The organism is Pseudodesulfovibrio sp. JC047, assembly GCF_010468615.1.
In the GTDB taxonomy this organism is placed as follows: domain Bacteria; phylum Desulfobacterota; class Desulfovibrionia; order Desulfovibrionales; family Desulfovibrionaceae; genus Pseudodesulfovibrio.
Window position 1 is genome coordinate 115,344 of record NZ_WUEH01000007.1, and the last position, 46,422, is coordinate 161,765.

The 46,422-nt window shown below is 51.0% G+C and carries 43 protein-coding genes and 1 CRISPR repeat array (1 of these 44 cut by a window edge); of the genes, 25 read left to right on the top strand and 18 right to left on the bottom strand.

The annotated features are described in order from the left end of the window. A protein-coding gene (locus GO013_RS06400) for a transcriptional repressor (RefSeq protein ID WP_163809322.1) crosses the window boundary here: on the bottom strand, positions 1-404 show its 5' portion. 61 nt of this gene lie to the left of the window's left edge; only the first 404 of its 465 coding nucleotides appear in the window; the start codon lies at positions 402-404; its stop codon lies beyond the left edge, outside the window. 210 nt (positions 405-614) lie between these two features. Here GO013_RS06400 and GO013_RS06405 point away from each other — a divergent pair, with 210 nt between their 5' ends. From GO013_RS06405 to GO013_RS06475, 15 genes are all read left to right on the top strand, one after another. Next, a complete protein-coding gene (locus GO013_RS06405) occupies positions 615-839 on the top strand; it encodes a FeoA family protein (RefSeq protein WP_163809324.1) in 225 nt (74 codons plus the stop codon). Between the two features lie 51 nt (positions 840-890). Next, on the top strand, positions 891-1,112 hold the full coding sequence (locus GO013_RS06410) for a ferrous iron transport protein A (RefSeq protein WP_163809326.1): 222 nt from the start codon (positions 891-893) through the stop codon (positions 1,110-1,112). Next, positions 1,112-3,619: a ferrous iron transport protein B gene (feoB, locus tag GO013_RS06415; protein WP_163809328.1), complete on the top strand. Its 2,508-nt coding sequence runs from the start codon at positions 1,112-1,114 to the stop codon at positions 3,617-3,619. Before GO013_RS06410 ends, feoB begins: the two co-directional genes overlap by 1 nt. 13 nt (positions 3,620-3,632) lie before the next feature. After that, a complete protein-coding gene (locus GO013_RS06420) occupies positions 3,633-3,950 on the top strand; it encodes a hypothetical protein (protein WP_163809330.1) in 318 nt (105 codons plus the stop codon). A 96-nt stretch (positions 3,951-4,046) separates the two neighbouring features. Beyond that, a complete protein-coding gene (locus tag GO013_RS06425) occupies positions 4,047-4,871 on the top strand; it encodes a DUF4198 domain-containing protein (RefSeq protein WP_163809332.1) in 825 nt (274 codons plus the stop codon). A 105-nt stretch (positions 4,872-4,976) separates the two neighbouring features. Continuing rightward, positions 4,977-5,642 (top strand): hypothetical protein, encoded by a 666-nt coding sequence (locus tag GO013_RS06430; RefSeq protein WP_163809334.1) that lies wholly within the window; start codon positions 4,977-4,979, stop codon positions 5,640-5,642. Next, positions 5,642-6,589 carry a zinc ABC transporter substrate-binding protein gene (locus tag GO013_RS06435; RefSeq protein WP_163809336.1) on the top strand — a complete coding sequence of 316 codons (948 nt, stop codon included), beginning with the start codon at positions 5,642-5,644 and terminating at the stop codon, positions 6,587-6,589. The genes GO013_RS06430 and GO013_RS06435 overlap by 1 nt, the downstream gene beginning before the upstream one ends. Further along, on the top strand, positions 6,555-7,283 hold the full coding sequence (locus GO013_RS06440; RefSeq protein ID WP_343219539.1) for a metal ABC transporter ATP-binding protein: 729 nt from the start codon (positions 6,555-6,557) through the stop codon (positions 7,281-7,283). The genes GO013_RS06435 and GO013_RS06440 overlap by 35 nt, the downstream gene beginning before the upstream one ends. Positions 7,284-7,287: 4 nt before the next feature. Continuing rightward, positions 7,288-8,190: a metal ABC transporter permease gene (locus GO013_RS06445; RefSeq protein WP_163809340.1), complete on the top strand. Its 903-nt coding sequence runs from the start codon at positions 7,288-7,290 to the stop codon at positions 8,188-8,190. Further along, positions 8,187-9,101, top strand: coding sequence for a zinc ABC transporter substrate-binding protein (locus GO013_RS06450; RefSeq protein WP_163809342.1), 915 nt, complete (start codon positions 8,187-8,189; stop codon positions 9,099-9,101). The genes GO013_RS06445 and GO013_RS06450 overlap by 4 nt, the downstream gene beginning before the upstream one ends. Before the next feature lie 2 nt (positions 9,102-9,103). Then, the gene (locus tag GO013_RS06455) at positions 9,104-9,289 is read left to right on the top strand and encodes a FeoB-associated Cys-rich membrane protein (protein ID WP_163809344.1); all 186 of its coding nucleotides are present in this window, start codon (positions 9,104-9,106) and stop codon (positions 9,287-9,289) included. Beyond that, positions 9,279-10,163: a DUF4198 domain-containing protein gene (locus tag GO013_RS06460; protein WP_163809346.1), complete on the top strand. Its 885-nt coding sequence runs from the start codon at positions 9,279-9,281 to the stop codon at positions 10,161-10,163. Before GO013_RS06455 ends, GO013_RS06460 begins: the two co-directional genes overlap by 11 nt. Positions 10,164-10,309: 146 nt before the next feature. Next, positions 10,310-10,750, top strand: coding sequence for a flavodoxin (locus GO013_RS06465; RefSeq protein WP_163809348.1), 441 nt, complete (start codon positions 10,310-10,312; stop codon positions 10,748-10,750). A gap of 497 nt (positions 10,751-11,247) precedes the next feature. Then, positions 11,248-12,378, top strand: a complete 1,131-nt coding sequence (locus GO013_RS06470; RefSeq protein ID WP_163809350.1) for a transporter — start codon at positions 11,248-11,250, stop codon at positions 12,376-12,378. 17 nt (positions 12,379-12,395) lie between these two features. After that, positions 12,396-13,367 carry an ABC transporter substrate-binding protein gene (locus GO013_RS06475; RefSeq protein ID WP_163809352.1) on the top strand — a complete coding sequence of 324 codons (972 nt, stop codon included), beginning with the start codon at positions 12,396-12,398 and terminating at the stop codon, positions 13,365-13,367. Positions 13,368-13,729: 362 nt separating this feature from the next. On the opposite strand, the gene fdhF is transcribed toward GO013_RS06475, so the two are convergent. The 6 genes from fdhF to GO013_RS06505 form a co-directional block, all read right to left on the bottom strand. Beyond that, entirely contained in the window at positions 13,730-16,492 is a 2,763-nt protein-coding gene (gene fdhF / locus GO013_RS17215) for a formate dehydrogenase subunit alpha (protein WP_163809354.1), read from the bottom strand. A 52-nt stretch (positions 16,493-16,544) separates the two neighbouring features. Next, entirely contained in the window at positions 16,545-17,060 is a 516-nt protein-coding gene (locus GO013_RS06485; RefSeq protein WP_163809356.1) for a hypothetical protein, read from the bottom strand. Between the two features lie 129 nt (positions 17,061-17,189). Continuing rightward, the gene (yut, locus tag GO013_RS06490; RefSeq protein WP_163809358.1) at positions 17,190-18,182 is read right to left on the bottom strand and encodes an urea transporter; all 993 of its coding nucleotides are present in this window, start codon (positions 18,180-18,182) and stop codon (positions 17,190-17,192) included. Positions 18,183-18,221: 39 nt separating this feature from the next. Continuing rightward, positions 18,222-18,455: a zinc ribbon domain-containing protein gene (locus GO013_RS06495; protein ID WP_163809360.1), complete on the bottom strand. Its 234-nt coding sequence runs from the start codon at positions 18,453-18,455 to the stop codon at positions 18,222-18,224. 381 nt (positions 18,456-18,836) lie between these two features. Further along, complete coding sequence (locus GO013_RS06500) at positions 18,837-20,270, bottom strand: sigma-54 dependent transcriptional regulator (RefSeq protein ID WP_163809362.1); 1,434 nt, start codon at positions 20,268-20,270, stop codon at positions 18,837-18,839. 19 nt (positions 20,271-20,289) lie between these two features. Further along, on the bottom strand, positions 20,290-23,463 hold the full coding sequence (locus GO013_RS06505; protein WP_163809364.1) for an ATP-binding protein: 3,174 nt from the start codon (positions 23,461-23,463) through the stop codon (positions 20,290-20,292). Between the two features lie 675 nt (positions 23,464-24,138). On the opposite strand from GO013_RS06505, the gene GO013_RS06510 reads away from it, so the two are divergent. Next, on the top strand, positions 24,139-25,143 hold the full coding sequence (locus GO013_RS06510) for a formamidase (protein ID WP_163809366.1): 1,005 nt from the start codon (positions 24,139-24,141) through the stop codon (positions 25,141-25,143). 306 nt (positions 25,144-25,449) lie between these two features. Here GO013_RS06510 and GO013_RS17380 read toward each other — a convergent pair whose 3' ends face one another. Next, the gene (locus GO013_RS17380; RefSeq protein WP_275406330.1) at positions 25,450-25,578 is read right to left on the bottom strand and encodes a hypothetical protein; all 129 of its coding nucleotides are present in this window, start codon (positions 25,576-25,578) and stop codon (positions 25,450-25,452) included. Positions 25,579-25,847: 269 nt separating this feature from the next. Here GO013_RS17380 and cas3 point away from each other — a divergent pair, with 269 nt between their 5' ends. From cas3 to cas2, 7 genes are all read left to right on the top strand, one after another. After that, on the top strand, positions 25,848-28,016 hold the full coding sequence (gene cas3, locus GO013_RS06515; RefSeq protein WP_163809368.1) for a CRISPR-associated helicase Cas3': 2,169 nt from the start codon (positions 25,848-25,850) through the stop codon (positions 28,014-28,016). 584 nt (positions 28,017-28,600) lie between these two features. Then, positions 28,601-29,257 carry a type I-C CRISPR-associated protein Cas5c gene (cas5c, locus tag GO013_RS06520; RefSeq protein WP_163809369.1) on the top strand — a complete coding sequence of 219 codons (657 nt, stop codon included), beginning with the start codon at positions 28,601-28,603 and terminating at the stop codon, positions 29,255-29,257. Then, the gene (gene cas8c, locus GO013_RS06525) at positions 29,254-30,969 is read left to right on the top strand and encodes a type I-C CRISPR-associated protein Cas8c/Csd1 (protein ID WP_163809371.1); all 1,716 of its coding nucleotides are present in this window, start codon (positions 29,254-29,256) and stop codon (positions 30,967-30,969) included. Before cas5c ends, cas8c begins: the two co-directional genes overlap by 4 nt. 3 nt (positions 30,970-30,972) lie before the next feature. Further along, positions 30,973-31,851: a type I-C CRISPR-associated protein Cas7/Csd2 gene (gene cas7c / locus GO013_RS06530; RefSeq protein WP_203529429.1), complete on the top strand. Its 879-nt coding sequence runs from the start codon at positions 30,973-30,975 to the stop codon at positions 31,849-31,851. Positions 31,852-31,853: 2 nt separating this feature from the next. Continuing rightward, entirely contained in the window at positions 31,854-32,465 is a 612-nt protein-coding gene (gene cas4 / locus GO013_RS06535; RefSeq protein ID WP_163809373.1) for a CRISPR-associated protein Cas4, read from the top strand. After that, positions 32,462-33,493, top strand: coding sequence for a type I-C CRISPR-associated endonuclease Cas1c (cas1c, locus tag GO013_RS06540; RefSeq protein WP_163809375.1), 1,032 nt, complete (start codon positions 32,462-32,464; stop codon positions 33,491-33,493). Before cas4 ends, cas1c begins: the two co-directional genes overlap by 4 nt. Before the next feature lie 2 nt (positions 33,494-33,495). Continuing rightward, positions 33,496-33,789 carry a CRISPR-associated endonuclease Cas2 gene (gene cas2, locus GO013_RS06545; RefSeq protein WP_163809377.1) on the top strand — a complete coding sequence of 98 codons (294 nt, stop codon included), beginning with the start codon at positions 33,496-33,498 and terminating at the stop codon, positions 33,787-33,789. 174 nt (positions 33,790-33,963) lie between these two features. Next, positions 33,964-38,102: a CRISPR direct-repeat array (repeat unit 32 nt; unit sequence GTCGCTCCCACCACGGGAGCGTGGATTGAAAC). Positions 38,103-38,175: 73 nt separating this feature from the next. Here the strand turns inward: cas2 and GO013_RS06550 are convergent. Then, positions 38,176-38,832, bottom strand: a complete 657-nt coding sequence (locus GO013_RS06550) for a response regulator transcription factor (RefSeq protein ID WP_163809378.1) — start codon at positions 38,830-38,832, stop codon at positions 38,176-38,178. Then, positions 38,792-39,025 carry a hypothetical protein gene (locus GO013_RS06555; RefSeq protein WP_163809381.1) on the bottom strand — a complete coding sequence of 78 codons (234 nt, stop codon included), beginning with the start codon at positions 39,023-39,025 and terminating at the stop codon, positions 38,792-38,794. Before GO013_RS06555 ends, GO013_RS06550 begins: the two co-directional genes overlap by 41 nt. A gap of 260 nt (positions 39,026-39,285) precedes the next feature. Here GO013_RS06555 and GO013_RS06560 point away from each other — a divergent pair, with 260 nt between their 5' ends. After that, positions 39,286-40,260 (top strand): ABC transporter substrate-binding protein, encoded by a 975-nt coding sequence (locus tag GO013_RS06560; RefSeq protein ID WP_163809383.1) that lies wholly within the window; start codon positions 39,286-39,288, stop codon positions 40,258-40,260. A 42-nt stretch (positions 40,261-40,302) separates the two neighbouring features. After that, complete coding sequence (locus tag GO013_RS17520; RefSeq protein WP_203529431.1) at positions 40,303-41,607, top strand: ATP-binding protein; 1,305 nt, start codon at positions 40,303-40,305, stop codon at positions 41,605-41,607. A 222-nt stretch (positions 41,608-41,829) separates the two neighbouring features. On the opposite strand, the gene GO013_RS06570 is transcribed toward GO013_RS17520, so the two are convergent. From GO013_RS06570 to GO013_RS06600, 8 genes are all read right to left on the bottom strand, one after another. Next, on the bottom strand, positions 41,830-43,008 hold the full coding sequence (locus GO013_RS06570) for a tyrosine-type recombinase/integrase (protein ID WP_163809387.1): 1,179 nt from the start codon (positions 43,006-43,008) through the stop codon (positions 41,830-41,832). Between the two features lie 65 nt (positions 43,009-43,073). Further along, complete coding sequence (locus tag GO013_RS17385; RefSeq protein ID WP_275406331.1) at positions 43,074-43,199, bottom strand: hypothetical protein; 126 nt, start codon at positions 43,197-43,199, stop codon at positions 43,074-43,076. 53 nt (positions 43,200-43,252) lie between these two features. Next, a complete protein-coding gene (locus tag GO013_RS17390) occupies positions 43,253-44,104 on the bottom strand; it encodes a tyrosine-type recombinase/integrase (protein WP_163809389.1) in 852 nt (283 codons plus the stop codon). Positions 44,105-44,220: 116 nt separating this feature from the next. Continuing rightward, a complete protein-coding gene (locus GO013_RS06580; protein ID WP_163809392.1) occupies positions 44,221-44,418 on the bottom strand; it encodes a hypothetical protein in 198 nt (65 codons plus the stop codon). 27 nt (positions 44,419-44,445) lie between these two features. After that, entirely contained in the window at positions 44,446-44,871 is a 426-nt protein-coding gene (locus GO013_RS06585) for a hypothetical protein (protein ID WP_163809393.1), read from the bottom strand. 21 nt (positions 44,872-44,892) lie between these two features. Next, entirely contained in the window at positions 44,893-45,102 is a 210-nt protein-coding gene (locus tag GO013_RS06590) for a hypothetical protein (RefSeq protein ID WP_163809396.1), read from the bottom strand. A gap of 139 nt (positions 45,103-45,241) precedes the next feature. Next, entirely contained in the window at positions 45,242-45,721 is a 480-nt protein-coding gene (locus GO013_RS06595; protein WP_163809398.1) for a methyltransferase domain-containing protein, read from the bottom strand. Positions 45,722-45,746: 25 nt separating this feature from the next. Beyond that, on the bottom strand, positions 45,747-46,298 hold the full coding sequence (locus GO013_RS06600) for a hypothetical protein (RefSeq protein ID WP_163809400.1): 552 nt from the start codon (positions 46,296-46,298) through the stop codon (positions 45,747-45,749). Positions 46,299-46,422 lie beyond the last annotated feature (124 nt).

Sequence of the window (46,422 nt, forward strand, 5' to 3'; positions counted from 1 at the left end):
CACAATCCATACAGGACAGTGTGATATCGAAAGAGCGTGAACCCTTGTTGGCGGGCTGTTTCCTGTTGAATGCACTCAAAATAGGGGTTTTTGATAGGGATGGATCGACCGCAGCGTTCGCAGATCATCTGGCAACATTGGTCTCCCATTGATTCGTACAGTGTTGTCCCGTCACTGTGGTGAATACAACGGGCTATTCCTGCGTTGTGCAGGTGCTTGATGGTTCGGTAGACCGTGGATCGACTGACCGTCTCGTCAAGGTCCTGCACTTTTGTCAACAATCCCTCGGGGCTTATCGGATTGTCGTTGCTCATGAAAACCTTGAAGATGAGCAGCCGCTGTTGCGTGAGTTTCAGACTGTTCCCTGTCAGATATTCCTTGAATGATTTGAGTGCTTCCTGCATTTTCCTGATCTTTTGTGGGCTGAATGTCAAAATGAGACCGCTTGTTGACGCGCTATCTCATTCCCGTTGAGTCTACCGTGTGTTTGTCCGAAGAAGTTGACACGAAGTTTCAACTTCTTTTTTTTGTTGACCCGTTGTGCGCCAAAGCATATCACTGATACCGAAATTCATTATCAATTGCAACGCCGAATAATAAAAGAGGGAAAAGCAATGTCGATGCATCGAACACTCCAATCAGTTGTTCCGGGGGAAACCACGCTTGTGGTCGCTATTGACGCTGGAATGCGTGCCAGAACACGGCTTGAGTCTCTTGGCCTTATTCCCGGTGCCAGCGTGGAGGTTTTTAACAATGGCCGTGGCCCACTGATTGTTTCTGTGGGGGAAGGGCGCATCATTGTTGAACGGGGTATTGCCGACAAAGTCCTTGTGGCCTGATGCATTCTGGTACTGAACAAAGAGTAGACATTTTACAGAGGAAGGAGAGGTATGACTCTTGATGAACTCAAACCCGGAATCAGTTGTGTCATGAAAGATCTGACGGCTGAAGGGGCATTGTGTCAACGGTTGATGGACTTGGGTTTTTTCCCTGGTGCCGAGATTGAGGTTGTCCGTAACGCACCCTTGGTTGATCCTGTCGAATTGCAGCTCGACGGATACCATGTTTCCATTCGGCACAACGAAGCCAGGGTGATCGAGGTGGAAGCGTAATGGGATCGAAGAATTTGCTCGTGGCGTTGGCTGGACAGCCAAATTGTGGAAAATCCACGGTTTTCAATATGTTGACAGGTGCCCGGCAACATGTGGCCAACTATCCTGGCGTGACGGTTGAAAAGAAAATGGGAACGTTTTCCATTGATGGGAAACGGGTGGAGTTGGTTGACCTTCCCGGCACCTACAGTCTGACATCCTATTCCATGGAAGAGCGGGTTGCCCGTGATTTTTTGTTGGGGGATACTCCTGATGTCGTGGTTGATGTCGCCGATGCGTCCAATCTCAAACGGAATTTGTATCTGACACTCCAGTTGATGGAGATGGACGTTCCGACCATTCTCAATCTGAATATGATGGATGTGGCGGAACGACGCGGTCAGGGGATTGATGTCAGGCAGCTTGAAGTTGTCCTTGATACGCCTGTGATTCCGACGAAAGCGAAACGTGGTGAAGGCGGAGAAGCGCTGAAGGCAGCGATCAAGGATCTGTCCGAACATGGACGGAAATCCTCTTTCAAGATCGAATATGGTGCGCTTGAACCATATATTGCCGAGCTTGAAGAGGTTTTGGTCAAAGAGCCGGTTTTGTGCGTTCAGTATCCTGTTCGGTGGGTTGCCATCAAGTTGTTGGAAAACGACGCTGGTGCCCTTGAATTGGTGGAGCGGACACATCCAGAAGCCGAGCAGGTCAAGACTTTGGTGGAGTCGTGCCGAGCGCGTTTTCATGAAGAAAAAGACCTCGTGGCAGAACGGCATATCGCGTTTACCCGTCATGCCGAGTGCGCCAAGATTGCCCGTGAAGTCGTGACATTGCCCACTGAGAAAAAGCGGAATTTGTCAGACAAGGCTGATCGGTATGTGTGCAGCCGGTTTTTCGGGCCGATCATTTTGATTGGCATTTTGTTGATTCTCTATGAAATTTCGATTGTTTTTGGAAATTGGCTTGCGCTTCAGGCCTGGCCCATATGGGGCGGTTTGGAACGGTTGGCTGGTGACCTTTTGCCGCAGGCCGGATTCCTCAATGATCCGTTGTTGCGTTCATTGGGATTGTGGGTGGTCAAATCAACAACGGCTATCTTGAATTATCTGCCGATCTTTTTCTTGCTGTTTACCTTGATCGCCATCTTGGAAGACAGCGGATACATGCCGCGAATGGCGTTCATTCTGGATCGACTGTTCAGACGCTTCGGCCTGCACGGGCAATCCACGTTGCCCATGATCCTTGGTGGAGTGTATGTCGGTGGCTGCGCCATTCCTGGTGTCATGGCGACCAAGGCTATCCCTGACGAGCGTGCTCGACTGGCGACCATTCTGATCGTTCCGATGATGAATTGTCTTGCCAAAGTGCCGTTATATTTGATTTTGATCGGCGCGTATTTCGCCGATACCGGCGGGCTGGCCCTGTTCTTCATTGCGACCGTGACTTTGTTTATGGCTTTGCCGGTTGCTAAGTTGTTGTCTTTGACCGTTTTGAAAAAACAGCCTCAGGCGCCGTTTATCATGGAGATGCCGCCTTATCATATCCCGACGATATCCGGTGTGCTTCGCCGTGGCTTTGAACGGGTCTGGTTGTTTTTGAAAAAGATCGTGACCGTGGTCGTGGCTGTGGCTGTCGTGGTCTATGTGCTGATCAATTATCCCGGCCTGACTGAAAGCAGGGAGGCGCATTTTCAGCAGATGCAGGACGCTTCGATTTCCGCCTTCATGGCCGATGTGCAAAAGACCGGGTTGAAAGAAGCGGTCTCTGCCGATGACGTTCTGCCCATCATTTTGTTCGGAGAGTCGTTGAAACACGCGAAGATCGGTATCAAGGACAAGGAAAAGGCCGCGCAGGTCAATGCCGAATTCCAGGCAACCAATCCGACCTACTACTCTGTGGTGAAACGAGTCGGCAAAGATGGAAAGAAGCTGAATCGTTCGTTGAAGAAAGTGATCAAGGTCCGCAAGAAAGTCCGGCGTGAGGCCCGTGCCGAGCGATTTGAAACAAGTTTCCTCGGCGTCATGGGGCGCGCGCTTGAGCCAGTGACTCAATGGGCGGGATTCAATTGGCGTATCAATATTGCCTTGTTGTCCGCTTTTGCGGCCAAGGAAAACTCTGCGGCCACGCTCGGAGCCATTTATGGCATCGATGGGTCGGACCAGTCGGTCCAGCAGAGCATGAAGGAAGGCGAGAGTGGATTCACGCCGCTTCACGCCCTGGCCCTCATGTTGTTCATGGCCCTGTACCCGCCCTGCGTTCCCGCATCCATCATGGTGCGTCATGAAGCCAATTCCACGAAATGGATGCTGTTTTCCATCGGGTATCAGACATTTCTCGGCCTGATTGTGGCCAGTCTGGTCTTTACCGGAGGCCGTGTCCTTGGCCTGACGGGATTTCAAACCATGTGGGCGTTTTATGCCCTTTGTGTGGCGACCACGCTTGGCATGGCCATGATTCCCAATCCCGAAGATTCAATAAATGTGGCGACGTCCACAACCAATTCGTGCACGAAGAATTGCTCTTAAGGAGGAGTGAATAATGAAAAAGTTGATGATTTGTTTGACCCTGGCCGCTATGGTGGCGTTTTCCGGACAGGCCTTTGCCCACAGTCCGTTGATGAGCTGCTTTGACAATGGTGACAACACCGTAACCTGCGAAGGTGGTTTTTCCGACGGCTCATCCGCTTCTGGTGTGAAGATGCACATCAAGGATGGCGACGGCAAGACCATTTTGGAAACCAAAATGAATGAAGACAGCGAGTGCACCTTCGACAAGCCTGCTGGAACGTACATGGTTCTTTTTGACGCTGGTGAAGGACACCGTGTTGAAGTGAACGGGGCCGACATCGTCGAATAGTGGATTGAAAACGCAAGAGGAGTGTGTGTCCTTTTGCGTTTTTTTACAGTGGTAATAATGAGAATGGTATTCAATTTCAAATTTGAGGAGTTTTTGATGAAAAAACGTTTTATTCCCCTGCTGACCGCCTTGTGCGTGCTGGCTGTTGTCAGTTCTGCCTTTGCCCATTTCATGGTTGTGTACACCCCTGAAATCGCTTTGGATGAAGCACAGGATCTGGATATGCGGATCATGTTCACCCATCCTGCCGAGGCTGGTCACATGATGGATATGGGTGGAATCGAAGAGTTTTACGTTGTGAAACAGCGCGGAGACATGGCCGCCAAAAAAGTGGACCTGAAAAAATATCTCAAAGAGATCGTTTGGAAAAATCCCCATTCCAAGGCCCAGGCTTTTTCTGCCATGATTCCCAAAAAGGAAATTCGCTCCATGGGTGACTACGTCTTCGTCATGAAGCCCGGTTACTACTTCGAGAAGGAAGAAGGCTTGTACATGCAGCAGATCACCAAGCTGATCCTCAATGTGGGCGGCATCCCGGGCAACTGGGCCGAACCTGTTGGCCTGCCGTGCGAAATCGTTCCCCTGATCAAACCCTACGGTTTGTGGACCGGCAACGTCTTCAAGGCGCAGGTTCTGTCCGCTGGCAAGCCGGTGGCTGGTGCCGAGGTTGAGGTTGAATACATGAGCCACATGCCGAATCTGAAAGATAACACCATGCCCGAGAAGTGCTCGGTGGATTATCCGCATGACGCGTTTGTGACCCAGACGATCTTCACCGATGACAATGGATATATCACCTTTGGTATTCCCAAGGCCGGTTGGTGGGGCTTTGCCGCTCTCGGTGTTGGTCCCGAGACCGAATACCAGGGCAAGGAACTTGGTCAGGACGCCGTGATTTGGGTCAAGGCCGAAGATATCTAGCAAGGTCTTTGCAATCCCTGCATAAGGGAATGCGACTCTCCAAGACAGTGCGGCGGGTTCTAACCGTTTACCCGCCGCACCCCAACAAGCAAAGGCAGTCGATAGATGACCCTTCGTGATCGAAATATGGCTCCGGGATGTGAATGCGTTGTGCGCCCGGCAGGGGCGGGGGTGGAAACTCGGCTGGTCCTGTTGGTCGCTTTTTTAACGGTGATGGTGTGTGGCGGCAGTATTTTTCTCCGTACTTCCTCTGCTCGTGTGGCCGAGGTTTCAGGGTGGCAGGTTGACGCCTTCAATGACTTGCGGGCCGAAGAGTTGGCTCTTTTCAACGGACTCTACACGGCGGCACCGGAGATCATGGCTTTTCATGATGATTCAAATGGACAGTGGCCGTCCGTGACCGATTTGGAAACCGATTTGATACCGCCTTTTATTCGGGATTCTGCCTGGCGGAAAAATGGAGCCATGGAATGGAGTAACAGTATCCTTTCCACGAAAGACAAGCATATCGCATTGTATGTCGGGCATCCGCAGGATTCGGATATTTCAGGCTCGTTTCTTTTGGTCATTCTGCATGACCATGTGAAGAAGGAAGGGAACGCCGGGGCTGCGACGCATGCTCCGTTTGAAGTCTGGTTACACCCTTCCCCAGTGGCCGAGACGCCGACCATGGTGACCGATCAGGCCCTGATCAACAAAGGTTGGCGGGAAGTCGTGGCTCGAAAGGGGGAAGATGAAATGAAACGAATGAAGGGCGAGGATTATCTCTGATGATGCGGAAGATAGGATTGGGATTTGTGCTTGTCTGTTGTTTGGCAAGCAGTGTTTTTGCAGCGGGAAAACCGCGTATCGGGATCACCTTGCACCCGTATTACAGTTTTGTCGCGGCGATTGTCGGTGATACCGCCGAGGTCGTGCCTTTGATCGGGGAAGGGTTCAATCCGCACAACTATCGGCCACAGCCCGAGGATATCAAGCGGTGCATGACGCTTGACGCGTTGGTGGTCAATGGCATCGGGCATGACGAATTTGCATTCGAGTCAGTCAAGGCCGCCAATGTACAGGATTCATTACCCATCATTTTTGCCAACAAGGATGTCTCCCTGATTCCGGTTTCCGGCCATCTGGATGGGAAGAAGATCGTCAATCCGCACACGTTTGTTTCGGTCACGGCTTCGGTCAGACAGGTGTATACCATTGCAAAGGGATTGGGAGAGATTTTTCCGGAGCACGCTGCCTTGTATCGTGCAAATGCACGAAAATATGCAAAGAAATTGCGGAAACTCAAGGCGCGGTACATGAAGCGGATCGCGAATTTGCCCAGCATGGATTTTCGATGTGCAACCATTCACGGCGGGTACGATTATCTCTTTCAGGATTTTGGTCTGCAAGTGACCGCAGTCATTGAACCCGGGCACGGGTTGAAGCCCACGGCCAGTCAGCTTGCAAAGACCATCGATGAAATACAGCGGCTTGGTGTGGATGTCATTTTTACGGAAATGGCATTCCCTGACAAGTATGTGGAGACAATCCACGAGGAAACAGGAATTCGTATTCGGCATTTGTCGCATTTGACCAATGGGAAATATACGGTGGATGGTTTTGAAAAAGGGTTGTCCGCCAATCTTGAAGCATTGACCAGCGCGCTCATTGATGCGCAATCCGTCAAACAGGGAGGGGCATGTGACCAGAGTAACACATCTCGGCCGAGGTCCTGAAATCCATTTTGACACGGTTGGTTTGAAGCTCGGCGGCAATACCATTCTGGATGATATCAGCTTCACCGTGAAACAGGGGACAATTCATTGCATCATCGGTCCAAATGGTGGCGGAAAGACGTCGCTTATCCGGTGCATGTTGGGACAGATGCCGCATACCGGCGATATCCGTCTCTGCTGGGGAAATGAGTGCAGCATGGGATATGTGCCGCAAAAACTCGAATATGATGACACGCTGCCGATGACGGTGCGAGATTTCATGGCCATGATCGGACAGCGCAGGCCTGCGTTTCTGGGATTGCGACGAGATCGTCGGTCTGCGGTCAATGCCGTGTTGGAGCGGGTGAACATGCTCGACAAGAAAGACCGTCCCTTTGGCTCTCTGTCCGGCGGCGAACGGCAACGCGTTCTTTTGGCTCAGGCCCTGTTGCCGGAGCCGAAGCTGTTGGTGCTCGATGAACCCGCAACCGGGCTGGACAAGGCTGGATCAGCCATCATGCACGAGATTATCGGTGAATTGTCCGATGGCGGGACAACCATTGTCATTATCCATCATGATTTGGGTGTGGTGCGTGAATTGGCGCACGGTGTCACCTGTCTCAACCGTGAAATGGTGTTCTCTGGCGATCCGAAAACCGAATTGACGTCAGACCGGATTTTTTCGCTTTTTTCCTCTTCTCCCAAGGCTGCATAATCACATGGAATTCTTCTACGACTTCATTCGCCAGCCGCTCATGGAATGGGCCAAGGCCGGGACGCTTCCCGAGTTTTTTCAATACGCCTTTGTCGTGAACGCGCTGTTATGCGCTGTCATTGCCGGGCCGCTTTTGGGCGGTATCGGGACTATGGTCGTTTCGAAACGTCTCGCCTTTTTTTCGCAAGCGGTGGGTCAGGCTGCCCTGACAGGTGTTGCGCTCGGCGTCATGCTTGGCGAGTCGGTGACCGCACCGTATGCGTCATTATTTGGTTTTTGCATTCTTTTTGCTTTGGCCATGAATTTTACCAGGAACCGCACGCGCATGAAACAAGACACGGTCATCGGGGTCTTCCTCTCCATCTCGTTGGCCGTGGGCGCGTGCGTGCTTCTGTATGTCACGGCACGTGTGAATATGCATGTGTTGGATAATATCCTGTTCGGGTCCATTCTCACGGTCAACGACACTGATATGAACGTTTTGTTGAGTATTGCTTTTGTGTGTGTGGCTGTGGGGATTCCAACCTATAATCACATGTTGCTGGCCAGTTTCAATCCGAGTCTGGCCCAGGTGCGTGGGGTCAATGCAAAATTATATGACTATGTGTTTGTGTTGATGATTACCGTCATTACGGTGGCGTGCCTCAAAATCGTCGGTGCCGTCTTGGTCGAGGCGCTTCTGATTATTCCGGCTGCTTCGGCTCGAAATATCAGTCGTTCCATGAAAGGCTTCTTCTTTTATAGTGTAATTTTTGCGACCGCGAGTTGCCTGCTTGGAATCATCATCCCCATGCAGTTCGAGATTCCGGTTCCGTCCGGTGGAGCGATTATTCTGACCGCGTCCGTCTTTTTTGCCCTGACAGCCCTTGTTCAAGGGTTCTCAGGCGCGTTCAAGGAGGCGGCATGATCCGTTCCTTCATTTTATCCGTGCTGTTTTTTGTTGTAGGAATGACCTGTCCGGGGCTGGCCAGTGCCAAGGTGACTGTCTTGACGTCATTGGATGTGGTGCAGGCCTTGGGGATGGCCCTGACACAGGATACGTCCATTGAGGTCGTGAATGTCGTGCCCAAGGGGTATTTCATGATGGGGCAGGATGCGTATTTCAAGAAACATCAGAAGACCTTTTTTGCGCAGGCTGTCCGTGCAGATGCCGTTCTGACTATTGGCGCAGCCTGGCCAGCAGATTCGCTCTATAAATGGGCACGGCGCGGCAATATTCATGTTGTGAATATTGATGTGTCCCAACCGCTTGATGGATACGGGGCCGGTGTCCCGCTCATTGCGGTGGGGGAAGGCTTTTCTCCGTATGTCTGGCGAAGCCCCGCCAACCTGACTCGAATGGCGGCCATTGCCGCTGATGACCTGAGTCGACTGGTCCCTGCCGAAGCTCCGACCATTCTGGCAAACCTCAAGGCTCTGCAAACCCGCCTTTTCACGCTGCGCAATACCTATGAGCAGGCTTTTCTTGAACTTGATGTGGTGGATGTCGCGGCCTTGACCAATGGATTTACGTATCTGACCGATGAGTTCGGTCTGAATATCGTGTTTTCTGTGATCGAGCCGGAAGAACACTGGACTGAAACCAGACAGACGACGATAGCCGGACAATTGAAGGAAGACATGCTTTCGACTGTCGTGTGTGCCTGGGAGCCGGGCGAGATTGCCAAAAGTGTTCTTGCCCGTGGCGGTGCTCATCCCGTTGTGTTGAAACGGTACGTCTTTTCTTCGACAGAGGCCCCGGACGTTTCATTGGTGAAATGGTATGAGGGGAATTTGTCACGGCTGCTCAAGGTATTGAAAACTGAATCTGGAGGATGACAATGGATACGTTCGTCGCCATAGCGATTATCGTGGTTGCCGCCTGTTTTGTTTTTGTCAAGATACGATCCCAGTTGCGGAATAAGGGAGGCGGTTGCGGGTGCTCGGGAGGATGCAGTAGTGGAGCGGAAATTGATTCCGGCGCATATTGTGTGAATAAAGGAAAAGGGGAAAAGAATGAAAAGTAGGAGCGTGTTGAAAGGACGGATTTCCGTTCGTCAATTGTGGGGAGGACTGGGCATTGTCGTGGTGCTGCTGTTCATGGTCGGAATAGACATGGCTTCGGCACATTCCCTGTATATTCAATCGGGACGGCACCGTGTGAGTGAGGGGAAGAAAACGCCGTTGTTTTTTGCCTATGGCCATCATTTCCCAGTGGATGACGGCGTGCGTGCGAACAAGCTCGATTCTATCAAGGTCTTCAGGCCTGACGGAGAAGCTGTTTCGATTGCCCCTCGTGCGGAAACCTGCCTGCAATCACAGATGGTGGAATATGATGTTCCGGGGACCTATGTCCTGACCGCTGAAACACACCCTGGGCATTATACCAAGTGGGTTGATCTGAAAGGGCGGAACCGGAATTCGATCAAACCCATGAGTGCGGTCAAAGATCAGGCCTCCAAGATCGTGAAGTCCTTGTATAGCAAGCAGTATGCGAAGACATATGTCCGCTGCGGCGAATCGGATGGACAGTATCTTGGTCGTGTGGGATTGCCATTGGAGTTGGTCCCCATGCAGGACCCCACCACATTGAAGCAGGGAAACACGTTGATTCTGAAGGTGTTTCGGGATGGCGCACGCTATACTGGTTCTGGCCATTGGGACGCGACCTACGGCGGGTATTCGACCGAGGCGGAAGATCTGTATCATCCCGGTAAAGATGTCCGAGGCGATACCTTCAAGGTCTCATTGGATCAGCCTGGGAAGTGGTTCATTCGGTATTTTATCAAAACCGATGCCCCTGCGGATAAAAAAGATGAATATTTGCAAAGCAAACAAACGGCCACGTTGGTGGTGTTGGTTCCCAATGAGCGCAAACAGCCGTCGGCCAAGCACCATTAAAGGCCCATGGAGCGACTAGGTATGTATCGGCTTTTGACCATTCCTCACTGTATGTGAGGGGAGACCGCTCGCTTTGAGGGCGGACGGTTTCCCCAGCGGCACTCTGTGTCGTGTGACAAGGAACTCTTCAACGCTGTGAGGTTCATATGAACAAAACGCTGATTGTGTACGGATCAACGACCGGGAATACCGAAAGTGTGGCGGACGATATCGCCAAGATTCTGGAAAAGAACGGACGGTCCGTCGAAATCGTGAGTGCCGCCGATGTGTCGGTGGATGGCATGGCCAACGGGTACGAGACCCTCTTCCTCGGATCATCCACCTGGGGTGATGATGAAATCGAATTGCAGGATGATTTTGTTCCGTTGTTTGATGATTTGGACAAGGCTGGTCTGCAAGGGAAAAAGGTCGCGGTCTTTGGGTGCGGCGATTCTTCCTATGAATTCTTTTGCGGAGCCGTGGATGCCATTGAAGAAAAGGCGGAAAGCCTCGGGGCGATCATACTCGGTGATACCTTGAAAATTGATGGCGATCCTGAAAGTGATGAAGTCACAGCCTGGACTGAAAGCATTCTGGAGAAACTCTAGGCCCAATTCATCAGGGCTTGAACACCCTGATGCCGAAATATGAACCATGTGGTTTGACGCACTGCGGCACCTTCGGGTGCCGCTTCGTGTGTGCGGTTTTGATAACCTTTTTCGGTAGTCTGTCTGACGACTGGTTGGCCTATTTCCAATTTTCAGAGCCTCTTTTGCTGCTTCCGTTCATCGCATCAAAGCGAGGGAGAAAGTTTTTTTCATGGTCTCTGTGGATACTGGGTCTCAATGCCTTGATACAGGCCGAAGGCTGCCTGTCGCGGATGGTGAGCATATCTGGAGAAACATGGCTTTTTCTTCGTGTAACTCCTTGGAAGAAAGCTCCTTTTTTGTAATATGGTTTCAGATATTGAAAAACTGTTTTTTAGAGCGAAGTTTTTTGTATTTTTGGAGTATTGAGCGGAAGTGTCAACAAAACTCTATATCATACTTTTATAGTATAAATTCAACGATAATAATGTGTTGACATGTGCTTGAAGAGGGTCGTATTGGGACTCAGCAATGATAATGAAATTCATAATCGATTGCTGTGTCTGTGGAATGCGTATGAAGAAATTCAGCATCAGGAGATCGTTTTGAAACGGCTTATAGGTTTTTTTGGGTGTTTGGCGGTCGCGATTTTTGTGTGGGGAGTCCACGGAGCTTTTGCCGGGCCGATCATGGGTGGCGGTGTCGAGTCCGAGCAGGCCATCAAGGGGCGACCGGATACAAAGCCGGTCAAGTGCATTGGGCTGGTCAACATGTCCAATGGGATTGTTTTGCCCAAGGGGAAGATCTCGGGGAGTGTCAAGTATCGGTATGTTCACAAGAATAATTTGTATGATGGTTCAACGAGAAAAACCGGGACATATAATGGCAAATATGACCGGGTAAATCAGTCGGTGCAATTGACGGCCAAGGCCGGGCTTTTTGAAAATTTCGAGGCCCGGGTCATGGTCCCGTTTTGGGACAAGGCGGTTGATCGCAATTATGGCAACCCGCCGAGGTCCGCCGATACCAACACTGTGCAGGGGCTGGGTGATGTTGTTGTCATGGGGCGGTATGCGCTCATGAGTCAACGCAAAGGTGACTGGATGAACCTCGCCTTTGGGGCCGGTCTCAAGATGCCGACTGGGGATTCGGATACGAAAAATGATTTTCCGTTTTCAACGGCGCATGAATACATGGGACCGGGTGCGCAATTGGGCACAGGCTCGTGGGACCCGAAATTCGAGTTGGGGGCCACCAAGTTCTTTGGACGCTCTCGGGTGGACGCCCATTTCATGTACACGATTTCCGGGGACGGCGCGCACGATTCTCGTAAGGGCAACCAATTCAAATATAACTTTGGCTACGGGTATGCCTTGAACAAGTATTTCGATGTAGAACTCGAACTCAATGGTGTGGACCAGAAGCGGCATTGGTACGACGGCTCGGCAGCGAAAAGCACCGGCGGACACACCATTTACATCACGCCCGGTATTCATTGGAAATTTGCGGAAAAGGCCCACCTGTCTCTGGGTGTTCCCATTGTTGCCTATCGGTATCTCAATGGACAGTCAGCGACCCCGGATCGAAATAGTCGATATGGGCTTGGTGAGGATTTTCAGGTCGTGACCCGACTTGGGTTTTGTTTTTAATCTGACGGAGAATATGTATGAAAAAAATTCGTGTGCTGTTTATTGCGGCGTGCCTCGGTTGTCTGGCTGTCCTTTGTACCTTGTCGGGAGCTTCTGCGTCTCCTGCAAAGGCCCCGGAAAGGATCAAGGCGGTCATGGTTGGCGATCGGTTGGTCGATGTGTCCCTGAAACTCGGCGTGGTGCCAGAGGGAATGTCCGTGCGGCTGTCGATGTGGGATGACAAGGCTCCGGCCCTTCGCTTGGCCACGCAGGTGCTTGGTTGCCCGAATTATGTGACGATGAAACACCCTGAGGCCATTGGGAACTTCATGAAAGAGCGGGGCATAACGCGGTTGATTCTCGAAAAGAGCACCAAGTTTTGCCTGTACAAGCAGAAAGTGACCTTGGAAAAGGTTGCGGATTTGGTGAAGGATGTGCCGAATGTGACCATTGAATATGTCGATTTCACCAAGGGCGTTGTCCCGGCCATCACGCAAGCCGCACAGCTTTTGCACAAGGAAGACAAAGGCCGTTTGGTTATCGCATCGTATGAAAAGGCCATGAAAAAAGTCGAAGCGGCGATGCCTGCGAAAAAACTTGGTCGGCGGGTGCTTGTCCTGAATGGCAACTATTCGGTGGCTACAGGCAAGACATTTATTCGGATTGAGGCCCCCGGCGGGTATTCCGATCAGTACATGCTCGATCCTTTGGGATGCGTCAATGCGTCAAAAGCCATGTTGACCGACACCATGAAGGTGAGCAAAGGGCATGTGTCGGCTGGTCGTCTCAAAGGGTTGGAGAAAGCGAATCCCGACGTGATTGTCGCGACCGGCAACGGTTTTGCCGTTCAGATGGCCTTGCACAGAGCGGTCAAGAAGAATCCGGCCCTGGCCGATATTCCGGCCATCAAGAACGGTGCAATCTATACCCTCCCATTTTATGGAGATTCCAGTGTGCTTGAATATCCGCAGATATTCCGCCAATGGCTTCTCGCTCTTGAAGAGCAGTAACCACAAGCAAAAAAACGACCGTCGGGAGTTGCCCGGCGGTCTTTTTTTGTGAGAAATAGTGTGGTGATGAATTCGTGTACAACGTGAAATGAGAATATTTTCAAGAATACGTGATGTATTTTCATGTCAAATGCAGACACATTGCGTGGCATAATCAGAGCGGGAACCTCGTGAGTGAGGTTCCCGCTTTGGTCGCCGAAGGTCTCGCCGTTGTACCCCAATTGAACGAGGCCTTCATGGACATAGATCACTCCAGGTCCGCGGGAGTTTATCGCTGACCTGGAGTGATGTGTGGCGAACAGGCACGATGCCCCCCCGGCCTGTTCGCCCATAACGGTGCCTACAAAATCGTTGTGCGCTTTTTATGGCGCAGGATAATCGATCCTGACGGAACAGGCTTTGTATTCTGCGGTGTCGGAAATCGGATCCGACGCCGAGTTGGTGAGCCAGTTTGAATTGTTTGCATAGAAGTGGAAAGCCATCCAGACCATACCTTCAGGGACTTCCGATGTCACATTGGCCCGAACCGTAATGGTGCCACGCCGGGATGTGAGTTGGATCATCTCGCCGGTTTTGAACCCGAGCCGTTTGGCGTCTTCCGGTGCGATGTCGGCGATTTCCTCATCCAGCAACTCATTGAGTCCGATGGCATTGCCTGTTTGGGAACTGCAATTGTAATGATACAGTCGTCTGCCAGTGCTCAAGATGAGCGGGTATTCACTGTCAGGTGTTTCCGCTGGCGGTGTCCAGTCAACGGCCTGGAAGTGCGCTTTTTCGTCCTTGAATTTGATGTCGCGGAACAGTCGGGGTGTCTCTTTGAAGAGATGCGGTGTGCCCGGATGATGCGCGTGTGGCACCGGCCATTGCAATGAACCGTGTTCAAGGCGGTCATAGGAGATGCCGTTCAACATAGCGCATTGCGGTGCCATTTCGTTGTCCCAGATTTCTTGTGCGCAGGAGGATTCCCAGATATCGCCCATCCGTTTCGCCAGTTCGCGGAAAATCCACCAGTTTGGCCGGGCCTCTCCTGGAGGCGGGGACACTTTGCGAACACGGTTGACCCGACGTTCGGTATTGATGAATGTTCCGTCATCCTCACTCCATCCAGCGGACGGGAACACCACATCCGCATATTCGGTGGTCTTGGTGGGGAAGATGTCGTTGCAGACCATGAATTCGGCCGAAGAAAGGCAGTCATGGACATGATGCATATCCGGTTCCGTTGTCGCGGGATCTTCGCCAAAGACGTAGAATCCACGGACCTTGCCGGTTTTCAGCCCATCCAGCATGGCGGGAAGCCGTATGCCTTCCTTGGCCGGGAGTTCCGAGACATTCCAGGCCTTCTGGAATTTCCGACGAGCGGCGGGGTCTTCGACTTTTTCATAGCCGGGGAACGTGTCGGGCAATGCTCCGGCATCGCAGGCACCCTGAACGTTGTTTTGCCCGCGTAATGGATTGACGCCTCCACCTGGAATACCGATGTTCCCGAGTAACAGTTGCAGGTTGGCGCAACTGTAGACATTGTGCACGCCGGAGGTGTGCTCGGTGATTCCCAGTGTGTAGATGAGCATGGCCGGTTTGGATTCGGCGAGCAGATGCGCGAGATCCACGACCTGCTGTGCCGGTACGCCGGTGATTTTTTCCACTGCTTCGGGAGCATACCGTTTCACGGTCTTCTTGAGGTCATTGAATCCATCGACCCAATTCTTCACATAGTCCACATCATATAGTTCTTCGTTGATGAGCACGTGCATGATGGAGTTTATCAGCGCAACGTCAGAGCCAATTTCCAAACGCAAATGCATGGTGGCCCACTCAGTGAGCTTGGTCGCACGAGGGTCAATGACAACCAGTTTTTTGCCGTTTTCCACGGCATTGTGAACAAAGGTTGCGACAACCGGGTGTGCCACGGTCATGTTTGAACCGATGACGAGGATTGTTTCCGCCTTTTCAATATCTTCAAAGTTGTTGGACATGGCACCTGAACCGAGCATTGTCGTCAGACCGACGACTGTGGGCGCGTGTCAGGTTCGTGCGCAATGGTCGATGTTGTTCGTCCCGATGCTCCCCCTGAGCAACTTCTGCATGTTGTATGAATCTTCGGTGATGCTTCGGGCACAGCTCAAACCAGCGATGGCGTCCGGGCCTGATTCCTTGCGGATTTCCATGAATTTTGACGCGACCAGGTCAAGGGCCTCGTCCCAGGAGGCTTCCCGAAATTTCCCGTTTTCCTTGATGAGCGGTGTTTTGAGCCTGTTTTCGGAATAGATGAAGTCATAGCCGAAACGGCCTTTGACGCACAGTCTGCCCTTGTTGGGCAACACGTCTTCATCCGCAGTCACCTTGATGATCTTTTCATCCTTGACGTGCAGGGTCAGTTGACATCCGGTCCCGCAATATGGACAGGTTGTCTGGACTTTTTTGACTTTTTTTTTCGCGATTCCAAGGGCTTTCTTGTCGAAAAGCGCACCCACGGGACATGCTTCGACACATTGACCGCAATGCGTGCATTTGACCATATCGACAGACGGATGCCAGGTGCCTTTGTAGGCTTTGCGAGAAATGGCGTTTTGTCCGATATCCTGACAAACGGCGATGCATTGACCGCATTTGATGCACCGGCTGTAGTCCCGGGCGATAAAGGGGGAGTGGTTGTCCACAATGGGTGTTTCAATGGTCAGCGGAACGTCCTTGACCGCGACCTTGTGCTTGCCTGCCAGCTTTTGCAACGTGCATGAGCCTTTGGCCGGGCAATCATGGTCATGCCATTCCAGTTCCCGGGCTTCGAGATGGCCCGGAGCGCATTTGCCCTCAGGGAGTTTGGCGGAAAAACAGTTGTGTGCCCCCGTGGAAAAGATTGATGTCAGCTTTTCCTTGCGGGCTGCAAAGACCTTGGGAGATTCGGTTGTCAACGTCAATCCTTCCGAGGCAAGGGTTGTTGACGTGGAGATCAGCTCTCCGGTGGCAATGTTTTCCGCGACACTGAGTTCGCAGCAGGAATCGCAATTGCACACGTCTCCCTGGCACAGTGTCGGAATGTTGATTCCTGCTTCCGTGGCCGCTTCCAGGAGTGTCTGATTCTCTTTGAATTCGATCGGTGTGTCGTTGATGATAATGTATCGCATTGGCTATCCTTTGTCTGGTCTGGATGGTTCAATTTGAAGAAAGAACGTCGTTTCAGGACGCTTTTGTGAGCAGTGAAAAAAACGATTCCATGCAGTGTTCCGAGCAAAAATCATATGTTTCATCAATTCCACCTCCAGCGGGGACTTTGGTGAAGCTGCGGGTTTCTTTCGCCGCAGAATTAAAACGCATTCCACATTGATCGCAGGTCTTTATGTTGTTTGTGATAAACGCACTGACACAGTTCTCGGAACAGAGGGGAATGTCTCCCGGAGTCTCTCCATACATTCGTCTGCCACAGACTCGGCAGTAGATGGCTTCGTCGGGAGCCGTGTTGAGTGCCCCACCACACAGGGGGCAGAAATTCGAGGGCTTGGTTTGCAGTGTATGGTGACAGTGTGGACAGCTTGAACGCATCGGGGTCTTGCAATAGGGGCAGGCCTTTGGCGCGGATTGTTCGTCTGATTCGATCGAGTAAACATTGAAATACGAGTCCGGTTCGTGGGTCGTATTTAGGTGAGAACAGCGCGGATTGGTGCAATACATGTAGGTCGTGTGTTTTTTTTCCATGGCACATCTGCTTGAGTTGATGAGTGGGTGAAAAAAGGCTGGAAATGAGAGGCGATTCATCTCCAGCCTTTATGATAGCCGGGCCTTTGTGGGAGCAGTCGTCCTTTGTACTCCGGGGATTGTCTAAGGCTAAGGGTGCTTTAGGTTGTGTTCAGGAGTCCCGAGGACCGCTGCTGGAACCGCGGCTATGTGTTCAAAATCGTGACTGGCGAACATGAACATCCACGTGACGATGACAAATGGCCATGTCAGTGAAGGCATACCGATTGGAGCGAGGAGCACGCTGATCGATGCTTGGGCAATGGAGCCGATGATCATGCAGAATGTCGCGTACAGAAATGTTTTCCAGTTGAGATAGTAGAAGAGTCCGCCCATAGCGATGGCGCACAGGACCGAGTTATATCCATACAGGCCGAGGCGAAGCGGTGCTTCCGGTGATTGCATGACGAGCGCGGTCACCAGTCCGATCAGGGAACCGAAGATGGCAAAAAGGGCGGATATCCGGGAATTGACCGCGATGGCTATGATGAAAATGATGCCGGTGACCATGCTGTCTTCAAACATGACTTCGCCAATGCCCTTGGTTATTCCATCCATGAAGGTCATCACTGAAAGTGACCCGATTTCGACGGTGGCGTGAGGATCGGGAATCGAGATGCTCAGCAGGGAACCCGCCTGAAGAAAACCGAATTTTGAGGCACAGAACATCAGAATCCATGTGGCCAGAACAAACGGTGCGGTGAGTGCCGGCATTCCCCATTTGCCGAGGAAATTCGCGAGTGCGCTCATGATGACCGTGGTCAGGGCCGCATTGAGGACCACATAGATCAGCAGGTCGGGGCTGAAGACGAAATAGAATGGAAGCGCGATTCCGGCGAGTGTTCCGTTGAATCCGAAAAGACCGTTTTTAATCAGTCCCTTGTCCGCTCCAAGTGCCATGGCCGTCAGCGTGGAAGCGGCTGTCCCCAGCACGGCGCAGACGCCCAATTGCCAGGAATTGTAAAATATCCCGACAAAAAACAGAAATCCTGTCAGCGCGTTGTTTTGGAACATGACCTGTCCGCATCCGCGCAGACATGCGTCCACGAACCGACACAGTGGGGTTTTTTGCAGCACTTCCATAATTGTTCATCTCCTTGAAACGTGGTTGAGCAAGAGTGGTTACAGCGTTTGAGCCTTCAATTCCTTTTTGAGCTTGTCGCGCTCCTGCGACTTGTGCATCGCGCTCATCATGTTTTTCATCCAGTGGTCGGCATGACGGTACGTGGTCAGGGAAATGTATTTGTGGGTATCTGTTGAGCCACAGTGAGAACATTGGATTGCGTCATCGCACGAACCGGCGAGCACCTCGAAGTCGGTGTCACAGCCGTTGCAGTGCAGTTCATAGATAGGCATAGCTTGCTCCTTGAAAAGTTGTTGTTCTTCCTTTTGCGACAACTGTGCCACGATGTGTCGTTAGCTTAATTACCCGTTTTAATTATATAAAAACTATATTCCGAAAAGAGTCTGGAACACGAAGGGGTACAACGGATTTTGTTGTTTCCGGGACGGCCTCATGAAACGGGCGGACTGCAAGGATTTTGTCAGTACAACGAAATCAGTGACTACAAATTTTATTGTGAGAGTTGGGTCGGGCGTGATCGGAAAAAAACGGGGTATGTTTTTCAGAATGGAACATGACGAAAAACGCCAAAAGGGAGCGTGTCGTGGAGACGGTCCCTTTTGGCGTGTGGTGCGATGTGCGGTCTGTCGCGTGAGCGAGAGACTGGCGGGGGGTTATGCGTTCATTTTTTTCAATTTGAGGCTTAATGCCTGCTGTGAAATGCCGAGAATTCGTGCGGCCGCGCTCTGGTTGCCGCCAGACCGTTCCATGGCCGTGTGAATGAGCGTGGTCGAAATTTTGGTGACGACTTCCTTGAGCGGTGGGATTTTTTCCGGAGAGAAATTCAGGCTTTCCCAAGACTGTTCTTCTTCGGGGTGCGGAGTGTCCTGTTCCAGCAGATCTTCATTGATAATGTGCTTTTTGAAACTGGCGGAGGACAGCATTCGGGAACAGTGCTGACTCACTGCATCGCTGGCCATGGCCTTGAATTCGCGAATGTTTCCGGGAAAGGAGTAGGTTCGCAGAAAATTGATGAGTTCAGGATGGTAGGCCGGTTTCGTTTTTCCCTGCTCTGTTGCTTCACATTCGAGGAAATAGTCCAGCAACAAGGGAATATCTCCGAGCCGCTCCCGCAGCGGGGGCAGGGTCACCTGATGTCCAACCAGCCTATAATACAAATCTTCCCTGAATTTTTTACTTTTTTTCAAGGCTGTCAGGTTCTTTAAGGTGGAAGTCACCACCCGGACATTCGCTTTTTTGGGCAGATCGGATCCCACCGGAAAATATTCCTGCTCCTGCAATAGTCGGAGGAGCTTGACCTGTGAACTCAGACTGAGGTCCCCGATTTCATCGAGAAACAGCGTGCCGCCGTTGGCTTGTTCCACCAGCCCCTTCCGTGCCTTGTCCGCTCCTGTGAATGCGCCACGAACATGACCGAAGAGGGAGTCCGCAAATACCGGGTCGTCAAAGGCCGCCACGTTGACCGCGACGAATTCGCCAGTGCGATTGCTCAACTGATGAATGGCCTGGGCAATGAGTTCTTTGCCGGTACCGGTTTCTCCGGTGATGAGAATGGGGTTCTGGCTTCCGGCCACGGCTTCACAGTATTTGAAGATCGATAGCATTTTTGGGTCTTGCGTGAGTATCTTTGTGAATACTTCGGGGGCTTTCAGTTTTGTTTCGAGGATCTGTTCGCGAAGTCGTGCATTTTCCTGTTCCATGTCCCTGAATTCGAGGGTGCTTCGAATCCGTTTGGCCAGTTCATTTTTGTCAACGGGTTTGAAAATGTAATCTCGTGCCCCGTCCCGCATACACTGGATCACGGATTTTCCGTCGCTGACGGCTGAAACGATGATGATCGGGAGCCACGGGTATTTTTCCTTGAGCATCTTGAGCAGCGTCGGGCCGGAGATGTTTGGCATGACCATGTCGAGCAGGACAAGGCTCAGTGGGTTTTTTTCAACCATGGACATCACTTTTCGGCTGTCTTCACAGGTCATGACATTCGTGTACCCCGATGCAAACAGGGCCATTTCAAAACTTTGCAACGCAGATTTTTCATCATCGACAACAAGAATAGGATGTGAAGGGCATAAATGTTTTTTCATAATTCACCTCATTTACGATCTATTGAACTCGATTGGAGCTGGTGAATGACAAAGTGACACATGTGCCGTGTCCCTTTTTTGAGTCAATACTGATTTCACCGCCATGCTCCTTGATAATTCCCGCCGAAACAGACAACCCGAGACCGGTGCCTCCCCATTCTCTTTTGGTCGTGTAGAATGGATCGCGAACGTGCTTCAGATCTTCTTTTGCAATGCCGACTCCTTGATCGGTAATTTTGAAATAGATTTTTTCATTTATTGCGTATGTCTCTATGAGGATTGGGTCTTTTTTGCTGTTTAACGCCTGACAGGAGTTCTGAATCAGGTTGACGAGCACCTGCTCGATGCGGCGGAGGTCTCCGGTAAATGTCGGTAGTTCGTCACTGGTCAGGATGATGAAATTGTCCGTGCTGTTCTTGATTAGATTGGTGAGCAGCATGTGTGCCGATCTGAACGCCTTGTTGATGTCTACTTCGCCGTCCATTTTGACCGGAGATTGCCGAGAGTAGTCTTTCAGGTTTCGGACAATGGTGGACACTCGATCCGCCCCTTCATTGATGCCAAGAAGCAGTTTGGGGATACTTGTCTGGACGTAATCCAAAGGCAGGTTGCCGATCCAGATGTCATCATCATCCTGGTTTTGCTGACTCAGGTATTCCATCATGCCTTGCCAGATTTCATTCATTGTCTGTGAATTCAGGCTGATGAGGTTCAACGGGTTGTTGATTTCATGCGCCATTCCGGACACGAGAATACCAAGCGAAGCCATCTTGTCGGCCTGGTGGAGTGATTTGTAGCTTTGTTCAAGCTCTTTGGTCCGTTTATCGATTTTTTCTTCCAGACTTTCATTGAGATCTTTCAGCCGCTTCCGGTTTTCTTTCAGGGCCTTGTCCGCTTTTTTCTGACGGTTGATATCGTTGAGTAACCAGATGACGCCCTGGTTCGGATTGCCGGAATCAATGGCACTGATTGACAGCTTGCGCCATTCGCTTTCCGTCTCATTGAGTTGTAATGGCATTTCACAATTGTAATGGCGGCCTTGGCGAAGGAAGTCTTCGGAATCCCTTTTCACTCGGGCATAGAGTTTCTTATCGAGAAACAGTTCTTCTGTGGTCTTTGGACGTTTCGTCCCGCGTGGAATAAAGCAGATGTCAAGGAATCTGGTGTTGCACCATTTCAATTTCGACTTGACCACAAAGGCAATGCCAATGGTGGCATTTTCCAAAATCATTTTTTGCTGTTTACTTGTTTTATTAAGCTTTTCACTGATTCGTTTGCGAGCGTGAACTTCCTGTTCCAGTTCGTCGATCTGGAAGGCAAGCTCTTCCTCCACCTCGATTCGGCGTTCCTGTATGAGCGTGAACCACCAAACCCAGACGGCGATGATGAGCAGGGTAAAAATGTAGATGGTGATGACGTACCATTTGAAGTTCTGCCAGAGTTGATAGTCCGAGTGTTCGGACAGGAAAACGCTGGACGAAAAGATGACGCCGAGGACAACGGAGATGATCAGATAATGCTGGAGAAAACGTTTCGCTTTTTTCATGAAAGCTTCTCTGGGTGAGGGCGTCTGCTGCTTTTGTTGCTTCAAATCAACATGTTCGCACTTCCCACCGCAAATGCTGTCCAGAACGCAACACAGCGAGCAGATGTGACTATTGCGATTTGGGCAATAGACCATTTCATTTTGTCCGTATTCCTTTTCACAAATGGGACAGGTCATGATGCTGTCATTCTGGACCACGGTATTTTCACGCCGGATATAATATTTGCCTTTGGTGATGATGGCGACCAGCGGGGCGACGATAAAGGCGACGGAAAAGGCGATCAGCGTGGAAAAGGACTTTCCGTAGATGCCGAAAAGGCCGAAATAGGCGGGGATGGCCGTTGCCAGCGAAACAAGCAGGGAGATAATCCCGACGGGGTTGATATTATAGAGATATGCCCGTTTGTATTCTATTGTTTTGGGTGCGATGCCGAGCGGTTTTATGAGTGTCAGGTCCGCGACGATCGTTCCAATCCATGAAAGGGCGAAGATTGCATAAATGAACAGCATTGAGTGCATGGTTCGGAAAACACCTAATTGGGCGAAGAGAATGGACATGAGGATGTTGAATAACAGCCAGACCGCTCGTCCCGGGTGGCTTCCCGTGATCCGTGAAAAGAAGTTCGACCAGGCGAGTGATCCCGCATAGGCATTGGTCGCGTTGATTTTGACCTGACAGATGATAATGTAGATCGTCACCAGCAACAGCGCATAGTGGGGATTGTCGATCACGGTTTCGTAGACATTGAGATAGAGTTGGACCGTGTCGATTGTTTCGCCTGTGACGGTGTTTCCGGTCTCGATGAAAAGGACGACCAGAAAAGCCCCGCAGAGAATCTTGAGCGCGCCGATGACAATCCAGCCCGGACCGGCAGAGAGGACGGCCAGCCACCACTTGAAGGAATTCTCTTTTGTCTTGTCCGGCAGAAAACGAAGATAGTCAACTTGTTCACCTATTTGCGGGATAAGTGAAAAGAGCACGGAAAGGGCTGACCCAAAGAGGAACGGGTCAAATGCGCCAGTGCCAGCGTGGTTTTCATAGGACATCCATCGAGAAACGCTGTCCGGATCGGTGTAAATAATGATGGCTATTGGGGCAATCCATAAAAAAAGCCACAGAAATTGCGTATAGTTATGGAGTTTGTTGATGACGGTGATGCCGTAAAAGGAAAATGGGATGATAATCAGGGAACAGAACAGGTAGCCGATGGGGAGTGGGATATCAAAGCACAGGTACACAGCCTGTGCCATGATGGTTGTTTCGATCGCGAAAAAGATGATGGTGAAAAAGGCATAGATCAGTGATGTGATCGTGGAGCCGATGTACCCGAATCCTGCCCCTCGGGTGAGCAGGTCGATGTCGATGTTCTCTTTTGATGCGTGGTAGGCAATCGGAATGCCGGTAAGAAAGATGACGATTCCCAACGAGAGTATCGCCCAGAGTGAATTCGCGAATCCATAGTTTATTATAAGTAATGCGCCGATGGCTTCCAGTGCGAGAAAGGAGATTCCTCCCAGAGCGGTGCTGGCTATCTGCCATTCCGGCCAGCGTCTGAAACTTTTGCTGACCCGACGAAGAGAAAAATCTTCGATGGCGGTGTTTGTGACGAGCAGATTGTATGTTCGCTGTTGCCGGGGCGTTTTCAAAGCAGCTCCTTTTGTGACTGACGAGCACCCTTTGGGTCCATGACCGGAAACGTTACGATCATGTCCGTGGATGCGGTGAATTCTCACATTCGCAGAGAAGGCTCTGTGGCGAGAGGACATGTACTGTTCAAGACAATGTGATGGTGCGGATCTGCCTTCCTCCTGCAAAAGCCAGCCCAATCCATTTTTTATTCAGTGGACATGGTCTCGATGTCGTTCTTCCGTTTTATTTTTTCGTTATTTGTCGCTCGAGTACGTTATTTCTATAATCGAAACACCTTAAATCATTGACTAAATAGATATGATCTACATAGAGTGGATTGAAATTATTTTCAAGGTATCCGCTCAGAATACGTGTTTTGCACAGCAGTGAAATTCAGAACTCCTACCAACTTTGTTGTATCTACAATCGTACTTGTAGGACGAACAATGTGCGTTGTAGCGGCGTTTTTTGAGGGTCGGGCAGAGTGGCTGCACCATGTTTCTTGTAGGCTGGTCGTGTGAATTGAGTGCCGTGCTTTGTATTAAGTCTCAATATATTAATATGTTAAGACTATTTTAAGGTGTTGGCACGATACTGGCTTTAGGGTGAATGAGCGCTCGAGAGTCACTGTAATAAAGATTGTCACTAATTGCGATCTTCATAACAATTCACTAATTAATTGGAGGTTTTAAATGGGAAGCATCGGCAGCATGAATCGTCCGACTGAAGGTATGCTCATGGGATTGGTCCAGTATCCTGTGCCCATTGTTAACTCGCGCCGCGACATCGAAGCAAATATCGACAGAATTTGTGAAGCTACGGCGAACACCAAAGCCGGCTATCCCGGCATGGATCTCATCGTTTGGCCGGAATACAGCTCGCAGGGTCTGAATACAAAGAAATGGGTGAGCGACGAGTTCCTGCTTGATGTCGAAGGTCCTCTGTTCCAACGCTATGCCCAGACGTGTAAGGAAAATGACATTTGGGGATTGTTCTCGCTCATGGAGCGGAACCCCAACAAGGATCAGATGCCTTACAACACCGCCGTCATCTTCAATAACAAGGGTGAACTTGCTCTGAAATATCGCAAGTTGAATCCTTGGGTTCCCATTGAACCCTGGATGCCTGGTGACCTCGGCCAGCCCGTTTGTGACGGTCCTGGCGGTAGCAAGCTCTCTGTCTGTATCTGCCATGACGGCATGTTCCCGGAACAGGCTCGTGAAGCCGCGTACAAGGGCTGCAACGTCTACATCCGTATCTCCGGCTACAGCACCCAGGTCAATGACCAGTGGATGCTGACCAACCGTTCCAACGCATGGCAGAACCTGATGTACACCGCGTCCGTCAACCTCGCTGGTTACGATGGTGTCTTCTACTACTTTGGCGAAGGCCAGGTGTGCAACTTCGACGGAACCACCATCCAGCAGGGTCACCGTAACCCCTGGGAAATCGTCACCGCTGAAGTGTTCCCGAAAATGGCAGACCAGGCTCGCAAGGACTGGGGCCTGGAAAACAACATCTACAACCTTGGAACCCGTGGCTACGTCGCAGTTCCCGGTGGTGTGAAAGAATGCCCCTATACCTGGGTCAAGGACTTCGCAAAGGGCGAATACAGATTGCCTTGGGAAGATGAAATCAAGATTCAAGACGGTTCCATTTATGGATACCCGACAACTGGGGAACGTTTCGGCCTCTAGGCTGACCCAGTGACCATTTGAGTCGCCGGGATCTGTGAGGCCATACCTTCAAATCCCGGCTGATATCAAATGAAACGACATACGGCATAGCTACTCGGTGCATGCAGCTTGGCTGCATCTTGCACAAACGCCCGCGAATTGGTCATTCGCGGGCGTTTCGTTGTTCATGTTCCGTTTCTTTCGAGATAAAAACATGGCGCACGCCCAAACGGGAAATTGTACCCGGTCAAAAGAAGACCACATCAAGAGACCGCTCGTCAGGGCGAGTGGGTTCATGATCTGTTTGAAGAGGTGGAGCCGTGATACTTAAACGGAGTGCTTTTTCCTGAGCCACCCCTTGATGACGATTTCAATCAGAATGATTGTTCCGGGAACAGCGATTCCACCGCAGATGAAGCCTTTCCAGAAGGGAGAGAGAGTTGTCCACCAGTCCATGTCGTATCTCGCTTGGCGTCGTGCAATGTTGGAGCATGACCGAAGTGGATATGCACCGGCTCCACTCAGTCCTTGCCAAGTTTATTTTTTTCCAGTGTTTCACCATTTTTTATATAAAGTAAAGAAGATAAAAACTGCTTGGAGCTGGTCATTCTTTTCGCTGGAATGAGTGCTGTTTTATCCTATTTTAGGAGTTTATCGTTGCTCTTACGTTATGGGAGTGTCTATGCTATTCGATTTTAGCAGCAACGAATAATACAGGATTTGCTATGCACTATTACGCTCATACGAAAGAGGATTCAGGGCCGGAAACGTGGCAGTCGTTGGATGACCATTTGCAGAATGTGGCCCGGCTGACAGCACAGCGATGTCGGCCATTCAACGCGGAGGAATGGGGGCGTCTGATCGGGGCGACGCATGATATCGGGAAGAAAAATCCACTGTTTCAAAAACGGTTGACCGGCGAAAATCGTGATCACGCCGATCACAAGGGGGCCGGAGCCTCGTTGATGGCATCTCGAAAAAGCCAGTTCGGGCATATCGCCGCGTTGTGTATTGGCGGACACCATGGTGGCCTACCGGACTATCATGGCAATGAAAACGGCCGTTCCTTAAAGAAGTGTATGAAAGAGGGCTATCACCTCTCCGACGATGAGATTGGTGATGCCGCTGACTTTGAGGACCCGACATTGCCTTTTGTGCCAAGGTCTTCTTTTGAATGTGCCTTTTTCACGCGGATGCTGTTTTCCGCGCTGGTGGATGCGGATTTTCTGGATACCGAAGCCTTCATGGATGCGAAGCAAAGCGGTTGGCGAAAACCGGGACCGTCATTGGCGGAACTTGCCGAGGCCCTGGATCGTCGATTGGCGTCCTTTGACCATAACGGGAGGATCAATGCGCTGCGGGCCGAGATCCTGGCCCATTGTCGGGCCAAGGCCAGCCTCGAACCGGGATTATTCACCCTGACGGTTCCCACGGGGGGCGGCAAGACATTGACCTCCATGGCCTTTGCCTTGGATCACGCCCGTATTCATCATAAACGGCGAGTGATCTACGTGGTGCCGTATACCTCGATCATCGAGCAGAATGCGCGGGTTTTTCGCGATATTTTCCCTGCCAATACCGTGATTGAACATCAGAGCACATTTGATGGGGAGACCATTTTTGATCGGGAGGACAATGCGCAGGAATCTTCGGAGAGCAGGCGGCATCGGTTGGCATGTGAGAATTGGGATTCACCTGTGGTTGTGACCACCAATGTGCAGTTCTTCGAATCGCTGTTTGCGTCCAAGACCTCGAAATGCCGCAAGCTGCATAATTTGTCAGACGCCGTGATCGTGCTTGATGAAGTGCAGATGTTGCCTGTCGAATTCATGACCCCGTGCTTGCGGGCCATTGAAGAGCTGGCCTCGCACTACGGGGCGAGCGTTGTCCTGTGTACCGCGACGCAACCCGCCTTGCGCAAGGAGGATTTTGCGGTCGGGCTGTCTGGTTTGACCGAAGAGCGGGAACTCGCACCCGACCCGAAGCGGATGCACGAGGCCTTCAGGCGTACCACGTTGCATAAATGTGGAGAAGTGGCACTGGATGCGGTCGCGGCCATGGTTCGGGAGCGGGAGCAGGTGTTGTGTATTGTCAATACCCGGGGCCGGGCCGCCGAGCTGTTCGATATGGTCCGGGGTGAACCGGGGGCGTTGCACTTGAGTGCGGTGATGTGTCCAGCCCATCGTTCTCGGCGGCTGAATGACATTCGTGCCGCATTGGCTGCCGGGGAATCATGTCGGGTTGTGAGCACACAGCTTGTGGAAGCGGGAGTGGATGTCTCATTTCCCGAAGTGATCCGGGAGATCGCGGGGCTGGATTCCATCACCCAGGCCGCTGGCCGGTGCAATCGGGAAGGGGAAAGCGACGAGCTGGCCCCGGTGCATGTCTTTCAACCAACCGAGGGATTGCCGCAGGTTTTCAAGAGTCAGGCCCATCATACGGAAACGGTCCTTCGACAGTACAAGGACGCGTTTTCACCGGATGCAATGCTTCTGTATTTCAGCTATCATTATTGGTTGCAGCAGGATCTGTTCGACAAAAAACATATTATGAAACTTTTGAGTAATGACGAGGGTGAATGGAAATTCAAGCAGGCGGCACAGGATTTCCGTTTGATCGATAGCCCCATGGTGCCAATCATCATTCCCTATGATGAACGCGCTGAAGAGCTGGTTCGTTCGCTTCATTATGTCGAATCTCCGGGGGCCATCCAGCGAGAGCTGCAACAGTATACGGTGCAGATATATACCCATCAATTGGAGGCTCTTGATGCGATCGGAGCGGTGGAGTTTGTGGCTGACACTTATGCAGTGCTCAGTCGGCAGGAATTGTATGACGACCAGCTTGGCCTGACCTTCCCCAAGGCGGCCCAGCCGGAAGATTTTTTGGCGTAAGTAAAGTTGACCTAAAAAAAATATTGGTGCAAGTTTAGTTTATGAAGAGGTTGGTGTGGATTGAAACACTAGGTTGAATGATTTTAGAATGTCGCTGACCTCTTCATATTTTGATGACTTGACAAGGTCTTCTATTTGCGTTATCGTAAAATAAATAAATTAAAATTTAAAAAAAAGAGGTATTCACTAGTATGAAAGATTTAAGAATAGACCTTGAAGGTCGGTTGAACACAGTCGGTGAGCGTATCAAAATGAGTTTTTCATTCGACATGGACGGTCAAAAGAGCCCATCTGGCTTCATGAAAATCATGATGTCGATGTTTTGGATTTTGGGTGATTTGATCAAACCTAATCCTGCGTGGTGTATTATTTTGTTTTTTTTATTCATTGTCGTTTTAGTTTTCAAATTGGTTTAAATCTGACGTGATACGAAATTCGTAAGTAAATTGTCTTTGTTTTCATAACGCGTTAAAGGAAATATGTTTTTTGAATCGAATGTGTGACAGCAATTCGACGGTGTCCCCGAGGCGGTTCGGCCGGAAGATTTTTTGGCGTAGTCATCTATAAACACGGAGGTGTGATTCGTGTCTGGAATACAACTGAGGGTTTGGGGTGAATATGCGTGTTTCACGCGCCCCGAAATGAAAGTGGAGCGCGTCAGCTATGATGTCATGACGCCCTCGGCGGCCCGGGGCATCCTGGAGGCGATCTATTGGAAACCCGCGATTCGGTGGGTCATTGATCGAATTCATGTCATGAAGCCGGTTCGGTTTGACAACATTCGTCGAAACGAAGTGTCTACCGTGGTGCCGCTCAGTGGGAAAGCTGGCGTGAATGCGGCCATGAAAGGCGGGACCAATCCGGTTCGCCTGTTCGTGGAAGAGTGTCGCCAGCAACGGGCGGCCATGGTGCTGCGGGATGTCGAGTACGTCATCGAGGCGCATTTCGAATACACGTCTGCCGAGGACCGCAATGACGGCAAGCATTTGGACATGTTCAATCGGCGGGCCAAAAAAGGACAGTGCTTTCATCGGCCATATCTTGGCTGTCGGGAGTTTGCCGCGTTTTTCGAGCCTGTCTCGGGTGCGATCCCCGTATCGCCATTGGCTCGGGATACCGCGCGCGATCTTGGCTGGATGCTGTATGACATCAACTATGCGGCGGATATGACACCATTCTTTTTCCGCCCGACGTTGGAAAACGGCATTGTCGATTGTCGGAAAGGCGGGGTGACCGCATGATCCTGTACGCATTGTCTCAATACTATCAACGATTGTTGGACGACTCGGAAGCCACTGTCTCGGACTATGGCTTTGGCCGGCAGGGCGTGCATTTCTGCCTGTCCATTTCGCCGGAAGGCGACTTGATGGGCCGTCCTCTAGATTTGCGTGATGAAAAGGGGCGGGCAAAGAAAATCGAAGTGCCGGGTCCTATGCTGAGAGCCGCTGGCGTTGCTTCCAATTTTGCCTGGGATAATACCGGCTACGTGCTCGGTGCAGATGCCAAAGGAAAGCCGGAGCGCACGGCGGAAACCCATGCCGCGTTCAAGAGCTTGGTCAAAACCGTCTTGGACGGGGTGGACGACATCGGTGCGAAGGCGTTGGTGGCCTTCCTTGAAAAATGGGACCCGGCGCAGGCAGAGACCCTGCCAGACTGGGAAGAAATGATCGGGTGGAATATCGTGTTCATGCTCGATGGCGAACCTGGATATCTGCACGACCGGCCCGCTTTTCGCGAGGCGTGGGTGCGCCATTTGGCTGCGGATACGAGCAAGCCGACCGGGATGTGTCTGGTCACTGGCGAGACAGGCAACATTGCGTTGACGCATCCCAAAATCAAAGGGGTTCCCGGTTCGCAAATGGCCGGAGCGTCACTTGTTTCATTCAATATTGATTCGGCTGAATCCTTTGGGAAGAAACAGAGTTTGAACGCGCCGGTGTCGGACCATGCCGCGTTCGCGTACACCACGGCATTGAATTACCTGCTGGAGGCGGACAACGGTCACAAGGTGCAGCTCGGTGAGACAACCATTGTGTTCTGGTCGGATGGTGCTGACGAGGCCGAAAAACTGTTTGGTTGCGGCATTGGTGCCAAGCGGGCTGACGATGAAACGTTGGTGACCCGGTTGGAATTGTATCTGTCCGCACTTGTTCAAGGACAGTTCCCGGATGCCTTGGGTTCCGCAGAAACGCCATTTTACGTCCTCGGGATTTCGCCCAATGCGGCGCGGCTGTCCGTGCGGTTCTGGTTGGTCGGAACCGTGGGCAGCATGGCGGAGAATTTGGGCGCGCATTATCGGGCCTTGGCTATCAAACCCCGGTTCGACACGGATTTCGCCCATCCGTCACCATGGCAGTTATTGCGGGAACTGGCCCCGCAACGAGATGGAAAGAACATTTCGCCATTACTTTCCGGGCAGTTTGTCCGGGCCATAACCCTTGGTCAGCCGTATCCACAGACCATCTTGACCGCTGCGCTTGGGCGTATTCGGATTGACAAGGAAATGAATTATCTGCGGGCGGCACTCATCAAGGCTTTTCTTGTTCGCAACAGGAATCAGGAGATTCATATGACACTTGATACGACAAATACGGATATCGGATATCGGTTCGGCAGGCTGTTTGCCATTGTGGAGCGGATTCAGGAATTAGCCATCAAGAATGCGAATGCCACAGTTCGCGATCGCTTTTTTGCCTCGGCAATGGCCACCCCCGGCCGGACGTTCCCTGTCATTCTGAAAAATGCTCAACACGGGTTGGCAAAGATTCGAAAGGATTCCAAGGGAATGGCCATTAATTTGGAAAAACAGATTCAGGAAATCGTGGGCGGTTTGGATTCGACCGTTGGTTTCCCGTCGTCTCTGTCCTCGGAAAAACAGGGCCTGTTCATTATTGGTTACTATCAGCAGCGACAGGATTTTTTTACAAAAAAAGATGAAAAATTGGAGGATTAGATCATGACAGCTCTCTCGAATCGCTATGAATTCGTCTACCTTTTCGACGTGGAAAACGGCAACCCCAATGGCGACCCGGACGCTGGCAACACCCCGCGTATCGATCCGGAAACCGGGCATGGTCTGGTCACGGATGTCTGCCTGAAACGAAAGATTCGGAATTATGTGGATATCGCGAAATCCGGTGCAGAAGGGTACAATATCTACGTGGCGGAAAAAGGGGTGTTGTCCCTGACCCGTCAGCCTGCCTATGACACGGAAGAGGTCAAGAATCTCAAGAAGAAAGAGGACAAAGTGGCGGCGGCCCGACAGTGGATGTGCCGGAATTTCTTTGATGTCCGGACCTTTGGCGCGGTCATGTCCACCACGCTGAATAATTGTGGGCAGGTCCGTGGTCCGGTGCAGTTGACCTTTGCCAAGAGCATTGAGCCGATCATTCCATCCGAAGTGGCCATCACCCGTATGGCCGTGGAGACGGAAAAGGAAGCCAAGGCGCAGGACGGGGACAATCGCACCATGGGCCGCAAACATATCGTGCCATATGCCTTGTATCGTGCCGAAGGGTTCATTTCCGCACATTTGGCGGACGGCGACAAGGGCACCGGCTTTTCTGACAAGGATGTCGAGTTGTTGTGGCAGGCTCTGGCAAATATGTTCGATCACGATCACTCCGCAGCGCGTGGCAAGATGAGTGCGCGCGGCCTGATTGTGTTCAAGCATCGGGACGCCCTTGGCAACGCTCCGGCACATAAATTATTCGATGCCGTGTCAGTCTCACGGACTGGCGACGGGTCCGGCCCGGCCAGAGCCTTTGGTGATTATGCGGTTGCCGTGGATGAAGCCGGTCTCCCGGACGGCGTTGACGTGGACGTGAAGTTCTAGCCATGCCGAATACCCTGCCTCTTTCCGCATTGCAGCATTATATGTACTGCCCACGGCAGTGCGCGCTGATTCATGTGGAAAAAGTCTGGGTGGAAAACAGGTTCACGGCTGAAGGACGATTGTTGCACCTCCGCGCCGATTCCGGGGTTCCCGGTCGGCGCGGAGGCATTGCCGAAGACCGGGCTGTCCCGCTTCGGAGCGATCGGCTGGGCCTGTACGGGATCGCCGATGTGGTGGAGATGCGACCGAATTCGACCGGGCAGGACGTTCCCTATCCTGTCGAATACAAACGCGGTCAGCCCAAGGTCGATGCCTGTGATCGGGTGCAGGTGTGTGCGCAGGCCATGTGTTTGGAAGAAATGCTTGGCGTGCGCATTGAGCAGGGGGCGATTTTTTATGGAAAACCGCGTCGGCGCGAGATCGTGCTTTTGGACACGGACCTGCGGGAACTGGTTGAGCGCATATGTGCGGATATCCATGTCATGGTCGAGGAAAGGCGCGTCCCGGATGCCGAGTATGGCCCGGCGTGTCGAGGCTGTTCGTTGAAAAGTGAGTGTATGCCGAAGACCACGAAACGGGTTGCGCAGTATATAAAGAAGTATCTGGAATCATGAAGAAACTTTTGAATACATTGTATGTCTCTTCACAGGGCAGTTACCTATCGAAAGACGGTGAATGTGTCGTGGTGCGGAGTGAGGACGGTCAGAAAAAACGGTTCCCGATCCATGTCCTTGACGGTGTGGTGTGCTTTGGCAATGTCCTGTGCAGTCCGTTTTTGCTGGGCCATTGTGCGGATAAAGGCGTTGCGGTTTCGTTCCTGACGGAATGGGGGCGATTTCTGGCCAGTGTCCGAGGGCCGCAAAGTGGTAATGTGCTGTTGCGACGAGCGCAATATCGCATGGCGGATGACTGCGAGAGTTCGGCAGAGATTGCCCGTGCCTGCATCATCGGAAAGATCGTGAATTCTCGGGCCGTGCTACGTCGATGCGTGCGGGACCATGGAGATCGGATTGATCGGGAGGCTCTTTCAGCCACCGTTGGGGTTTTGGATGATTGTACCCGTCGATTGCAGACACCACTTTTGTTGGATGAAGCGCGTGGTATGGAAGGGCAGGCCGCCAACGCCTATTTTTCCGTGTTTTCCCAGATGATTTTGCAAAATCGGGATGTGTTTACATTTACGGGTCGAAATCGCCGTCCTCCGGTGGATATCGTCAACTGCCTGTTGTCGTTCGTGTATACACTCTTGGCGCACGATATTCGGTCCGCGCTCGAAGCGGTCGGGCTTGATCCGCAGGTGGGGTTTTTGCATCGGGATAGACCAGGCCGTCCCGGGTTGGCCTTGGATATGATGGAAGAATTCCGAGCTGTTTTGGCCGATCGGTTGGTGTTGTCGCTGTTGAATCGTGGCGAAGTGCGAGAAAGGGGATTTGTCCGCAAGGAAAGCGGAGCGGTGTTCATGGATGATGAGACGCGAAAGGTGGTGCTGACAGGGTGGCAGAAGCGTAAACAGTCAGAGGTGACGCATCCGTTTCTCAAGGAAAAAATGGCGTTCGGACTGGTTTTTCATGTGCAGGCGAAACTCTTGGCGCGGTGCATTCGTCATGATTTGGATGGATATCCACCTTTTTTCTGGAAGTGAGTATGCTTGTTTTGGTGAGTTATGATGTGAGTTTCGAGGATTCCGGCGGTCAGAAACGGCTCCGGCGGATAGCGAAAATTTGCGAGAATTTTGGCCAACGGGTTCAATATTCGGTTTTCGAATGCGTGGTTGATCCGGCGCAATGGGCACAACTTCGACACCGCTTGCTCGAAGCGTACAAGGAAGATGCTGATAGCCTCCGTTTTTATTTTTTGGGAAAAAACTGGCAACGTCGGGTGGAACATCACGGTGCCGGGGATACCTATGATCCTGAAACGGATACGCTTATCGTGTAGTGCGAACCCCAAGCGGTCGGCAAAATCCCGGCTGATTCGCGTTTTTAATAGACAAATAAAATCAAGCTGTTATGTTTTTTATGTGCGCCTCAAAGAGGGGCTTTAGCTTTTCTTCAAGAGGTTCGCAAATTTCGGGTCATATCTCCAGACACCAAGGGGCTTGCGTGACCCACAGTCGCTCCCACCACGGGAGCGTGGATTGAAACAATTTCCTCCAGACCGACGCGTCCATCAACCCCGGTCGCTCCCACCACGGGAGCGTGGATTGAAACGCCATCAATATTTTGAGCGGATGCGTCAGGACACGTCGCTCCCACCACGGGAGCGTGGATTGAAACAATTTTGCCGATGGGGCGACGATGGCCCGTTTAGTCGCTCCCACCACGGGAGCGTGGATTGAAACCAACAATCCACACTCAAGTGACAAGAAGCGGCACGTCGCTCCCACCACGGGAGCGTGGATTGAAACATCTTTTTGGACTCATTGGCCAGTCCAAAACGGAGTCGCTCCCACCACGGGAGCGTGGATTGAAACCGACTCCCCCATGGTCCTCAGTTTCACAAGGCCAGTCGCTCCCACCACGGGAGCGTGGATTGAAACGGATCTGACAGAATAAAGGAGCGTATGATATGAGGTCGCTCCCACCACGGGAGCGTGGATTGAAACTGTACCAGTCCAGTATGTCTGTGTTGACATGGCGAAGTCGCTCCCACCACGGGAGCGTGGATTGAAACTCGACAGGCTGTTAAAGGCTGACGAGCTTGAAGAGTCGCTCCCACCACGGGAGCGTGGATTGAAACATCAAGTGACCGGACATAAACATCACTCCCCTGAGTCGCTCCCACCACGGGAGCGTGGATTGAAACTATTTAGGAGGTTGCAATAAATGGCAATACGTCCAGTCGCTCCCACCACGGGAGCGTGGATTGAAACTTATCTCATTCTGTGTGACAAGGATTCGATGATTTGTCGCTCCCACCACGGGAGCGTGGATTGAAACGACCAGTGGACGGACTGTCAATGAGGAGCTGGACGCGTCGCTCCCACCACGGGAGCGTGGATTGAAACAAGGTCACGGATCATTACAGTGACCGTGTTGCTGTGTCGCTCCCACCACGGGAGCGTGGATTGAAACAAGTTCATCACCGGCCAATGCTCCCGAAGGAACTGTCGCTCCCACCACGGGAGCGTGGATTGAAACCAGACCGAGATACAGGTCCACGCCATTGACTTTGGTCGCTCCCACCACGGGAGCGTGGATTGAAACCTCTTTGACTCCTGTTCTTTTTTGTACTTCTTTGGTCGCTCCCACCACGGGAGCGTGGATTGAAACTTTATACGTCATAAACTCGCCAACATCGTCGCCAGTCGCTCCCACCACGGGAGCGTGGATTGAAACTGGGGCACCGTTATTATGCGGAGGAACTTTCCTCGTCGCTCCCACCACGGGAGCGTGGATTGAAACTGCACCGCCGAGACGTAGGGCAAGGGATCAACCAGGTCGCTCCCACCACGGGAGCGTGGATTGAAACGTTCCCGCTTGAGGGGGTCCCCTCCTGCGAGTTCGTCGCTCCCACCACGGGAGCGTGGATTGAAACCGTACCGATGATCTTGCCAACACAAACGTATTTCGTCGCTCCCACCACGGGAGCGTGGATTGAAACACTATCTGCACGATGAGTGCGGCTACAAGGTCAGGTCGCTCCCACCACGGGAGCGTGGATTGAAACTTTAATCGATTCGAAACAGAGTTTGACATAGATCAGTCGCTCCCACCACGGGAGCGTGGATTGAAACGTCAGCAAAACGGCAACGGGTGTGTTGTACCTTGGTCGCTCCCACCACGGGAGCGTGGATTGAAACAAATATCTTACGGCCTTCATATTTACCAGACACGAGTCGCTCCCACCACGGGAGCGTGGATTGAAACGTGTAGCTCGTCCTCAATCGGCTGGTAGTATGTGGTCGCTCCCACCACGGGAGCGTGGATTGAAACAATGCGGCCACATTTACGGCCACTCAATTGATTTGTCGCTCCCACCACGGGAGCGTGGATTGAAACACCTTTTGCTTTGGCGATTACACGTCTAAGGTCTGTCGCTCCCACCACGGGAGCGTGGATTGAAACTTGTGTAAGGTTTAAAGCTAACGCTAGTCCTGCGGTCGCTCCCACCACGGGAGCGTGGATTGAAACTGTGAAAAATCTGATATATCGTACTGTTCAGACCAGTCGCTCCCACCACGGGAGCGTGGATTGAAACTCCTGTCGGTTAACAACGAACTCAGCATAAGGAGTCGCTCCCACCACGGGAGCGTGGATTGAAACCACCTGCCCAAGTTTCCCGCATCACCACTGAGTTGGTCGCTCCCACCACGGGAGCGTGGATTGAAACAAAAAGTTTTGAGTGTAAATGTTGTGTATCGACAGTCGCTCCCACCACGGGAGCGTGGATTGAAACAAGGGACTGTCTCGTAATATCATGTCTATCAAGGGTCGCTCCCACCACGGGAGCGTGGATTGAAACCGCCGAGTTGGCCGTTGTCCCCCTGAAATTGTTCGTCGCTCCCACCACGGGAGCGTGGATTGAAACTTTGCCAAATGCGGGTTATTTTCAACCCACTTCAGTCGCTCCCACCACGGGAGCGTGGATTGAAACCCGGATTTTTGAGGAAGTCCAGGGTCATGCTCATGTCGCTCCCACCACGGGAGCGTGGATTGAAACCATGATCCTCATAGTGTTGCCTCAACCTATGATTGTCGCTCCCACCACGGGAGCGTGGATTGAAACATACGCACCGGAGACATGGCAGCCGTGCGGCCAGGTCGCTCCCACCACGGGAGCGTGGATTGAAACGGAGACAATAACCTTACCGCCCCACTCAGGAACGTCGCTCCCACCACGGGAGCGTGGATTGAAACAAGCGGGTGGTATCCATCGGGCCACTTAATAACCGTCGCTCCCACCACGGGAGCGTGGATTGAAACAATTCGTACCAACACACGGACTTCATCAGGGATAGCGTCGCTCCCACCACGGGAGCGTGGATTGAAACTCTAGTCCTCTGGCAGGTACATCTTTGCAATGTAGTCGCTCCCACCACGGGAGCGTGGATTGAAACAAGGCCTAGGTCGAGGCCTCCGAATCCTGTAAAAGTCGCTCCCACCACGGGAGCGTGGATTGAAACCACACAACGTGGCCGTAAATCACCAAAATTGACCCGTCGCTCCCACCACGGGAGCGTGGATTGAAACAGTGGCAGAACCGTATGTTTGTGAAAAGGGATTAGTCGCTCCCACCACGGGAGCGTGGATTGAAACAAGTTCTTCAAAAGTACTGTCAGACATAGTATTTGTCGCTCCCACCACGGGAGCGTGGATTGAAACCAAGAAGTTATTGAGATTAACCCCGTGACTGGCGTCGCTCCCACCACGGGAGCGTGGATTGAAACAATTACTGGCTAGAGCGGAAGATGAGAGACCTGAGTCGCTCCCACCACGGGAGCGTGGATTGAAACAAATACAGTAGCCATCAGTCCTCCTTTTTATTCAGTCGCTCCCACCACGGGAGCGTGGATTGAAACAAGCGTATCTAGCAGTTCAATAGTCTGCTTTGCTGTCGCTCCCACCACGGGAGCGTGGATTGAAACCTTCAAGATAGCGCGTTTAAGAGCTTCCGGTACGGTCGCTCCCACCACGGGAGCGTGGATTGAAACCGGGTCGGGTTATCCTCAACGCTCCAGGAATATGGTCGCTCCCACCACGGGAGCGTGGATTGAAACTGTGTCGCGTGGCTCGATTTCCGGAACAAACGGCAGTCGCTCCCACCACGGGAGCGTGGATTGAAACTCTTAAGCAATCTAACTTTACTTTTTAACAATCCGTCGCTCCCACCACGGGAGCGTGGATTGAAACCCTAAAACGGCACTAAATGCAAAGCGTGTTGTTAGTCGCTCCCACCACGGGAGCGTGGATTGAAACATCTCCTCGCACAGTTCGCGCAGACGGGTGTAGTGTCGCTCCCACCACGGGAGCGTGGATTGAAACTTGATACTAACGTGACCCTTCAATGCTCCTTCGAAGGTCGCTCCCACCACGGGAGCGTGGATTGAAACAAGCCCTCCCTTGTCAGGGTCATAACCGTTGCCTGTCGCTCCCACCACGGGAGCGTGGATTGAAACAACCCCAAGGTCATCGCCAAGCTGGGCAAGCTCGGGTCGCTCCCACCACGGGAGCGTGGATTGAAACTCGATCGTCGGACGGCAGGGAAGCCATGATATCAGTCGCTCCCACCACGGGAGCGACTGGGTGAATGCGTTCTCTGTGTTCAGCGAACGGAAGAAATAGGCATTTTTGTGAGAGAGAAGAGAGAGATGGCTTTCGGTGTCTATTCGTTGGACTGTCTCTTTTCAAGAAGTTTGATGAGTTCATAGGTGTCTGAAACATCTAACTTCCTGAAAATATTTGTTTTATGCTTTTGAATGGTCTTGGTCGATACGAATAAACTGTTGGCCAAAGCCAGATTCTTTGTTGTTCCTTCCAATATGAGGTCAACGAGTTCACACTCTCTGGGAGTGAGAGCGGCGAGTTCTTCTTCGCGGTCATACTGTCGTCCACCATATAAATAACCACGAATAACTTCACTCGTGACCTCGGGGCTGAGGTAGCTTTGGCCATCAAGAATACAGTTGATTGCCCGCAGTATCTCACTTCCTTCCTCTGATTTGAGCAGATAGCCGTGACCGCCGGCCTTTAATGCGGAATATACGAAAGAACTGGAACCATGCGCTGTGACGATCAGAATACGAAGATGTGGACGAAGCGTCAGTGCCGCTTCTATGATTTGAATTCCACCGGAATTCGGCATTGAAAGATCGAGCAGAAGTAAGTCCGGTTGTTTTATTGCTATAAGATTAAGGGCTTCTTCGCCGTTCGTTGCCTCGCCGACGACATGTAAACCGTCCTGAGACTCGATAAGTTGCCGAAGCCCTTCCCGAACCAAACTATGATCGTCGGCAATTAATATCCTTTTTGGAGTCTGCATAGCCACACTTACCCGTCAAAATTTCCAATGGAGTTGAATCGTTAGTTTTATTGACCAACTGATGCAACTTCATAAGCCATTCATCGTAGGTTTTGCAATCATATATATGGAGGGCTTCTTTTTCGGAAATTTTACCGTTTTCAAGTTGCTCCAATAACCACGCATAGACAACATCTTCTTTGACACTCACCATTCCAACCTCCTTTTCCTCTTATTTATGCAAATATGGGATGCCTTGCCATGGGGTGGACTTCCACTTGTTTGGTAGGGTGGACTCTACTCTTTGAAAAACATTTGGTAGGGGAAGAGACGCGCTTTTGCGGGATGTCTTATGAATACGAGCGTCATCGACCCTACCATGTGAAAAAATAACCATAATTTATACTCTTGCATCTATGAGTGCTTTTCTATATTCACACATCTGTACATTTGACAAAACCATGGAGATGTCACATGAAACGTATTCTTCTACTCGTCCTGTCCTGTATCCTTCTTACCGCAACATATGCTTTGGCTGGCCAAACTGAATTGACTTTTTCGTCTGGAGCCGGACCCATGGCAGGGGCTTTGAATATTGCGCGTATTCAAGGCTATATGGCTGAAAATGGGATTGATGGGAAAATTCATTCATATAAAAACGGAAAACAGAGTTTTGACAAATATTTGGCTGGAATTGATGATTTTGGTACCTGTAGTATCATTCCCATCGTTCTGACTGATTTTGATACGACGCAACATCGTCTGGTCGGGACGTTGAGCTATACGGATAATCAGACGAAGGTGCTTGTGAGAAAAAGTGCCGGGATACAGACTGTTGCTGATTTGAAAGGAAAGACTATCGCAACAGTGAATGCGACGACCGCGCATTTTTATATTTCAAAGTTCTTGGAAATCAATGGAGTGTCCTGCGATGATGTCAAAATCGTTTTTTTGACGAAAAAGGCGATGCCAGAGGCCATTGCAACCAGGCAAGTTGACGCGCTGTGTATGCATGGAATGCCTATTGAGAATGCCAAGAAACTTTTGGGAGATGACTGGGCAATTTTCGAGGATGGCACCATTCTGCGCAAATACGTGGTCATGGTTACCTCAACCAAAATGGTGACGGAAACTCCGGATACGCTTAAAGGCGTCCTGCGTGCCGTGCTCAAGGCGGACGACTTTCTTAAAAAAAATATTGATACGAGCATCAGCATTTTGGCCAAGGATAAAAGGTATCCGCTTGCGGTCATGGATGAAACGGTTCGTCATGAAATGGATTACGACCTCAGTATTCGGCAATCCTTGTTACTGATGTTGGAAGATGTGGAAAAATGGGCCATCGAGAATCAGTTGGTTTCCAGGAAGACACCACGCAACTATCTTGAGTTGATTGCCTTTGAGCCACTCGAAGCAATTGCTCCGAACAAAGTCACCCTGATTCATTAATCGATGACTCTTAAAAGCCGCATAATAGCTCTTTTTTTCAGTGTGGCGGTATTTAGTGCCGCCACATTGATAGGCATGATGTATGTGGATTCCAGCATTGAAAAGGCCATGGATTCGAGTCAGGAGGCGTATCAGCTCGTCAATGAAGTCGCGTCATTGAATCGTTTGGCAACGGAAATGAACAAGGCAGGTATTGTCCGTATCAAGCAGCAATGGAAAATGAAGATTGATTCATTGCACACAGCCATAAAGAAGCATCCTGCAGAACCACAGATTCTTTCGAAAATGTTGCATCAGGTACAGCAACTGGATGTGACCTTTACCAAAATGCTGGCCATGTATGAAAAAGAGGTCGCATCAGATTTTTCCGGGAATTTTACGCAAGCCAGATTTTATCGACTTAATCATATTTCCATACTGCTGAAGTCCTTGGCTTCATTGGTCAATGAAATAGCTGTCAAAAATTATGACAGGGTTCGTGTGCTGCAACAGAATCGGGATTATTTTTTGGGAGCCGTTGGTTTGGCCTGGTTTTTTGCTTTGGCCTTTTGGTCATACACGTTATGGATCGGAATTATGATTCCCATGCGAAAACTTTTGAAATCAATCGATGTTGTTTCAAAAGGGGATTTGAGTTGCAGGGTTTTGATTGATGATGGAGAGAATGAAATTAATAATCTCATGCGGTCTTTCAATGGAATGCTGGATCGATTGCAAGATCTGACGGTTTCGCGAAAGGCGCTTTTGGATGCCACAGAACAGGAGCGTTCACGGATTGGGCGCGAATTGCATGAGGGAATTTGTCAGACTTTGACGGCCGTTCGGTTGAAACTGTCGAATTTGGAAATTTCTCCGTTGAATTTTGAGCAAATTCAAGAAGTTTCCGCATGTCTTTCACAAACATCGAAAGAAATTCGGTTGATCGTGAAGGAGCTTCGGCCAGCGATGTTGGATGAATTGGGGTTGGTTTCAACGCTCAATTGGTTTGCCAAAGAGAATAAGGATCGGATTATCACAAAGTTGTATGTGAATGTACCGGAGACGGTTATTCCGGCCCGGCTTCGGACGCCGATTTTCCGAATTGTTCAAGAGGCGACCAGTAATGCCATACGCCACGGAGAGGCTGACACCATTCATATTCAGATGAATTGTACCCGTGACATTTTGGATGTGACGATAGAGGATAATGGAAAAGGATTTGATCCAACACGTCACTATGTCGGGAATGGTTTGATCACGATTCGGGAGCGGGTTGAAGCGGAAAGGGGAGAGTTCTTCCTCGACACAACAAAGGGCCGGGGCTGCTTCATGTCAGCTTCCTTCCCGTTAAATCTGTCTGATGGATGATTTTTTAAAAGGATAAAAGCGTGTCAGAAAGTTGGTTTGAGTCAACGTCCGAAGTGTCTGACTTTGCGATTACATCGGTTTGTTCCTTTAAAAAGAACACAACCCGTCCCACCATACAGGCAGGACGGGTTTCTCATTTCTGGTACCTGGGGCGGGATTTGAACCCGGTACAATCGTTGGTATCATTAAGTTTGCAGGGGTGTTGATAAACAAGTGATAAACTTAGTGAGTTTTGTCACCTTGGTTCAAAACGATAATTTTCCCTTTTTTCTTCTCTGAAAGTTGCCGGGCTTTGGCGTAAATATTGCGTGATGGAGTAGCTTCTTTTTGCATGTAGCGTTCAAAGGCTTTGTTGGTTCCATGCATGGTTCCAGACTCGCGTAATTCATCACGCGAAAAGTGTTCGCTTAGGGCTGTTGTCGTTGAATGGCGAGTGCCACCGTATAGGTCTACTCCAACAATGCCGAGATTTTTGCAGGCCCTTTTCCACCAATCGTAAAAGATGTTTTTGCTTACCTGTTTTCCTCGACACCTGGCAGGGACTCCACGCCCGGATTCATTCCTGAAAAAATGAAGATGGGGCAGCCCTTGAGGGAATGAGTTGTATAACTCTATGTCCTCTTCCAGCATTGGAACGATTTTTGGTTTCTTTTCTTTGGTGGTATCAGGACGGCAGATTATGAAACCGTTCACGTTAATATCGGCCTCTCGAAGCTCTCGTATCTCATTCGGACGAATTGCAACATATGTTGCCAACCACTTAATACCTATCCAAACTCGACGGGGGGCTATGCGTTCTATCTCATCGATAATGGCGGACTGGGTATTTGTGTCTATGATCTCGCGCCATCCAAGCGTGTATTTGATTTCCGGCATCTGAGGTGCCGGGAAGCCCTCACGTTTTTCAACCCATTTGAAAAATTGGTTGAGAGCGGCGAGCGTGTTTGCCTTGGTTTTGTCTCCGCAGTCTAGGGAGAGGGCAAAGTCCTCGATGTCTCCATAAGAGATCATATTGACGTCTTTATCTAACCAAGCGCGTTCTGCTTTGCCTATGTAGTTTTCAAGGCTTCGCATATACGACCTAGAGACACCGGATTGTTTTTTGACGGCAAGCCATTTGGCGGACTGGTTTGAAAAGGAAAGGGGGCGTGCTTTGGCATACTTGCGGGGGTCGAAAGATCCTTCGGCTGTTTCATAGCGTAGGCCGTTCAGGAATTGTCGGGCAAGGTCGTAGTTTTTGAATCGCTTGGTAACTTCTTTCCCAAAGCGCACCACAAGTTGCCGCTCGCTCGCTCTGATTTCAGGGTGTTCCTGGCAAAACATACCATTTCGATTCTGGTCATGTTTGAAAATGGCATGACACACCGGACACCGTTCACTGGTGTAGATATTCCCCTTCATACACACGTCTCCTAAGTGAGAGTATGTACGGATAGGGGCGGGGTGTGTCAAATTTGGGTGCATAATTATTGGGGTTGATAGTCTTGACAGTTGGTGATTTTTTTCCCTTGTTTGTCGAAATATTGATCCCGTGGAGCGGCATCGGTCTGGCTGATGTAGTGGTCTGCCTTGCAGGTGGTTGCGTCCAGCATGTAGACCGACACCTCCCATTTATTTGGTTTGTTTATGCAATTATCGCAGAGGCTCAAATCGTTACCTTGTTAACTTCTTTGGCCAGTCTTCCAGGGGTGACGTGGGTATAAATTTGTGTGGTATTTACGTTGGAATGAGTCAATAAATTCGACAAGGTGAAGATGTCACCGCCGACACCGACGTATGCCGAAGCGAACGAGTGCCGAAGATGGTGCAAATGTAGGTGCGGATACCCGCCTTTGATAAGCTCTTGCTTTACCCAATGAGTAACGCTGTCTGGATTTTTCCACCGGGGGAATACCTTTTCCATGTGCCCGTAAAACATGCGTTGTTCGATCAACACGTCGTAAAACAACTGGCTGATTGGCATAACCATATCGCGGTGGACCTTGGAAACGTGAACGCGGTACTGGCGTTGCTCCATGTCGATGTCGGACCATTTGAGATTTAGTAATTCGCAGCGACGGCGACCTGTCGCGTAGAAGGCCGTCATAAGCATACGCTTGTCAAAGTCTTCGATTCCAGCCAGTACCGCGCCTATTTTGTCCATTGGGATGAAAAGGGGGGGAGCCTTGTGGATGCGGGGCGGTTGTACTTCGGCAAATGGGTTGCTTTCAACGTACTCCCACAATTTGGCCACGGCGAACGCCTTATGCAAATGACGATAATGGTTGGTCGTGCTTGTGGCCTTAAGTCCAGACTTTGAACAGCGCGACATGAATGTGTCGCCATCGCGTGGTCTGACGCGTTGCATAGGTGTCCGGTGTCCATCGGGGAGGTGAGCGGTGAACTTGCGCAAAGCCAAGTCGTCAGCGGTTGCTGTCGAGTTTGCAACAGTTCCTTCACGATGGTTAATGTATTCAGTGTGAAATTCGCCCACGGTGATTTTCCTTTTTTCGGTCATTTGACAATCCTTTTCCCCGGATTGTGTTTTGTGTATGATAAGTAGGTCGGGGTGGTCCCGGCACAACTCACGACGAAGCCCTGGTCCCTGAACCGGGGTTTTGTGTGTGAGTTTTTTTATGCGTTGTATGTTTTGTTCATATTCTGCGACTTTTCGAATTCAATGCCCTGCTCGGCAAGTTCCTTCATCATCTCCATGGCTTTCAATTGCTGCCTATTGGAAATGAGGCAGAAGCCTGCACAGATGACAATCCCCAAAAGAATGAAGGCGAACGTACCCAGCAGTCCCCAAATCGGATCAACGAAATCAGTCATTATTGCCTCGGACGGTTGTATTCGTGGTTATGTCCCGAAACGCTGAATTTCCATGACTCTTGATCTTAGAAAATCGCGTTCCACTTTCAGATTGCTGGTGAAATCTGCCGACTTCATTCCCCACACCTGTTTCGTTGCCCGATCAGGTCCGCAAAGGACAACGCCCCACCCACCCCAATCATGGTCTTCGCACTCGTCGTAGAGGGAAGCGGGAAGCATGTAGTATCGTTGATCACCAAGGCCACCCTCGGAACGGAAAGGCTTTTTCTTGTCGGCAAGAAGATCGCTTTTGGAAACCTTGCACTCCACCACGATGGTTTCATGCGCTGTGAATCCAATTGCGTCCGGGAATTCATTGATTACTTGGCCACCACGTTCGGCAAAAACAGGGTTGCACTTCTTTGCAAGGCGGAGCCAATCTTTGGCTTTCTTGACTACTTGGGCGTGTGTCATGTCAGATTTTCTCATGTAGGTTTAGATTTGCTCGCCGTTGCCGTCGAAAGTGTTCCAGTAAACAGCGCCGTTTTCGTCTACGGTTGCCGAAACAGTCAGACCGCAATCTGGACAGGAGAAGTCGTCGCCGTCGTATACGTCTTCCGTTATGGCTATGGTTTCCCCGCATGCGTCGCAGTTCGCGTAGAACTTGACCGGGGCGTCCATCACGTTTTCTTTTGTGAATCCCATGGTGTCTCCTTATGCTGAGAACTTGGTTGATTGCGCGGGCTGGGCGTCACTCCAGCTAAGAGGTCAGTTTGGTTAGGACGGAGACCGTGCCGCCCATAGCGTGTCCACTTTCCACGCCGCCGCGCAAAATTACAGATTCTCAGACCGTCTTGTAGAAGACGATCCAGTGAGTTTTCAGGTTCACGGTTGTCGTGTGGCCACATATCGGACGGGCCGGGAAAAGCGGCCGCAACTCAGCCAGTTTGATTTGGGTTTCGTTCCATTTGAAAATGAGGGTGCCGCCCGTCTTGAGGACTCGCCAGCACTCAGCGAAACCTTTCTGGATATCATCCTTCCAGTTGTCGCGGTCGAGGCGTCCGTATTTCGCCTTCATCCACGAATTGTCACCGGCACGGACAAGGTGGGGCGGGTCGAAGATCACGAGGTTGAACGCCTCGTCTTCAAACGACATGTCCCGGAAGTCTTCAATGGTGTCAGGCGACACAGTAAAGGAGCGACCATCGCAAAGCGTGTGCTCTTCCTTTCGGATGTCAGTGAACAGCACTTCCGGGTTCTGCTTGTCGAAGTGAAACATTCGGCCGCCACAACAGGCATCGAGTATGTGCTTTGATTCATTCATGGTCATAGTCCTGCTGATACGTGTATTATCCGCGACAAATGACGCGCTTGGTGCCGGGGTGCCAAGACATCGGGCCGTGTGCTTTGAGCACCTTGTTGAGTTCGTCCACGGCCTTTTGAATGGTGTCGTCAAGTTCCCCGTCTTCCGGCAGGTCATCACACCAAAAATCGGAATCAAGTTGGCTAGGATATACGGGATCACAGAGGACAAGACGGACACTTTCAGGGCGGCATCCATGGTCCTGACACCAATCAAAAAAACTACCGTCATCCCAAAAGTATTCGTCGCCACCATGAATGCAGACAGGGGCTTTGCCGTCCCACTCCACCAGAGGCATTTCTGCCCATCGCTTTGCGGCCGCTTTTTCTGAGCAGTCATTGCATCTGATGTACCCTTTAGGGACGATGGCACCGCATTCACATGTGCGGTGTGTGCATCCTGCATAGCGGGCCATGTGTTCGTCTTTTCCCCAAAAGCGTCTGGTGCGTCCGTCTTTGCTCCACCAACCTTTAAGGGTGCGTTCCTCATAAACAGCGGAGTCGTCGGACTCGTACATTTTTACTTGTTCTTCGTTCATGGTTTATTCCTCGTTGTCAGAGAATTTTGAATCATCGGATTTCTTCGATGTAACTTTCGATGAACGCTTGCGCTTGGGCGGCAACGATTGCATTGCCATAGCCGCGCAGTCGTCCCATATGGTC

Bases quoted from the DNA above. Each gene is read 5' to 3' on its own strand.
- GO013_RS06405 (WP_163809324.1), top strand. From the start codon at position 615: ATGTCGATGCATCGAACACTCCAATCAGTTGTTCCGGGGGAAACCACG.
- GO013_RS06410 (WP_163809326.1), top strand. From the start codon at position 891: ATGACTCTTGATGAACTCAAACCCGGAATCAGTTGTGTCATGAAAGAT.
- feoB (WP_163809328.1), top strand. From the start codon at position 1,112: ATGGGATCGAAGAATTTGCTCGTGGCGTTGGCTGGACAGCCAAATTGT.
- GO013_RS06420 (WP_163809330.1), top strand. From the start codon at position 3,633: ATGAAAAAGTTGATGATTTGTTTGACCCTGGCCGCTATGGTGGCGTTT.
- GO013_RS06425 (WP_163809332.1), top strand. From the start codon at position 4,047: ATGAAAAAACGTTTTATTCCCCTGCTGACCGCCTTGTGCGTGCTGGCT.
- GO013_RS06430 (WP_163809334.1), top strand. From the start codon at position 4,977: ATGACCCTTCGTGATCGAAATATGGCTCCGGGATGTGAATGCGTTGTG.
- GO013_RS06435 (WP_163809336.1), top strand. From the start codon at position 5,642: ATGATGCGGAAGATAGGATTGGGATTTGTGCTTGTCTGTTGTTTGGCA.
- GO013_RS06445 (WP_163809340.1), top strand. From the start codon at position 7,288: ATGGAATTCTTCTACGACTTCATTCGCCAGCCGCTCATGGAATGGGCC.
- GO013_RS06450 (WP_163809342.1), top strand. From the start codon at position 8,187: ATGATCCGTTCCTTCATTTTATCCGTGCTGTTTTTTGTTGTAGGAATG.
- GO013_RS06455 (WP_163809344.1), top strand. From the start codon at position 9,104: ATGGATACGTTCGTCGCCATAGCGATTATCGTGGTTGCCGCCTGTTTT.
- GO013_RS06460 (WP_163809346.1), top strand. From the start codon at position 9,279: ATGAAAAGTAGGAGCGTGTTGAAAGGACGGATTTCCGTTCGTCAATTG.
- GO013_RS06465 (WP_163809348.1), top strand. From the start codon at position 10,310: ATGAACAAAACGCTGATTGTGTACGGATCAACGACCGGGAATACCGAA.
- GO013_RS06475 (WP_163809352.1), top strand. From the start codon at position 12,396: ATGAAAAAAATTCGTGTGCTGTTTATTGCGGCGTGCCTCGGTTGTCTG.
- GO013_RS06485 (WP_163809356.1), bottom strand. From the start codon at position 17,060: ATGGAAAAAAAACACACGACCTACATGTATTGCACCAATCCGCGCTGT.
- yut (WP_163809358.1), bottom strand. From the start codon at position 18,182: ATGGAAGTGCTGCAAAAAACCCCACTGTGTCGGTTCGTGGACGCATGT.
- GO013_RS06495 (WP_163809360.1), bottom strand. From the start codon at position 18,455: ATGCCTATCTATGAACTGCACTGCAACGGCTGTGACACCGACTTCGAG.
- GO013_RS06500 (WP_163809362.1), bottom strand. From the start codon at position 20,270: ATGAAAAAACATTTATGCCCTTCACATCCTATTCTTGTTGTCGATGAT.
- GO013_RS06510 (WP_163809366.1), top strand. From the start codon at position 24,139: ATGGGAAGCATCGGCAGCATGAATCGTCCGACTGAAGGTATGCTCATG.
- GO013_RS17380 (WP_275406330.1), bottom strand. From the start codon at position 25,578: ATGGACTGGTGGACAACTCTCTCTCCCTTCTGGAAAGGCTTCATCTGC.
- cas3 (WP_163809368.1), top strand. From the start codon at position 25,848: ATGCACTATTACGCTCATACGAAAGAGGATTCAGGGCCGGAAACGTGG.
- cas8c (WP_163809371.1), top strand. From the start codon at position 29,254: ATGATCCTGTACGCATTGTCTCAATACTATCAACGATTGTTGGACGAC.
- cas7c (WP_203529429.1), top strand. From the start codon at position 30,973: ATGACAGCTCTCTCGAATCGCTATGAATTCGTCTACCTTTTCGACGTG.
- cas4 (WP_163809373.1), top strand. From the start codon at position 31,854: ATGCCGAATACCCTGCCTCTTTCCGCATTGCAGCATTATATGTACTGC.
- cas1c (WP_163809375.1), top strand. From the start codon at position 32,462: ATGAAGAAACTTTTGAATACATTGTATGTCTCTTCACAGGGCAGTTAC.
- cas2 (WP_163809377.1), top strand. From the start codon at position 33,496: ATGCTTGTTTTGGTGAGTTATGATGTGAGTTTCGAGGATTCCGGCGGT.
- GO013_RS06550 (WP_163809378.1), bottom strand. From the start codon at position 38,832: ATGCAGACTCCAAAAAGGATATTAATTGCCGACGATCATAGTTTGGTT.
- GO013_RS06555 (WP_163809381.1), bottom strand. From the start codon at position 39,025: ATGGTGAGTGTCAAAGAAGATGTTGTCTATGCGTGGTTATTGGAGCAA.
- GO013_RS06560 (WP_163809383.1), top strand. From the start codon at position 39,286: ATGAAACGTATTCTTCTACTCGTCCTGTCCTGTATCCTTCTTACCGCA.
- GO013_RS06570 (WP_163809387.1), bottom strand. From the start codon at position 43,008: ATGAAGGGGAATATCTACACCAGTGAACGGTGTCCGGTGTGTCATGCC.
- GO013_RS17385 (WP_275406331.1), bottom strand. From the start codon at position 43,199: ATGCTGGACGCAACCACCTGCAAGGCAGACCACTACATCAGCCAGACC.
- GO013_RS17390 (WP_163809389.1), bottom strand. From the start codon at position 44,104: ATGACCGAAAAAAGGAAAATCACCGTGGGCGAATTTCACACTGAATAC.
- GO013_RS06580 (WP_163809392.1), bottom strand. From the start codon at position 44,418: ATGACTGATTTCGTTGATCCGATTTGGGGACTGCTGGGTACGTTCGCC.
- GO013_RS06585 (WP_163809393.1), bottom strand. From the start codon at position 44,871: ATGACACACGCCCAAGTAGTCAAGAAAGCCAAAGATTGGCTCCGCCTT.
- GO013_RS06590 (WP_163809396.1), bottom strand. From the start codon at position 45,102: ATGGGATTCACAAAAGAAAACGTGATGGACGCCCCGGTCAAGTTCTAC.
- GO013_RS06595 (WP_163809398.1), bottom strand. From the start codon at position 45,721: ATGAATGAATCAAAGCACATACTCGATGCCTGTTGTGGCGGCCGAATG.
- GO013_RS06600 (WP_163809400.1), bottom strand. From the start codon at position 46,298: ATGAACGAAGAACAAGTAAAAATGTACGAGTCCGACGACTCCGCTGTT.